General features: G+C 72.2%; 60 protein-coding genes and 1 riboswitch (2 of these 61 only partly in view). Of the genes, 37 read left to right on the plus strand and 23 right to left on the minus strand.

The window, feature by feature from the left end; all coding sequences use genetic code 11:
* Positions 1–220, minus strand: partial view of a type I methionyl aminopeptidase gene (gene map / locus HZF07_RS00660; RefSeq protein WP_434063459.1) — the beginning only. The gene continues 620 nt to the left of window position 1, outside the view; 220 of the gene's 840 nt are visible here — the first part of the coding sequence; it begins with the start codon at positions 218–220; its stop codon lies beyond the left edge, outside the window.
* A 32-nt stretch (positions 221–252) separates the two neighbouring features.
* Between map and HZF07_RS00665 the strand changes: the two genes are divergently transcribed.
* Entirely contained in the window at positions 253–429 is a 177-nt protein-coding gene (locus tag HZF07_RS00665; RefSeq protein WP_181644589.1) for a hypothetical protein, read from the plus strand.
* Positions 419–670, plus strand: a complete 252-nt coding sequence (locus HZF07_RS00670) for a hypothetical protein (RefSeq protein WP_157346224.1) — start codon at positions 419–421, stop codon at positions 668–670. Before HZF07_RS00665 ends, HZF07_RS00670 begins: the two co-directional genes overlap by 11 nt.
* Positions 671–683: 13 nt before the next feature.
* On the opposite strand, the gene HZF07_RS00675 is transcribed toward HZF07_RS00670, so the two are convergent.
* From HZF07_RS00675 to HZF07_RS00705, 7 genes are all read right to left on the minus strand, one after another.
* Complete coding sequence (locus HZF07_RS00675) at positions 684–1847, minus strand: PQQ-dependent sugar dehydrogenase (RefSeq protein ID WP_157346226.1); 1164 nt, start codon at positions 1845–1847, stop codon at positions 684–686.
* A 38-nt stretch (positions 1848–1885) separates the two neighbouring features.
* Positions 1886–2494 carry a response regulator transcription factor gene (locus HZF07_RS00680; protein WP_181644590.1) on the minus strand — a complete coding sequence of 203 codons (609 nt, stop codon included), beginning with the start codon at positions 2492–2494 and terminating at the stop codon, positions 1886–1888.
* A complete protein-coding gene (locus HZF07_RS00685) occupies positions 2491–3600 on the minus strand; it encodes a sensor histidine kinase (RefSeq protein ID WP_157346228.1) in 1110 nt (369 codons plus the stop codon). Before HZF07_RS00685 ends, HZF07_RS00680 begins: the two co-directional genes overlap by 4 nt.
* 14 nt (positions 3601–3614) lie before the next feature.
* Entirely contained in the window at positions 3615–4397 is a 783-nt protein-coding gene (locus HZF07_RS00690) for an ABC transporter permease (protein WP_157346230.1), read from the minus strand.
* Positions 4394–5302 (minus strand): ABC transporter ATP-binding protein, encoded by a 909-nt coding sequence (locus HZF07_RS00695; RefSeq protein WP_157346232.1) that lies wholly within the window; start codon positions 5300–5302, stop codon positions 4394–4396. The genes HZF07_RS00690 and HZF07_RS00695 overlap by 4 nt, the downstream gene beginning before the upstream one ends.
* 74 nt (positions 5303–5376) lie before the next feature.
* Positions 5377–6231: a 3-methyl-2-oxobutanoate hydroxymethyltransferase gene (gene panB / locus HZF07_RS00700; RefSeq protein ID WP_157346233.1), complete on the minus strand. Its 855-nt coding sequence runs from the start codon at positions 6229–6231 to the stop codon at positions 5377–5379.
* 60 nt (positions 6232–6291) lie between these two features.
* A complete protein-coding gene (locus HZF07_RS00705; RefSeq protein ID WP_157346235.1) occupies positions 6292–7518 on the minus strand; it encodes an MFS transporter in 1227 nt (408 codons plus the stop codon).
* A gap of 64 nt (positions 7519–7582) precedes the next feature.
* Between HZF07_RS00705 and HZF07_RS00710 the strand changes: the two genes are divergently transcribed.
* The 8 genes from HZF07_RS00710 (at position 7583) to HZF07_RS00745 (ending at position 17243) form a co-directional block, all read left to right on the plus strand.
* Positions 7583–8293, plus strand: a complete 711-nt coding sequence (locus HZF07_RS00710) for an ArsR/SmtB family transcription factor (protein WP_157346237.1) — start codon at positions 7583–7585, stop codon at positions 8291–8293.
* 36 nt (positions 8294–8329) lie between these two features.
* Entirely contained in the window at positions 8330–10384 is a 2055-nt protein-coding gene (locus tag HZF07_RS00715; protein WP_181644591.1) for an NAD(+) synthase, read from the plus strand.
* A gap of 17 nt (positions 10385–10401) precedes the next feature.
* Positions 10402–11493 (plus strand): PI-PLC domain-containing protein, encoded by a 1092-nt coding sequence (locus HZF07_RS00720; RefSeq protein ID WP_157346239.1) that lies wholly within the window; start codon positions 10402–10404, stop codon positions 11491–11493.
* A gap of 81 nt (positions 11494–11574) precedes the next feature.
* The gene (nhaC, locus tag HZF07_RS00725; protein WP_181644592.1) at positions 11575–13044 is read left to right on the plus strand and encodes a Na+/H+ antiporter NhaC; all 1470 of its coding nucleotides are present in this window, start codon (positions 11575–11577) and stop codon (positions 13042–13044) included.
* Positions 13041–14495 (plus strand): basic amino acid/polyamine antiporter, encoded by a 1455-nt coding sequence (locus tag HZF07_RS00730; protein WP_232523702.1) that lies wholly within the window; start codon positions 13041–13043, stop codon positions 14493–14495. Before nhaC ends, HZF07_RS00730 begins: the two co-directional genes overlap by 4 nt.
* Positions 14496–14514: 19 nt before the next feature.
* A complete protein-coding gene (locus HZF07_RS00735; RefSeq protein WP_157346241.1) occupies positions 14515–15762 on the plus strand; it encodes an arginine deiminase in 1248 nt (415 codons plus the stop codon).
* Positions 15762–16184: an META domain-containing protein gene (locus HZF07_RS00740; RefSeq protein WP_157346243.1), complete on the plus strand. Its 423-nt coding sequence runs from the start codon at positions 15762–15764 to the stop codon at positions 16182–16184. Before HZF07_RS00735 ends, HZF07_RS00740 begins: the two co-directional genes overlap by 1 nt.
* Before the next feature lie 51 nt (positions 16185–16235).
* Positions 16236–17243, plus strand: coding sequence for an aldo/keto reductase family protein (locus HZF07_RS00745; RefSeq protein ID WP_157346245.1), 1008 nt, complete (start codon positions 16236–16238; stop codon positions 17241–17243).
* Between the two features lie 25 nt (positions 17244–17268).
* Here HZF07_RS00745 and HZF07_RS00750 read toward each other — a convergent pair whose 3' ends face one another.
* Positions 17269–17853, minus strand: a complete 585-nt coding sequence (locus HZF07_RS00750; RefSeq protein WP_157346247.1) for a DUF3043 domain-containing protein — start codon at positions 17851–17853, stop codon at positions 17269–17271.
* Positions 17854–17975: 122 nt separating this feature from the next.
* Here HZF07_RS00750 and HZF07_RS00755 point away from each other — a divergent pair, with 122 nt between their 5' ends.
* The 9 genes from HZF07_RS00755 (at position 17976) to HZF07_RS00795 (ending at position 27112) form a co-directional block, all read left to right on the plus strand.
* Positions 17976–18731 (plus strand): PspA/IM30 family protein, encoded by a 756-nt coding sequence (locus tag HZF07_RS00755; protein ID WP_157346249.1) that lies wholly within the window; start codon positions 17976–17978, stop codon positions 18729–18731.
* Positions 18732–18773: 42 nt separating this feature from the next.
* Positions 18774–19679, plus strand: coding sequence for a zinc metalloprotease HtpX (htpX, locus tag HZF07_RS00760; protein ID WP_157346251.1), 906 nt, complete (start codon positions 18774–18776; stop codon positions 19677–19679).
* On the plus strand, positions 19679–20260 hold the full coding sequence (gene pspAB, locus HZF07_RS00765; RefSeq protein WP_157346253.1) for a PspA-associated protein PspAB: 582 nt from the start codon (positions 19679–19681) through the stop codon (positions 20258–20260). The genes htpX and pspAB overlap by 1 nt, the downstream gene beginning before the upstream one ends.
* A gap of 139 nt (positions 20261–20399) precedes the next feature.
* Positions 20400–21557, plus strand: a complete 1158-nt coding sequence (locus tag HZF07_RS00770; RefSeq protein ID WP_157346255.1) for an efflux RND transporter periplasmic adaptor subunit — start codon at positions 20400–20402, stop codon at positions 21555–21557.
* Positions 21554–22261, plus strand: coding sequence for an ABC transporter ATP-binding protein (locus tag HZF07_RS00775; protein ID WP_309504172.1), 708 nt, complete (start codon positions 21554–21556; stop codon positions 22259–22261). Before HZF07_RS00770 ends, HZF07_RS00775 begins: the two co-directional genes overlap by 4 nt.
* Positions 22258–23484: an ABC transporter permease gene (locus HZF07_RS00780; RefSeq protein ID WP_157346257.1), complete on the plus strand. Its 1227-nt coding sequence runs from the start codon at positions 22258–22260 to the stop codon at positions 23482–23484. Before HZF07_RS00775 ends, HZF07_RS00780 begins: the two co-directional genes overlap by 4 nt.
* A gap of 26 nt (positions 23485–23510) precedes the next feature.
* On the plus strand, positions 23511–24314 hold the full coding sequence (locus HZF07_RS00785) for a hypothetical protein (protein WP_157346259.1): 804 nt from the start codon (positions 23511–23513) through the stop codon (positions 24312–24314).
* Complete coding sequence (locus tag HZF07_RS00790) at positions 24311–25876, plus strand: efflux RND transporter periplasmic adaptor subunit (protein WP_157346260.1); 1566 nt, start codon at positions 24311–24313, stop codon at positions 25874–25876. The genes HZF07_RS00785 and HZF07_RS00790 overlap by 4 nt, the downstream gene beginning before the upstream one ends.
* Before the next feature lie 72 nt (positions 25877–25948).
* Positions 25949–27112 (plus strand): sensor histidine kinase, encoded by a 1164-nt coding sequence (locus tag HZF07_RS00795; protein ID WP_157346262.1) that lies wholly within the window; start codon positions 25949–25951, stop codon positions 27110–27112.
* Here the strand turns inward: HZF07_RS00795 and nadA are convergent.
* Positions 27109–28293, minus strand: coding sequence for a quinolinate synthase NadA (nadA, locus tag HZF07_RS00800; protein WP_157346264.1), 1185 nt, complete (start codon positions 28291–28293; stop codon positions 27109–27111). The two genes, HZF07_RS00795 and nadA, sit on opposite strands and share 4 nt — an antisense overlap.
* Before the next feature lie 30 nt (positions 28294–28323).
* Entirely contained in the window at positions 28324–29196 is an 873-nt protein-coding gene (locus HZF07_RS00805) for a GNAT family N-acetyltransferase (RefSeq protein ID WP_309504175.1), read from the minus strand.
* 29 nt (positions 29197–29225) lie between these two features.
* Here HZF07_RS00805 and HZF07_RS00810 point away from each other — a divergent pair, with 29 nt between their 5' ends.
* Both HZF07_RS00810 and erpA read left to right on the plus strand, forming a co-directional pair.
* On the plus strand, positions 29226–30296 hold the full coding sequence (locus HZF07_RS00810) for a glycerate kinase family protein (RefSeq protein WP_157346266.1): 1071 nt from the start codon (positions 29226–29228) through the stop codon (positions 30294–30296).
* A gap of 95 nt (positions 30297–30391) precedes the next feature.
* Positions 30392–30754, plus strand: coding sequence for an iron-sulfur cluster insertion protein ErpA (erpA, locus tag HZF07_RS00815; RefSeq protein ID WP_157346268.1), 363 nt, complete (start codon positions 30392–30394; stop codon positions 30752–30754).
* A 120-nt stretch (positions 30755–30874) separates the two neighbouring features.
* Here erpA and HZF07_RS00820 read toward each other — a convergent pair whose 3' ends face one another.
* Positions 30875–31084, minus strand: a complete 210-nt coding sequence (locus HZF07_RS00820) for a hypothetical protein (protein ID WP_157346270.1) — start codon at positions 31082–31084, stop codon at positions 30875–30877.
* A gap of 64 nt (positions 31085–31148) precedes the next feature.
* On the opposite strand from HZF07_RS00820, the gene HZF07_RS00825 reads away from it, so the two are divergent.
* Positions 31149–32132, plus strand: a complete 984-nt coding sequence (locus tag HZF07_RS00825) for a carbohydrate kinase family protein (protein ID WP_157346272.1) — start codon at positions 31149–31151, stop codon at positions 32130–32132.
* On the opposite strand, the gene HZF07_RS00830 is transcribed toward HZF07_RS00825, so the two are convergent.
* The gene (locus HZF07_RS00830; protein WP_157346274.1) at positions 32116–32790 is read right to left on the minus strand and encodes a helix-turn-helix transcriptional regulator; all 675 of its coding nucleotides are present in this window, start codon (positions 32788–32790) and stop codon (positions 32116–32118) included. The genes HZF07_RS00825 and HZF07_RS00830 overlap by 17 nt on opposite strands.
* Positions 32791–32825: 35 nt before the next feature.
* Here HZF07_RS00830 and folE point away from each other — a divergent pair, with 35 nt between their 5' ends.
* Positions 32826–33407 (plus strand): GTP cyclohydrolase I, encoded by a 582-nt coding sequence (gene folE / locus HZF07_RS00835; RefSeq protein ID WP_309504181.1) that lies wholly within the window; start codon positions 32826–32828, stop codon positions 33405–33407.
* 5 nt (positions 33408–33412) lie between these two features.
* Positions 33413–34567: an NAD(P)/FAD-dependent oxidoreductase gene (locus HZF07_RS00840; RefSeq protein ID WP_157346276.1), complete on the plus strand. Its 1155-nt coding sequence runs from the start codon at positions 33413–33415 to the stop codon at positions 34565–34567.
* Here the strand turns inward: HZF07_RS00840 and HZF07_RS00845 are convergent.
* Both HZF07_RS00845 and HZF07_RS00850 read right to left on the minus strand, forming a co-directional pair.
* On the minus strand, positions 34543–34767 hold the full coding sequence (locus HZF07_RS00845; RefSeq protein WP_309504184.1) for a sulfurtransferase TusA family protein: 225 nt from the start codon (positions 34765–34767) through the stop codon (positions 34543–34545). The genes HZF07_RS00840 and HZF07_RS00845 overlap by 25 nt on opposite strands.
* A complete protein-coding gene (locus HZF07_RS00850; protein WP_309504186.1) occupies positions 34764–35861 on the minus strand; it encodes a cysteine desulfurase family protein in 1098 nt (365 codons plus the stop codon). Before HZF07_RS00850 ends, HZF07_RS00845 begins: the two co-directional genes overlap by 4 nt.
* Positions 35862–35953: 92 nt before the next feature.
* Between HZF07_RS00850 and ctaC the strand changes: the two genes are divergently transcribed.
* The 4 genes from ctaC (at position 35954) to HZF07_RS00870 (ending at position 40359) form a co-directional block, all read left to right on the plus strand.
* The gene (gene ctaC / locus HZF07_RS00855; protein WP_434063457.1) at positions 35954–36883 is read left to right on the plus strand and encodes an aa3-type cytochrome oxidase subunit II; all 930 of its coding nucleotides are present in this window, start codon (positions 35954–35956) and stop codon (positions 36881–36883) included.
* Entirely contained in the window at positions 36880–38670 is a 1791-nt protein-coding gene (gene ctaD, locus HZF07_RS00860; RefSeq protein WP_181644594.1) for an aa3-type cytochrome oxidase subunit I, read from the plus strand. The genes ctaC and ctaD overlap by 4 nt, the downstream gene beginning before the upstream one ends.
* Entirely contained in the window at positions 38670–39068 is a 399-nt protein-coding gene (locus tag HZF07_RS00865; protein ID WP_157346278.1) for a cytochrome c oxidase subunit 4, read from the plus strand. Before ctaD ends, HZF07_RS00865 begins: the two co-directional genes overlap by 1 nt.
* A gap of 85 nt (positions 39069–39153) precedes the next feature.
* Positions 39154–40359 carry a L,D-transpeptidase gene (locus HZF07_RS00870; RefSeq protein WP_157346280.1) on the plus strand — a complete coding sequence of 402 codons (1206 nt, stop codon included), beginning with the start codon at positions 39154–39156 and terminating at the stop codon, positions 40357–40359.
* Positions 40360–40402: 43 nt separating this feature from the next.
* Here the strand turns inward: HZF07_RS00870 and HZF07_RS00875 are convergent, their stop codons facing one another.
* From HZF07_RS00875 to ctaE, 5 genes are all read right to left on the minus strand, one after another.
* Positions 40403–41053 carry a GAP family protein gene (locus tag HZF07_RS00875; RefSeq protein WP_157346282.1) on the minus strand — a complete coding sequence of 217 codons (651 nt, stop codon included), beginning with the start codon at positions 41051–41053 and terminating at the stop codon, positions 40403–40405.
* A 124-nt stretch (positions 41054–41177) separates the two neighbouring features.
* Entirely contained in the window at positions 41178–42923 is a 1746-nt protein-coding gene (qcrB, locus tag HZF07_RS00880; RefSeq protein WP_157346284.1) for a cytochrome bc1 complex cytochrome b subunit, read from the minus strand.
* A 2-nt stretch (positions 42924–42925) separates the two neighbouring features.
* Positions 42926–44014 carry a cytochrome bc1 complex Rieske iron-sulfur subunit gene (gene qcrA, locus HZF07_RS00885; protein ID WP_396954796.1) on the minus strand — a complete coding sequence of 363 codons (1089 nt, stop codon included), beginning with the start codon at positions 44012–44014 and terminating at the stop codon, positions 42926–42928.
* Positions 44011–44880, minus strand: a complete 870-nt coding sequence (gene qcrC / locus HZF07_RS00890; protein WP_181644595.1) for a cytochrome bc1 complex diheme cytochrome c subunit — start codon at positions 44878–44880, stop codon at positions 44011–44013. The genes qcrA and qcrC overlap by 4 nt, the downstream gene beginning before the upstream one ends.
* A 31-nt stretch (positions 44881–44911) precedes the next feature.
* Positions 44912–45490 carry an aa3-type cytochrome oxidase subunit III gene (gene ctaE / locus HZF07_RS00895; RefSeq protein WP_232523735.1) on the minus strand — a complete coding sequence of 193 codons (579 nt, stop codon included), beginning with the start codon at positions 45488–45490 and terminating at the stop codon, positions 44912–44914.
* 134 nt (positions 45491–45624) lie between these two features.
* On the opposite strand from ctaE, the gene HZF07_RS00900 reads away from it, so the two are divergent.
* From HZF07_RS00900 to trpD, 3 genes are read left to right on the plus strand one after another with little or no spacing between them, the layout of a single operon-like run.
* Positions 45625–46578 carry a cytochrome c oxidase assembly protein gene (locus tag HZF07_RS00900; RefSeq protein ID WP_181644596.1) on the plus strand — a complete coding sequence of 318 codons (954 nt, stop codon included), beginning with the start codon at positions 45625–45627 and terminating at the stop codon, positions 46576–46578.
* Between the two features lie 10 nt (positions 46579–46588).
* Positions 46589–47005: an Rv3143 family two-component system response regulator gene (locus HZF07_RS00905; protein ID WP_181644597.1), complete on the plus strand. Its 417-nt coding sequence runs from the start codon at positions 46589–46591 to the stop codon at positions 47003–47005.
* Positions 47002–48027, plus strand: coding sequence for an anthranilate phosphoribosyltransferase (trpD, locus tag HZF07_RS00910; RefSeq protein ID WP_181644598.1), 1026 nt, complete (start codon positions 47002–47004; stop codon positions 48025–48027). Before HZF07_RS00905 ends, trpD begins: the two co-directional genes overlap by 4 nt.
* On the opposite strand, the gene HZF07_RS00915 is transcribed toward trpD, so the two are convergent.
* Genes HZF07_RS00915 through HZF07_RS00925 form a run of 3 tightly spaced genes read right to left on the minus strand, consistent with a single transcriptional unit; the run spans position 48024 to position 50734 of the window.
* Positions 48024–48638 carry a hypothetical protein gene (locus HZF07_RS00915; protein ID WP_157346288.1) on the minus strand — a complete coding sequence of 205 codons (615 nt, stop codon included), beginning with the start codon at positions 48636–48638 and terminating at the stop codon, positions 48024–48026. The genes trpD and HZF07_RS00915 overlap by 4 nt on opposite strands.
* A gap of 11 nt (positions 48639–48649) precedes the next feature.
* A complete protein-coding gene (locus HZF07_RS00920) occupies positions 48650–48928 on the minus strand; it encodes an Lrp/AsnC family transcriptional regulator (RefSeq protein ID WP_181644599.1) in 279 nt (92 codons plus the stop codon).
* A 15-nt stretch (positions 48929–48943) separates the two neighbouring features.
* Positions 48944–50734: a DEDD exonuclease domain-containing protein gene (locus HZF07_RS00925; protein WP_157346290.1), complete on the minus strand. Its 1791-nt coding sequence runs from the start codon at positions 50732–50734 to the stop codon at positions 48944–48946.
* Between the two features lie 93 nt (positions 50735–50827).
* Between HZF07_RS00925 and HZF07_RS00930 the strand changes: the two genes are divergently transcribed.
* The 6 genes from HZF07_RS00930 to HZF07_RS00955 form a co-directional block, all read left to right on the plus strand.
* Positions 50828–51064 carry a hypothetical protein gene (locus HZF07_RS00930; RefSeq protein WP_157346292.1) on the plus strand — a complete coding sequence of 79 codons (237 nt, stop codon included), beginning with the start codon at positions 50828–50830 and terminating at the stop codon, positions 51062–51064.
* Positions 51061–52329, plus strand: a complete 1269-nt coding sequence (locus HZF07_RS24265) for an NYN domain-containing protein (RefSeq protein WP_157346294.1) — start codon at positions 51061–51063, stop codon at positions 52327–52329. Before HZF07_RS00930 ends, HZF07_RS24265 begins: the two co-directional genes overlap by 4 nt.
* A 53-nt stretch (positions 52330–52382) precedes the next feature.
* Positions 52383–52589, plus strand: a complete 207-nt coding sequence (locus tag HZF07_RS00940; RefSeq protein ID WP_157346296.1) for a hypothetical protein — start codon at positions 52383–52385, stop codon at positions 52587–52589.
* Between the two features lie 189 nt (positions 52590–52778).
* Positions 52779–52960: riboswitch (cyclic di-AMP (ydaO/yuaA leader) on the plus strand.
* A 12-nt stretch (positions 52961–52972) separates the two neighbouring features.
* Entirely contained in the window at positions 52973–53968 is a 996-nt protein-coding gene (locus HZF07_RS00945; protein WP_309504194.1) for a C40 family peptidase, read from the plus strand.
* A gap of 23 nt (positions 53969–53991) precedes the next feature.
* On the plus strand, positions 53992–55251 hold the full coding sequence (locus HZF07_RS00950) for a hypothetical protein (protein ID WP_157346298.1): 1260 nt from the start codon (positions 53992–53994) through the stop codon (positions 55249–55251).
* A protein-coding gene (locus HZF07_RS00955) for a M48 family metallopeptidase (protein ID WP_309504196.1) crosses the window boundary here: on the plus strand, positions 55248–55363 show its start. It continues 1111 nt past the right edge of the window; only the first 116 of its 1227 coding nucleotides appear in the window; the start codon lies at positions 55248–55250; the stop codon falls past the right edge of the window. Before HZF07_RS00950 ends, HZF07_RS00955 begins: the two co-directional genes overlap by 4 nt.

Below are 55363 nucleotides of genomic sequence, written 5' to 3' on the forward strand. Positions count from 1 at the left end.
TCCGGTCCAGCTCGTCGGTGGTGACGCCGGGCGCGACGTGGGCGCCGACCAGGTCCCGCGCCTGCGCCGCCAGCCGCCCGGCGGCGCGCATCCGCTCGATGGTCTCGGCGTCCTTGACCTCCGGGCCGTCGTAGCGGGCGGGGGCGGGCCGGTCGACGTACTCCGGCCGGGCGATGCCGACCGGCACCGGACGACGCGGCGAGATGGCTGCGGGCGTGATGGTCACGTGGAGCAAGTGTAGTTTCGGGAGGCATGAGCCAGTTCTGGTACTGCGTGAAGCACGGCCGGGTCGAGGACGAGACCAACATCTGCCCGCCGATCGACCGGCTCGGTCCCTACGACTCGCGTGAGGAGGCACAGCACGCGCTCGAGAAGGCCGAGCAGCGCAACGAGGACTGGGACAACGACCCCCAGTGGAATGACGACTGACCCGCTCCGCACGAAGGCGTCACCCTGGCCCTTCGTCGGCATGGCGGGCATGGCCTGCGTCTTCTTCCTGTACGCCGCGAGCGTGCTCTTCGCGCCCTGGTGGCTCGTCGTGGCCCTGCTCGTCGTCTGGGCGTTCCTGCTGGTCGTGGCGTGCGCGTGGTGGACCCCGCACCCACGATGGGTGCCGTGGGTGCCGGGCGTCGCGCTCGTGCTGTGGGTCGCGGTCGTGCTCAGCGCCTGACCGCGCCCAGCCGTCAGCCTGCGCTCGGCCGCACCTGAAGGATCGCGTCGGCGCCGCCGCCGTTGTCGGTGGTGACGTAGAACGTCGAGCCCGGGCCGTCGACGACGGTGCGGATCCGGCCGAACCCGCGCAGCTCGTCGGGCACGTGCACCCGGCGGAGGTGGCCGTCGGCGGTCAGGGTCAGGAAGAGCACGCGGGAGGCCTTGAGCGCCGCGACGGCGAGCGTCCCGTCGTACGCGCCGAGGCCGGGGCCGGTGACGAAGCCACCTCCCGAGGTCGCGAGGGTCGGGTCACCCGACCGCCACACCGCGGCGCGCTGCCGGCCGGGCAGCCGCTGGTCGGTCATCGGCACCGACTCGTTGTAGCCGGGCACCGGGTTGTAGCCGTAGTCGCCGCCGCGCACCAGCCGGTTGACCTCGTCGTCGCGGTAGGTGCCCTGCTCGACCGACCACAGCGTGCCGTCGGCGCGCTCCGCGAGGCCCTGCACGTTGCGGTGGCCGTAGGTGTAGACGTAGCGCTGGACCCGGTTGGCCGACCGGATGAAGGGGTTCGAGGGCCACGGCCGGCCGCTGAAGCGGTCGAGCCGGAGCGTCTTGCCGCCGAAGGAGTGCAGGTTGCGAGGGTTGGCGCCGGTCGCGGCGTCCCCGGTGCCGACGTTGAGCGCGCCCCGGCGGTCGATCAGCAGCCGGCAGCCTCCGTGCCGGCCGGGCGTCACGGAGCTCGTGGGGAAGCCGCTGACCAGGACCCGGAGCTTGGTGGCCCGCGTGAGCGCGTCGTCGAGGCGCCACGCCACCACCCGCACGTCGGGACGGCCGCCGGCGCGGAACCCGCCGGCGCAGGTGTAGACGCGGTGGTTGGTAGCGAAGTCGGGGTCGACCTCGAGGCCCATCAGGCCCGTCTCGCCCGAGACCCACACCTCGCTGCTCGGGAAGGCCAGCGACCGCGTGCGGCCGTCCTCCCACACGCTCAGCGTCGCGCGGTCGCGCTGGGTGAAGAGCAGCCGCCCGCCGCCGATCGGGCGCACGTCCCACGGGTGGTCGAGGCCGGTGACCAGCCGGCGCACCTGCAGGGCGGGGTACGACGCACGCTCGGCGCGGTCGAGGTCCGGGGCCGCGGCGGGCGCCGCCGCGGGGGTGATCACGAGCGCTGCGACGAGGGTGGCGAGGAGGGAGCGCATCCCCGGAGGGTAACCGGCCAAGATGAGACGCCGGCCGGTCACAGCCAGCCGTTGCCGTCGGCGGTCAGCACCGCCTCCGCCCGGTTGGTGGCGCCGGTCTTGCCGATCGCCGACGACAGGTGGTTGCGCACCGTGCCCTCCGAGAGGAACAGCCGGGCGGCGATCGTGGCGACCGACGAGCCGTCGCGGGCGGCGCGCAGCACGTCGGTCTCCCGGGCGGTGAGCGGGGAGTCGCCGGCGACCAGGCTGTCGGCCGCGAGCGCCGGGTCGACCACCCGCAGCCCCTGGTGCACGCGGCGCACGGCGTCGGCGAGCTGGGCGGCCGGGGTGTCCTTGACGACGAAGCCCGAGGCGCCGGCCTGGAGCGCCCGGCGCAGGTAGCCCGGCCGGCCGAACGTCGTGACGATCAGGACCCGCGTCTCGGGCGCGGCCCGGCGGACCTCCGCCGCGGCGCTGATCCCGTCGAGCCCGGGCATCTCGACGTCGAGCAGCGCCACGTCCGGACGGTGCTCGAGCACGGCCGCGACGACCTCGTCGCCGGCCCCGACCTCGGCGACGATCTCGAGGTCGGGCTCGAGCCCGAGGAGCGCGGAGAGGGCACCGCGGACCAGCGCCTGGTCGTCGGCGAGCAGCAGCCGGATCGTCACGCCCGCACCACCCGCAGGACGAAGCCCGGGTCGAGCTGCTGGGTGACGACGGTGGCACCGGTCGCGGCGGCGCGCTCCCGCAGGCCGGCCAGCCCGGAGCCGGTCCCGGGCACCGTCGGCCCGGCGCCGTCGTCGCGCACCTCGGCGGCCGTCGGGGAGAGCACGACCTGGCAGCGCCGGGCGCCCGAGTGCCGGAGCACGTTGGTCACCCCCTCGCGGACCGTCCAGGCGAACAGCTCGCGCAGCTCGGTCGGCACCTCGTCGGCGGAGTTCGGCAGCTCGGCGTCGATCTCGGCTGCCGCGAGAGCGCTGCGGGCGCGCGCGAGCTCGCCGGGGAGGGTCAGCTCGCGGTAGCCCTCCACCGCCCGCCGGACGTCGGCCAGGGCGTCGCGGCTGAGCCGCTCGAGATCCGCGAGCTCGGTGCGCGCCCGGTCCACGTCCTCGTCGGTGCCGCGGTCCAGCAGCCGCTGGGCGAGCTCGGCCTTGACGGTGATCACGGTGAGGGAGTGGCCGAGGATGTCGTGGAGGTCGCGGGCGAAGCGGGTGCGCTCGTTCTCGACGGCGAGGCTGGCGTTCTCCTGCTCGGCGCGGATGAGCTGGATGTTGCGGCGCATCACGGCGCGCATGCCGAAGATCGCCACGGAGGCCGCGAAGATGCCGAACGCGAGGCCGATCTGGCTGCCCCAGTCCTCCACGGCGCTCAGCGCGAGAGACCCGAGCACCAGGAGCACGACGACGACGGCCGCGACCCGGAACGGGAAGACCATCACCGCCGCGACCGCGATGTAGACGACGCTGGCGAGCCCGGTCTCGCCGAGCGTGGCCACCATGACCCCGGCGAGCAGCACCAGGGCGAGCAGGTAGGGCACCGTGAACCGCATCGGCGGGCACTCGACGAGGCGGTGCCGGTCCTCGCGCAACCGCACCCACAACGCCATGTAGACGGCCGCGAACGCGAGCGTCGCCACGATGCCTACCACGCCCTGCGGCTCGTCGCGGTGCGCCCAGCCCTCCAGCAGGGGGTCGAGCAGGAAGAAGAGCCAGATGCCGGCGAACAGCGGGCCCAGCCGACCGACCTGGTTCGGCGGGGTCCGCTGCTCGCTCATGCCCGGAAGGCTAGTCACACCCGGGCCGTGTCCTGGGCCATCTTCCACGCGGCGCCGCCGACGAACACGGCCAGCCACAGCGCGGCGTTGACGCACGCGATCCAGCCGAGGTCGCCGGTGAGCGGGTAGCGGCTGATCTCGGCGACGCCGTACATCGGGGTCCACTGGGCGATCGTGTAGATCCACGAGCCCTCGTCGATCGGGATGAAGACGTTGCCGAGGAAGGACAGCAGGGCCAGGCCCGGGCCGAGGATCTGCATGGCGTTCTCGCCCGGCACGAGGTAGCCGACGAAGAGGCCCAGCGCGGCGAACACCGACGTGCACGCGAGCGTCAGCAGCGCGCACTCGACCCAGACGTCCGCCGGCATGTCGGGCTTGCCCTGCACGAGGCCGACGAGGTTGACCGCGGTGATAGCGACCGCGCCGAGCACGAGTGCGAGCAGCGCCTTCATCACGATGTACGCCGTGGGGTTGAGCGGGGTCAGCCGGAGCTGGCGCGACCAGCCGAGCGCGCGCTCCAGCGCGACCTGGGTGCCGGACGCGGCGGCGGTGAGCGCTGCGCCGTACAGGGCCATCGAGACCATGACGTAGGCGGCGACGTTGCCGTGGCCGACGTCGTCGTTCCAGTTGGCGGCTGTGCCGAAGCTGAGGAACAGGGCGGCCGGGAAGACCATCGTGAAGAAGAGGGTCCGACGGTTGCGGAGCATCCGCTTCAGCTCGATGCCGAGCACGGTGAGGTTGAAGCCGCCGAGCCGCGGCACGCGGCGGGCGGTGGGGTCGAGGGTGGCGGTGCTCATCGGGCGTCTCCGGTCAGGCTCAGGAACGCGTCCTCGAGTCCCTGCGAGGTGATCTCGAGGTCGCGCGCGTCGGTGTGGGTGAGCAGGTGGCGGGCCACCGCGTCGCTGTCCTTGGTGTGCACCAGCACGGTGTCGCCGCGGGTCTCGACGCCGGTGACGCCGGCCAGGCGGGCCAGGGCGTCGGCGTCCACGCCGGGCAGTGTCGCCCGGACGGTGCGCCCGCTGGCGAGCGCCTTGATCTCGGCGCCGGTGCCGTCGGCGACGATCCGGCCCTGGCTGATCAGCACGATGCGGTCGGCGTACTGGTCGGCCTCCTCGAGGTAGTGGGTCGCGAAGAGCACCGTGCGGCCCTGCGCCGCGTCGCGCCGGATGGCCGACCAGAAGGTACGGCGGCCCTCGACGTCCATGCCGGTCGTCGGCTCGTCGAGCAGCAGCAGCGCGGGGTCGGAGAGCAGCGCCATCGCGAACCGGAGCCGCTGCTGCTCACCGCCGGAGCACTTCGCGACCCTGCGCTCGGCGATCTCGGTGATGCCGGCGTCGGCGAGCACGCTGTCGACCGAGCGGGTGTCGGCGAAGAGGCTGGCGGTGTACTCGACGGTCTCGCGGACCGTGAGGTCCTTGAGCAGGCCGCCGGTCTGCATCACAGCGGACACCAGCCCGCGCGCGATCGCGGCGCGCGGTGGCATCCCGAGCACCTCGGCGGTCCCGGTGGTCGGCCGGGAGAGGCCGAGGACCATGTCGATCGTGGTGGTCTTGCCGGCGCCGTTGGGGCCGAGGAACGCCACGATCTCGCCCTGCTCGAGAGTCAGGTCGATGCCGCGGACCGCCTCGACGGGCCCGAAGGACTTCGTCACCCCGGCGAGCCGCACGGCGGCGGTGCGGGCGAGGGTCTGGGTGGAGGTCATGCCTCCACCCTGGCGCCGCTCGGGCGCCGGACCCTCACACGCCCGTCACGACTGCCCCATGACAGGTGTCATGGTCAGAACGTGTGCTCCTCCGCGGGGAACGTCCCGGCCTTGACGTCGGCGGCGTAGTCCTGCGCCGCCTTGAGGAGTACGCCGTGGAGGTCGGCGTACTGGCGGACGAAGCGGGGCATCCGGCCGGTGCGCAGGCCGAAGGCGTCCTGCCAGACGAGGACCTGGCCGTCGCACTGGCTGCCGGCGCCGATGCCGATGGTGGGGATGCCGACCGTGGCGGTCACGTCGGCGGCGACGTCACCCGGGACCATCTCCATGACGACCGCGAACGCGCCCGCGTCCTCCATCGCCTGCGCCTCCTCGACCACCTTCTTCGCGGCGTCGCCGCGGCCCTGCACGCGGTAGCCGCCCAGGTTGTGCTCGGACTGGGGCGTGAAGCCGATGTGCGCCATCACGGGGATGCCGCCCTCGGTGAGCTTGCGGACCTGCGGGGCCATCTCGACGCCGCCCTCGAGCTTCACGGCGTGCGCGTTGGCCTCCTTCATGAAGCGAACCGCGGTCAGGTAGGCCTGCTCGGGGGAGGCCTGGTAGGAGCCGAACGGCAGGTCGGCGACCACGAGCGCGCGGCGCACCGAGCGGGAGACGGCGCGGGCCAGGGGGATCAGCTCGTCGACGGTCACGGGCAGCGAGGTCTCGTTGCCGAACACGTTGTTGGAGGCGCTGTCGCCGACGAGGAGGACCTCGATGCCGGCCTCGTCGAAGGTCTGCGCCGCGTACTGCTCGTAGGCGGTGAGCATCGCGAACTTCTCGCCGCGCTGCTTCATCTCGCGCAGGTGGTGGGTGCGGATCCGCTTGATCGCGGCCGCTCCGTCCTGCGTGGCCGGACCGGTGCCGTACGGCGCCGTCTCCTCGCTCATGCCAGCTCCTGAGGTGTCATCTCGCGGCTCCCTGATGGAGTCCACGGACCACTCGTCAGGCTAGCCCCGTGGGGCCGCTGGTGGACCTGTGTGCCTCGTCACCCCGGAGGCTGTGACGTCGTGCCGACCCGGTGCCCGTCCGCCGACGGTGACGACGGCGAGGCAGGCGAGCGCCGCACCGACGGCGACGAGCAGTGCGCCCTCGGCACCGACGCCGAGACCCGCCACGATGCCGAGCAGGTACGGCGCGAAGAAGCCCAGGTAGGTGAGGCCGTAGAAGACGGCGACGACCGCACCCCGCTCGTCGGGCGGGGCCAGGCGTTCGACCTCGCGCAGCCCCGAGACCAGGCCGCAGCCGTACGCCGCGCCGAAGAGCGGCGCCGCCGCCAGCACCCACCACCGGCTGTCGGTGGCCAGTGCGGCCAGGCCGACCAGCAGCGCGACCGTCGCGCACGCCAGGCCGACCCGGCCCGCGAGCAGCGGCGCGCGGTCGTCCAGCCGGCGGGCGATCGGCTGCACGAGGACGCCGGTGCCGAGCGTGACGCCGGTCAGCAGCCCCGCAAACGCCACCGCGCCGGCGCTCGGCCCGTCGACCACGCTCGGCAGGTAGGCGAACGAGATCGACGCACAGCCGAACACCCAGGGCGCCGCCGGTGCGACGGCGAGGAGGAAGCGGCGGCCGTAGGTCACCGGAGGCAGGGTCAGCAGCGGCCGGACCGTCGGGCGCTGGGGCCGGGGACCCGGGGCAGGGAGCAGCAGCACGAGGGCCGCGACACCCAGCACGAGGTGGGGCAGGTAGGGGACCACCAGCGGGTGCGCGGAGACCTCCGCCACCACGCCGGCGACGAGTGGCCCCAGCCCGAAGCCCGCCGACAGCGAGAGCGCGGCGCGCCGCGCGCCGGCGCCCGGAGGGTCACCCTCGGAGAGGTCCGCGACCCAGGCGCTCGCCGCGCCGAACACGACGCCGGAGCTGACGCCGGCCAGCAGCCGCGAGATCGCGATCCCCGGCACCCAGTGGCTCGAGACGACCAGGAGCGCGGTCGCGACCGGCGAGAGCGCGACGAACGGGACCACGACCGCACGCCGACCCCAGCGATCGGACGCCGCTCCGCCGACCAGCAGCGCCGGGATCAGGCCGACGGCGTACACCGCGAACAGCAGGGCGCGCGCCTGCGTCGACATCCCGAGCTCGGCGCGGTAGGCGAGCAGCATCGGCGAGAACTGGTTGGCGCCCCACCCGACGGCGAACATGGCCAGGGCGACGCGGTGCCAGGGTCGGAGGGTCACCCGGCCACGGTAGACGCGGGACGCTTCAACGTGCGTTGAAGGGTTCGCGCAGTACGGTCGCCCCATGACCGGCGACACCGACCTCGCCGCCGTCGGCCGCCTCGTCGGCGACCGGGTCCGCGCGGCGATCCTGTTGAGCCTGCTGTCCGGCGGGGCGACCAGCGCGTCCGAGCTCGCCGCTGCCGCCGGCGCATCGGCATCCCTGACCAGCGCCCACCTGAGGAAGCTGCTGGACGGCGGCCTGGTCGAGGTGGCGACGTCGGGACGGCAGCGGCTCTACCGGATCGCGTCGGTCGAGGTCGCCGAGATGCTCGAGGCGATGCAGCTGGTCGCTCCGGCGGCGCCCGTGACGTCGCTGCGGGGCGCGAGCTCCCGGCGCCGGTTGCGGCGTGCCCGGATGTGCTACGACCACCTGGCCGGCGTGCTGGGCATCGCCGTGACCGACGGTCTGGTCGCGCGCGAGGTGCTGGCGGACGGGTCGCTGGCGATCGCGGACGGCGCCGCGCCGGCGCTGGCGGAGATCGGGGTGTCGCTGACCCCGCTGCTGAGCGGCTCGCGGCCGGTCGTCCGCGCGTGCACCGACTGGACCGAGCGCCGCCCCCACGTGTCGGGCGGACTCGGCGCCGCCGTGGCCTCGACGTTCGTCGACCGGGCCTGGGTGGTCCGGCGCCCCGGCTCGCGCGGCCTCGACGTCACGGCCGACGGCGCTGCGGCGCTCGAGGACTGGCTCGGCGTCAGGCTCACCGACGACGCCGCCTGGCGCGACTCGGCGTAGCCCGGCGCGGAGGACCCAGCGTGGAAGACTGGGCGCGTGGACTTCTACTCCGCCTACGCCCACGGGTTCGCGCGGGTCGCCGCGTGCACCCTGCCGGTCGCGATCGCGGACCCGGCGGCCAACGCCCAGCGCATCCTCGAGCAGGCGCGGGCCTGCCACGAAGACGGGGTCGCGGTCGCGGTCTTTCCCGAGCTGACCCTGACCGGCTACTCCATCGACGACCTCTTCCTCCAGGACCGGCTGCTGGAGGCCGTCGAGACAGCCCTCGCCGACCTCGCGGCCGGTACGACGGACCTGCGGCCGCTGCTGCTCGTGGGCGCGCCGCTCGTGCACGGCACCCGGGTGGTCAACTGCGCCGTCGCCGTCCAGGGCGGCCGGATCCTCGGGGTGGCGCCGAAGTCCTACCTGCCGACCTACCGCGAGTTCTACGAGCGGCGCTGGTTCGCGCCGGGTGACGACCGTCGTGGCGGCACGATCCGGCTGCTCGGCTCCGACGTGCCCTTCGGGCCCGACCTGGTCTTCGAGGCCAGCGACGTCCGCGGGCTGCGGGTGCACGCCGAGGTCTGCGAGGACATGTGGGTGCCGGTCCCGCCGAGCGCCGAGGCCGCGCTGGCCGGGGCGACGGTGCTCGCGAACCTGTCGGGCAGCCCGATCACCGTCGCGCGCGCCGAGGACCGGCGGCTGCTGGTGCGCAGCGCGAGCGCGCGCTGCGTCGCGGCGTACGTGTTCGCGGCCGCGGGCCAGGGTGAGTCGACCACCGACCTGTCCTGGGACGGCCAGACGATGGTCTACGAGTGCGGTGAGCTGCTGGGGGAGACCGAGCGGTTCCCCGACGGGCCGCGCCGGGCGGTCGTCGACGTCGACCTCGACCGCATTCGGCAGGACCGGCTGCGGCAGGGCACCTTCGACGACAACCGGCGCACGCTCGACGGCCGGATCGGGGAGTTCCGCACGATCCGCTTCGAGCTGCGCCCGCCGGCTGGCGACATCGGGCTGCGCCGCAAGGTCGACCGCTTCCCGTTCGTGCCCGACGAGGCCGAGCGGCTCGCGCTGGACTGCTACGAGGCCTACAACATCCAGGTCTCCGGGCTCGAGCAGCGGCTGCACGCCATCGGCGGGGAGGACTTCCAGCCGAAGGTCGTGATCGGCGTCAGCGGTGGCCTCGACTCCACGCACGCGCTGCTCGTGGCCGCGAAGGCGATGGACCGCCTCGGCCGGCCGCGCGAGGACATCCACGCGTTCACGCTGCCGGGCTTCGCGACCGGCGAGACCACCAAGGGCTATGCCACGCGGCTGGCCAAGTCGCTCGGGGTGCACTTCGAGGAGATCGACATCACCGCGGCGGCCAACCAGCTGCTGGCGGACCTCGACCACCCGTACGCCGAGGGTCGCGAGGTCTACGACATCACCTTCGAGAACGTCCAGGCCGGGTTGCGCACCGACTACCTCTTCCGGCTCGCCAACCACCGCGGCGGCATCGTGCTGGGCACCGGTGACCTCTCCGAGCTCGCCCTGGGGTGGTGCACCTACGGCGTCGGCGACCAGATGTCGCACTACAACGTCAACGCCGGCGTCCCGAAGACGCTGATCCAGCACCTGATCCGCTGGGTCGCGGCCAGCGGCCAGGTCGACGACGAGTCGGCCGACCTGCTGCTCGAGATCGTGGAGCAGGAGATCACCCCGGAGCTGATCCCGACCCGCGAGGACCAGCTGCCGCAGTCGACGGAGGCGTCCGTCGGTCCCTACTCCCTCCAGGACTTCACGCTCTTCCACGTCCTGCGCCGCGGGTTCCGGCCGAGCCGGATCGCGTTCCTGGCCTGGCACGCCTGGCGCGACGCCGACGCGGGGGAGTGGCCGCCGAACTTCCCCCACGAGCGGCGGGTGTCCTACGACCTGGCCGAGGTCAGGCGCTGGCTGGAGGTGTTCGCCCGACGGTTCTTCGCCAGCCAGTTCAAGCGCTCGGCGCTCCCCAACGGTCCGAAGGTGAGCCACGGGGGCACCATGTCCCCGCGCGGGGACTGGCGGATGCCCTCCGACGCCAGCCCGGCGGCGTGGCTCGCCGAGATCGAGGCGAACGTCCCGCGGGCCTGAGCACGACCGTGGGCGCAGTGGGGCGGGTCCTGGGCGTGGTGCTGGTCGCGGCCGGCACCGTGCTCGCGGTCGGCCTGCTGTTGGTGGGCGCGGTCTGGCTGACGTGGGACGACCAGTCGGGACCAGCCTCCTCGGCACCGCCCGCGTCCCCCTCGCCCACCACGTCCACCGCGCCCACCACGCCGGAGGGGGCCTGCAACGGCCACGTCGAGCTCTGCGACCGCGCGTACGACGCCGTCGCCCAGCTCGCCACGCACAACTCGATGGCGGCCGCTGCGGAGCCCGGCTGGTTCTTCGCCGAGCAGCCGGACGGGATCATCGAGCAGCTCGACCACGGCGTGCGGGTGCTGCTCGTCGACAGCTGGTACGGCCAGAGCACCGACCGCCCCGGCGTCGTCGCGACGGCGGGGCAGTCGCGCGCCGAGGCCGTCCGCGAGGCGCGCGGGCAGTGGGGCGAGGTCGCGGTCCGCGCCGCGCTGCGGGCGCAAGGCGCCACCGGCCTCGCGCCGCGCGGCCCGGTGCGGCCCTACCTCTGCCACGCGATGTGCGAGCTCGGCTCGACCGTGTGGGAGCGCAGCCTGCGCGACCTGAAGGCGTGGCTGGACGCCCACCCCCGCGAGGTCGTGACGATGTTCGTGCAGGACGAGGTCACCCCCGAGGACACCGCCGCCGTCGTCGAGGACGCCGGGCTGCTGCCCTACGTCACGGATCCTCCCGAGGACGGCTGGCCGACGCTCGGCGAGATGGTCGACTCCGGACAGCGGCTGGTGGTGCTGATGGAGAACCACGGCGGGGGTGCGGCGTACCCGTGGCTGCTCCAGGGCTTCGACTGGGTCCAGGACACGCCGTACCTCTTCACCGACCCGGCCGAGTTCTCCTGCGAGCCGAACCGCGGAGAGCCGGATGCGTCGATCTTCCTGGTCAACCACTGGATCAAGAGCAAGACCCGGATCGCGGAGTACGCCGCGGCGGTCAACGCGCGCGACGTGCTCGGGCCGCGGCTCGCCGAGTGCGCCGCCGAGCGCCGGATGCTGCCGAACTACGTCGCGGTGGACTACTACGACCTCGGGGACGCGCTCGCGCTCGTCGACGAGCTGAACGGCCTCTGAAACGCGCCTCGCCCGTAGCGGGTGAGGCGGTCCAGCCGGGTCTCGCGGCAGCATCGGGAGGGCTCGGGACGGGAGGCACACGTGTCTGAGACGGAGCGGCAGGTCCGGCAGCCGTCGCTCGCGGACGCCCTGATCCCGCTGGTCGCGCTCGCCACCCTCATCGCCGGCGCGCTCGCGCTCTTCGGCCTCGACGCGCTCGACGGCCCGATCCAGGTCGCGCTCCTCGTGTGCTGCGGCGTCGCGGCGCTGGTCGCGATGAAGAACGGCCACCCGTTCTCGGCTGTCCAGGAGGCGAGCCGGGGTGCCGTGGCGTCGGTGACCAGCGCGATCTTCATCCTCTTCGCCGTCGGCGCCCTGATCGGCGTGTGGAACCTCAGCGGCACGATCCCGACGCTCGTCTACTACGGCATCCAGGTGCTCTCACCCGGCTGGTACTACGCGGCCGCGGCGATCATCTGCGGCATCGTGGCTCTGAGCATCGGCAGCTCGTGGACGACGGCGGCGACCATCGGCGTCGGGCTGGTCGGCATCGCCGGGCTGATCGGGGTCTCGCCCGAGATCACCGCGGGTGCCGTGATCTCGGGGGCCTACCTGGGCGACAAGACCTCGCCGCTGTCGGAGACGACCGTGCTCACCGCGCAGCTCGTGGGTGTCGACACCTACGAGCACATCAAGCGCCAGGTCTGGACGTCGGTGCCGGCCTTCGCGATCGCGGTCGTCGTCTTCTTCGTGCTCGGCCTGACCGGGCCGGACACGGTGTCCGCCGCCGAGACCACCTCGGACCTGGACGAGCTGAACGAGATCTTCTGGATCACCCCCCTCGCCCTGCTGCCGTTGGTGCTCCTGGGCTACCTCTCGATCCGCAAGGTGCCCGCGTCGCTGGCGCTGCTGGCCGCCACGCTCTTCGCGGGCGTCCTGGGTGCGTTCCTGCAGCCCGACGTCTACGCCGACTTCGTGCCGGGCGCCGGCAACGTCGTCATCGAGTCGATCAAGGCGATCTGGTCGGCGATGGCGAACGGGTTCACCATCGACTCCGGCATCCCGGACGTCGACCGGCTGCTGTCGCGCGGTGGCATGGACAGCATGCTGCTGACGATCTGGCTGATCCTCGGGGCGGTGACCTTCGGGGCGATGCTCGAGGAGTTCGGCCTGATCGGCCGCCTCGTCGACCCGATGATCGCCGCGGCGACCTCGACCGGCCGGCTCTTCCTGACCGTCTTCGCCTGCGCCTTCGGCCTCAACGTCGTCGCCGGCGACCAGTACATCGCGCTCGTGCTGCCGACGAAGATCTTCCGGGCCGAGTTCGCGAGGCGCGGCCTGGCGCCGACCAACCTCTCCCGACTGGCCGCCGACAGCGGCACCGTGACCTCGCCCCTGGTGCCGTGGAACTCGTGCGGCGCGTTCATGGGCGCGACGCTCGGCGTCGCGACCTTGCTCTACCTGCCGTACGCCATCTTCTGCTACGCAAGTCCTGCGCTGAGCGTGCTGTACGGCTTCACCGGCTTCAAGATCGAGAAGGCCGAGCCGACCCCCTTGGAGGAGCCCGCATGAGCACCGACGTCGAGACGGCCGCCGGAGGCACCGTCGCGAAGATGAGCGTCCCGACGCTGACCGCGATGGTGGTCGGCGGCATGGTCGGTGCGGGGGTCTTCTCGCTGCCGGCCCGCTTCGGCGTCGCGACCGGCATCCTCGGCTCGCTGATCGCCTGGGCGATCGCCGGCGCCGGCATGCTGATGCTGGCGTTCGTCTTCCAGAACCTCGCGATCCGCAAGCCCGAGCTCGACTCCGGAGTCTTCATCTACGCCAAGGCGGGCTTCGGCGACTACGCGGGCTTCAACTCCGCGATCGGCTTCTGGGCGAGCTCGATCGCCGGCAACACCTTCTACTGGGTGTTCATCGGGGCGACGCTCGGGGCCTTCTTCGACAGCTTCGGCGACGGCGACACCGTGCTCGCGGTCGCGCTGGCCACGGTCGGCGTCTGGACCTTCCACTACCTGATCGCGCGTGGGGTCCGGGACGCCGCGATCATCAACCGCATCGTCACGATCTTCAAGATCATCCCGATCCTGGTCTTCATCGTCGTGATGTTCTTCTACTTCGACGCCGGCGTCTTCGCCGACAACTGGACGGCGTACGGGTACGGCGACCTCGGGTCGCTCAACGAGCAGATCCGCAACACGATGCTGATCACCACGTTCGTCTTCATCGGGATCGAGGGCGCCAGCGTCTACTCGCGCTACGCCAAGAGGCGCGAGGACGTCGGCAGGGCCACGGTGATGGGCTTCTTGTCGGTGCTGTCGATCTTCTCGCTCGTCACCCTGTCCAGCTATGCGGCCGTGCCGCAGCCGGAGCTGGCGGCGACCCGGCAGCCGTCGATGGTCGGCGTCTTCGAGTCCCAGGTGGGCGACTGGGGCGAGGTCTTCATGAGCGTGGCCGTGGTCGTGTCCGTGCTCGGCGCCTACCTGGCGTGGACGCTGATGGCCGCCGAGGTCATGTTCATCCCCGCCCGCCAGGACGACTTCCCGGAGTTCCTCGGCCGGGAGAACGAGGCCGGCACCCCCATCACCGCCCTGGTCGTCACGTCACTGGCGGTGCAGGGCCTGCTCGCGCTCACGCTGTTCGTCACCGACGCGCTCAACTTCATGCTCGACCTCTCGACCAGCCTGGCGCTGCTGCCCTACCTCCTTGCCGCGGCGTACGCGCTGAAGCTCGGGCTGACGGGGGAGTCCTACGAGGGCGTCTCAGCGGGGGTGCGCCGCAAGGAGACCATCGTGGCCGGTGTCGCCACGGCGTACACGATCTTCCTCTTCGACGCGGCCGGCATGAAGTTCGTGCTGCTCATGACCGTGCTGCTGGCGCCCGCGTCGCTGCTCTACGTGAAGGCGCGCAGCGAGCACGCACGACGGATCTTCACCCCGGCCGAGATCGGCCTCTTCGCCCTCATCGTGGCCGGCGGCGTGATCGGCGCCGTCGGACTCTGGACCGGAAGGATCAGCCTGTGAGATTGGAAGGAACCAACAGATGAGCGTCTCCTCGACGTACGGCGTGCACTCCGAGGTCGGCCGTCTCCGCAAGGTGCTGGTGTGCGCCCCGGGTCTCGCCCACCGCCGACTCACGCCGAGCAACAACGACGAGCTGCTGTTCGACGACGTGATGTGGGTCGAGAACGCCCAGCGCGACCACGCGGACTTCGTCAACAAGCTGACCACCCGTGGGGTCGAGGTCGTCGAGCTGCACGACCTGCTCGCGCAGACGCTCGCCGTGCCGGGGGCGAAGGACTGGATCCTGGACCGCAAGATCGTGCCCAACCAGGTGGGCCTCGGGCTCGTCGACGACACCCGCAGCTATCTCGAGGGGTTGCCGGACCGGCAGCTCTCGGAGTTCCTGATCGGCGGCCTCGCGACCAACGACCTGCCCGACGACTTCCGGTCCGACTACGTCAACCTGGCGCGTGAGTCGACCGGCGCGCGGGAGTACCTCATGCCGCCGCTCCCCAACACCCTCTACACGCGCGACACCACGTGCTGGCTCTACGGCGGCCTCACGATGAACCCGCTCTACTGGGCGGCTCGCAAGGAGGAGACGCTCCTCTACAAGGCGATCTACCAGCACCACCCCGACTTCGTCGGCTCCACGGTGTGGTGGGGCGACCCCGAGCAGGACTGGGGCCAGGCGTCGTTCGAGGGCGGCGACGTGATGCCGGTCGGCAACGGCGTCGTGCTGGTCGGGATGAGCGAGCGCACCTCGCGCCAGGCGATCACCCAGGTGGCGAAGGCGCTCTTCGACCAGGGTGCGGCGACGCGGGTGGTCGTCGCGGGCATGCCGAAGCTGCGCGCGGCGATGCACCTCGACACGGTGTTCACGTTCGTCGACCGTGACATCGTCACGCTCTACCCGACGATCATGGACGCGGTGCACACCTTCACGCTGATGCCCTCCGATCGGGCGCCGGGCGTCGAGGTCCGCGACGAGGGCACCACCCCGTTCGTCGAGGTGGTGGCCCGAGAGCTCGGCCTCCCGTCCATCCAGGTCATCGACACCGGCGGCGACGTCTACCAGTCCGAGCGGCAGCAGTGGGACAGCGGCAACAACGCCGTCGCGCTGGAGCCTGGCGTCGTGTTCACCTACGACCGCAACACCCTCACCAACACCCTTCTCCGCAAGGCCGGCGTCGAGGTGATCACGATCGTGGGCGCCGAGCTCGGCCGCGGTCGGGGTGGCGGGCACTGCATGACCTGCCCGATAATCCGGGAGGAGGTCGACTTCTGATGATCACCAGAATCCATTGCTTCGCCGTCGCCGTTGGCCTGGCCGGCGTCCTGTTGACCGGCTGCGGCGGTGACAGCGACAACGAGACCACGGCCGCCGACCTCAACGGGTCGACGTTCACCTCCACCGAGGTCGATGGGCACGACCTGGTCGAGGGCAGCAAGATCACGCTCACCTTCGACGACGACAAGCTCAGCGCTGAGGCGGGCTGCAACACGATGAGCGCGCCCTACGTCATCGAGGACGACCTGATGAGCTGGGACGGCGAGGTGGCCGCAACGATGATGGCCTGCTCGGACGAGCTGACCGCCCAGGACGCATGGCTCACCGACCTGCTCAAGACCGGCGTCGACGTCGAGCTGGACGGCGACACCCTGACCCTCACCCACGAGGACGAGACCATCGAGCTCGCCAAGTCCTAGTCGGCGGACGCGCGTCGACACCGGCTCCCACGCCCGCACTAGGGTCGAAGCATGAAGACTCGCAACCTCGGCGGCAGTGGTCTGAAGATCTCGGAGATCGCCTACGGCAACTGGCTCACCCACGGATCGCAGGTGGAGGCGGACGCGGCGAACGCGTGCGTCCGGCAGGCGCTGGAGGTCGGGATCACGACCTTCGACACCGCCGACGTCTACGCGAACACCAAGGCCGAGACCGTGCTGGGCGAGGCGCTGAAGGGGGAGCGGCGTGAGGGACTGGAGATCTTCACGAAGGTCTACTGGCCGACCGGCCCTGGCGGGCACAACGACCACGGCCTGTCGCGCAAGCACATCATGGAGTCGATCAACGGCAGCCTGAAGCGCCTGCAGACCGACTACGTCGACCTCTACCAGGCGCACCGCTACGACTTCGACACCCCGCTCGAGGAGACGATGGAGGCGTTCGCGGACGTCGTGCGTCAGGGCAAGGCGCTCTACATCGGCGTCAGCGAGTGGCGCGCCGAGCAGATCCGCGAGGCGCACGCGCTGGCCCGCGAGCTCCACATCCCGCTGGTGTCCAACCAGCCGCAGTACTCCATGCTCTGGCGGGTCATCGAGGAGGAGATCGTGCCGACCAGCGAGGAGCTGGGGATCGGTCAGGTCGTGTTCTCGCCGATCGCGCAGGGCGTGCTCACCGGCAAGTACGTCCCGGGTCAGGCGGCGCCCGAGGGCAGCCGCGCGACCGACGACAAGGGCGGCGCCGACATGATCAGCCGCTGGATGCGCGACGACGTGCTGGAGCGGGTCCAGCAGCTCAAGCCCATCGCCGACGAGGTGGGACTGACCATGGCCCAGCTCGCCGTCGCCTGGGTGCTGCAGAACCCCAACGTCTCCGCCGCGATCGTCGGTGCCAGCCGTCCCGAGCAGGTCACCGACAACGCGAAGGCGTCCGGGGTGACTCTCGACGCGGCGACCCTCAAGGCGATCGACGAGATCGTGGAGCCGGTCGTCGAGCGCGACCCCGGCAAGACCCAGCAGCCCCGCCGGAGCGACTTCTCCTGACCCCGCGGGCGGGTCCGCGGGTGGGTCAGCGGTCGTAGTCCTCGGGGAGCGTCTGCCCGATCTTCACCCGCGGCTTCGGGAGCCGCATGAACTTCATCTGCAGCGCCCGGGTGACCGCGTAGTAGGTCAGACCCTTGTGGGGCTGGTCCGGGAAGCGCCGGGTGAGCTCGCGGCGCAGCCGGAAGCGGAGCACGACCATGTCGATGAGGACGAAGACGATGATGCAGAGGAGCAGCGTGTTGCCCCACTGAGCGAGCTGCCGGTTGCCGGAGTAGCCCAGGATCATCGTGACCAGCAGCAGCGGGATCACGAGCTCGATGAGGGAGAACCGGGCGTCGACGAAGTCCCGCACGAATCGTCGGACCGGGCCCTTGTCGCGGGCGGGGAAGTAGCGCTCGTCGCCGTCCCGCATCGCCTGCCGGACCGACTTGCTCGACTCCGAGCGCGACGCGCGCTGCGCGGCGGCCATCTCCTTGCGGGTCCGCGGCGTCTTGGCCCGGGCCCTGGCGGCCGCCTCGGCCTCCTTGCGGGTCGGCGTGGGACGCCCCTTGCCGCCCTCCTTCACGGTGGTGGGCTCGGGGGCGGACTCGGACTTGCTGCGACGGAACAACGCGGAGACCTTCACTGACGGGACGAAACGTTGCCGTCAGGGTACCGGCGTCGTACCCGTGACTTGATTTTGCGCCTAGGGTTGAGGCCTCAGCAGTCAGTTCTGGAGAGGGACAACCCCTGATGGGCATGTGGCAGCGCTTCACCCTGATCTTCAAGACGAAGGCCAACAAGGTCCTCGACCGCGCCGAGGACCCGCGCGAGACGCTGGACTACAGCTACCAGCGCCAGGTCGAGCTCCTCGGCAAGGTGCGCCGCGGCGTCGTCGACGTCGCGACCAGCCGCAAGCGGGTCGAGCTCCAGATCGGCCAGCTCGAGCAGCAGTCGACCAAGCTGCAGGGCCAGGCGGAGAAGGCGATCGCGGCCGACCGGGAGGACCTCGCCCGCGAGGCGCTCACCCGCAAGTCCGGGCTGACGACCCAGATCAACGACCTCAAGGTGCAGCTCGCGCAGCTCCAGGGCGAGGAGGAGAAGCTCACGCTCGCCCAGCAGCGCCTGCAGGCGAAGGTCGAGGAGTTCCGCACCCGCAAGGAGACCATCAAGGCCACCTACACGGCCGCCGAGGCGCAGACCAAGATCAACGAGGCGATGACCGGCCTCGGCGGCGAGCTCGGCGACGTCGGTGCCGCGATCCAGCGGGCCGAGGACAAGACCGCGCAGATGCAGGCCCGCGCCGGTGCCATCGACGAGCTGATCGCCTCCGGCGCGCTCGACGACGTCAGCACCGTCGGCCGCGGTGACGACATCGCTCGGGAGCTCGACGCACTCAGCTCGAAGGCCGACGTCGAGGCCGAGCTCGCCGCGCTCAAGGCCGGCAGCACCCCCCAGGCGATCGAGACCGGCGAGCCCGAGCGGAGCGCCGAGGGCGACACCGCCTGATCCCCCTTCCGGGGCCCTTGCCCGACCCCGGACAATGAAGACATGGCACGCACGCGATTCGTCGGCGACGCCGGGCTGACGGCCCGGATGACCACCGTGATCTTCCTGCTCGGTGCGATCTTCGTCGGCGTCATCGCGGTGCTGATCGCGATCCTGCCGCAGTACGCCTTCTTCATCGCGCTGATCGGCCTCGGCGTCGTGTGGTTCCAGTGGTACAACTCCGACTCGGTCGCGATGAAGGCGATGCGGGCCCGCGAGGTCAGCCCGGAGCAGGCACCGGAGCTGCACGCGATGATCGACCGGCTCTGCGTTCTGGCCGACATGCCGAAGCCCCGCGTGGGAATCGCGGACACCGAGCTGCCCAACGCGTTCGCGACCGGTCGCTCGCCGAGCCACTCGGCGGTCGTGGTCACCACCGGCATCCTCAAGCGCCTGACCGCCGAGGAGCTCGAGGGCGTGCTCGCCCACGAGCTGTCCCACGTCGCGCACCGCGACGTGCTGGTGATGACGGTCGCCTCCTCCGCCGGCATCGTCGCCAGCATGCTGACCCGCGGTGCGCAGTACGGCGCGATCTTCGGGGGCGGCCGCCGCGACAACAACGGAGTGCCCGTGTGGCTGGTGGTGCTGCTGGTCAGCCTGATCACGTACGCCGTGAGCTTCTTCCTCCTCAAGCTGCTCTCGCGCTACCGCGAGCTGTCCGCGGACCGCGCGGGCGCCTACCTCACGATGAAGCCCGAGGCGCTCGCCTCGGCGCTGCAGAAGATCACCGGCGAGATCAACACGATCCCCGACAAGGATCTGCGCGCGTCGCAGGCGATGAACGCCTTCTTCATCGCCCCGGCCGTCAAGGGCGTCTCGCTGCGCACCTTGACCTCGACCCACCCGACCCTCGAGCAGCGGCTGGAGCAGCTCGCGAAGATCCGCGCCGAGCTCGACCGAGCCTCCTGATGGGCGGCCTCTGGACGGCGCTCACCGGTCGGTCCCGGCCCAAGCGGCCGCAGCTGGACAACCTGTTCCTGGTGCCGTCCGCGGCGATCACGTTCGAGACCACCGTCGGCCTGCGCCCGACCGGCACTGGCTCGGTCTGCTACCGCGCGGCGAGCGGCCACGCGTTCGCGGAGGTGCAGCGCGAGGTCGTCGAGCTGCTCAACGCGGACCCGGACGCCCCCGACGTCGAGACCACGCAGGACGAGTTCGGCTTCACCTGGCTGGTCGTCCACCGCGACCCCGGTGACCCCGCCGGGCCGGTGGCCGACCTGCACGCGGTCAACACCTCGCTCGAGGAGCACGGCTTCAGCGAGGGTCTGCTCTGCTCCCTGATCCCCTTCGCGGACGCACAGGGGCGCCGGGTCGGGCTGGTCTACCTCTACAAGCAGGGCACGTTCTACCCCTTCGCCCCGGTGGCCGGCGGCGAGCGGAAGCGCGACAACCTGCTCGAGATCCAGCTCCGCGACGTCCTGAAGGGCGAGCTCCCGATGGAGGGCGACCTCGGTCGCTGGATGGCGCTCTGGGGCGCACCCGGGCTCTGAGGCCACCCTCGCGCCCCCCCGTCGGGGGAGGTCACAGGTCGTGCACAGGTGGGCCCGAGCAGGCCCACAGACCGGCCCGCCAGGGTCCCTCTCGCGGGTCCGACCGGTCCCGCACCGACAACCGTCGAGAGGGACCACCGTGCGACTCCCTGCCCGTCGCCGATCGCGGGTCCTGCTGGCCGGCGCGCTGGTGGTGCTGGTCGCGGTCGCGAGCACCGGTACCTGGCTGCTCGTCCGCGACAGCTCCGAGGCCGCCGACAGGAGCACCGCGACCGTGACCACCCAGACCGTCCGCGAGACCGTGACCGCGGACGGCGCCCTCGCTGCGCGCACCACCAGCGACGAGGCGTTCGCCGTCTCCGGCACCGTCACCCGGGTGGCCGTCGTCGAGGGCGACAAGGTGGCCAAGGGCGACGTGCTCGCGGCCGTCGACGACGAGGGCCTGGTCGCCCAGCGCACCGCCGCGAAGTCGTCGCTCGACGCCGCCGAGAGCCAGCTCGACGAGGACCAGGACAACGGCGCCAGCGACGTGCAGGTCGCCGCCGACAAGACAGCGGTCGTCTCCGCCCAGGCGACCTACGACGACGCCCGGCAGGCGGTCGAGGACGCCACGCTGCGCGCCTCCATCGCAGGCACCGTCACGTCCGTCGGCATCGAGAGGGGCGACACCGTCGGCTCCACGGCCTCGCCCGACGCGACCGGCGACGACGCCGCCACCACCGCGACGATCTCGATCCTCGCGACCGGCCGGTACGACGTCGTCGCGACCGTCGCCGCCGACGACGTCGACCGGCTGAAGAAGGGCCTCCAGGTCGAGATCGCCGTCACCGGCGTCACCGAGACCGTCTACGGGACCGTCTCCGAGGTCGGCCTGGTCGCCCAGGCCAACGACAGCGGTGCGGCGGTCTTCCCGGTCACCATCGAGGTCACCGGCAGGCGCAAGGACCTGTTCGCCGGCGTCTCGGCCACCGCCACCATCGTGGTGAAGCAGCGCGACGGCGTGCTGACCGTGCCCAGCGGCGCGCTGACGACGGAGGACGGCACGACGTACGCCACCGTCGTCGACGGTGACGAGGAGACGAAGGTCGAGGTCGAGATCGGCGAGGCCTACGGCATGGACACCGAGGTGCTCGCCGGCCTCGAGGAGGGCGACACCGTGCTGCTGCCGACGCTGCGGCTGACCGACGGCGGCGATGGACCGCAGGACGGCGAGCTCACCTTCCCGGGCGGCGACATGCCGCAGTTCGGCACCAACGGCGGCGGCCCCGGCGGCCCGACGGTCGTGGAGAAGCCGTGAGCACGCCGATCATCACCCTCGACGGGATCCGCAAGACCTACCGGACCGGGAGCCTCGAGTTCGAGGCTCTGTGCGGGATCGACGCGTCGATCGACGAGCACGAGTACGTCGCGGTCGTCGGGCCGTCCGGCTCCGGCAAGTCCACGCTGATGAACATCGTCGGCTGCCTCGACAACCCCACCGAGGGCACCTACGAGCTCGCCGGCGAGGACGTGTCGACGATGTCGGAGGCGCAGCTCGCCGAGGTCCGCAACCGCCGCATCGGCTTCGTCTTCCAGCAGTTCAACCTGCTGCCCAGCCTCTGCGCCTGGCGCAACGTCGAGCTGCCGCTCGTGTACGCCGGCCTGCCGCGCCACGAGCGCCGCGAGCGGGCCATCGGGGCCCTCGAGCGGGTCGGCCTCGGCGACCGCACCGAGCACCGTCCCGGTGAGCTCTCCGGCGGCCAGCAGCAGCGGGTCGCGGTCGCGCGGGCGCTGGTCACCGAGCCGGCGCTGATCCTCGCCGACGAGCCGACCGGCAACCTGGACTCGCGCTCCACGGCCGACGTCCTCGACCTCCTCGACGAGCTGCACGGCACCGGCCGCACGATCGTCGTGATCACCCACGAGCCCGACGTCGCCGCGCGCGCCGGCCGCAACCTGGTCTTCAGGGACGGCCAGATCGTGTCCGACACGAGCAGCGCGCGGGCGGTGGCCGCCCGATGAACTGGATGGAGACCTTCCGCTCCGGCACCGAGGCGATCCGCGCGCACCGGATGCGCTCCCTGCTCACGATGCTGGGCATCGTCATCGGCATCGCCTCGGTCATCCTCACTGTCGGCTTCGGCCAGGGCGCGCAGAACAAGGTGAAGGACGAGATCGACGCCCTCGGCAGCAACCTGCTGATCGTCTCGCCGGGCAGCAGCACCGACGACGGCGGCTTCCGCGGCGGCTTCGGCTCGGCGACCACCCTCACGCTCGAGGACGCCGCCGCGATCGCGGACGACGCCGCCGTGCCCGACGTACGCCGGGTTGCGCCGACCAGCAGCTCCTCGGCGTCGCTGACGGTAGGGGAGACGAACTGGACGACGCAGGTCGTCGGCACCACGCCGGCGTGGCTCGACGTGCGGGCGCGGGAGCTGGCCGCCGGCCGGTTCTTCACCGCGGACGAGGTCGCGTCCGGCGCGGACGTCGTCGTGCTCGGCCCGGACACGGCGGGCGAGCTCTTCTCCTTCGGCAGCCCCGTGGGCCAGACCGTCACGGTCTCGGGCCAGCAGCTGACCGTGATCGGGGTCCTCGGCTCCAGCGGCGCCTCCGACGACGGCGGCTCCGAGGACGACCAGGCGCTGGTGCCGATCAGCACCGGCAAGTCGCTCAGCGGCGGGACCACCGGCTCGGTGTCGACGATCTACGTCGAGGCGGCGTCGACGGAGGTGCTCAGCGCGGCGTACCAGGAGATCGAGGGGCTGCTGGCGACTCGCCACGGTGTCACCACGGACGACGCGGACTTCAGCATCGCCTCGCAGGAGTCGCTGGTCGAGACCGCGAACTCCACCAACAAGACGCTCACGGTGCTGCTCACCGGCATCGCCGCGATCTCGCTGCTCGTCGGCGGCGTCGGGGTCATGAACATCATGCTGGTCTCCGTCACCGAGCGGATCCGCGAGATCGGGCTGCGCAAGGCGCTCGGCGCGACACCGACGGTCATCGGACGGCAGTTCCTGGTCGAGGCGGCGCTCCTCGGGCTGGCCGGCGGCGTCATCGGGATCCTGCTCGGCGTGGTCGGGGCGCTGGTGCTGCCGACGCTCATCGACCAGCCCGTGACGATCTCGCTGCTCGCGACCGCCGCGGCGCTGCTCACCTCGCTGGCGCTCGGCATCGGCTTCGGGGTCTACCCCGCCGGCCGGGCGGCCCGCCTCACGCCCATCGACGCCCTGCGCAGCGAGTGATGCTGCGCCTCGACGAAAGGTCCACCATGTCCGTCACCCGCCACACCCTCGCCACCGCCAGTGCGGTGCTGCTGATCGCGACGCTCGCCGCCTGCGGGGGTGGCGGCGACCCGGAGGCCACCGACGCCGGCCCGCAGGGCTCGGCCCCGGACATCCGGGGCGGCGGCCCGGGCGGCACCCCGCCCGGTGCGTCCGGTGAGGTCGCCGACGTCACCGGCAGGACCGCGCAGGTGCAGGGCCCGAACGGCCAGGTCGCCGTCACCTGGACCGGCGGGACCACGTTCACCGAGGAGGTCGAGGCCACGCTCGCGGACGTCACCGTGGGCTCGTGCGTGATGGTCACCGGCGCCGACGAGGACACCGACCCCGAGGCCACCGAGGTCACGGCTGCGAGCGTGCGGGTCGAGGAGCCGGCCGACGACGGTGGCTGCGGGTTCGCGGCCGGCGGGCCGGACGGCGCCCCGTCCTTCCAGCCCGAGGGGACGCCCAGCGACCTGCCGAGCGGCGCGCCCGACGGCGTACGGCGCGGTTTCGGCACCGCCGGCACGGTGAGCGCCGTCGCCGCCGACGGCTTCAGCGTCACCTCGCAGCGCCCCGACGAGGAGGACCCGGTCGAGGTGACCGTCACCGCCGACGACGACACCACCGTCACCACGACGGCGGCCGCGAAGGCCTCCGCCGTCGAGGTCGGCCGGTGCGTCGTGGCCCAGGGCGGCACCGACGACACGGGAGCGGTCACCGCCACGTCGATCAGCGTCTCGGACCCGGTCGACGGCGAGTGCCTGGGCGGCCTCCTGACCGTGACGCGTCCGGACGGCGGTGCGGCGTGAGGATCCCGCGCCGGGCCACGGCCGCGGTGGTCACGCTCGCCGTCGCCGGCGCCTGCTGGGCGGGGTACGCCGCGGCCGCGGACGACCCGTCCTACCGCACCGCCGTGGCGAGCATCGGCGACGTCGAGGAGACGGTCGCGCTCGCCGGGACGGTCGAGCCCGCGGGCCGGGCCGACCTGGCCTTCGCGACGTCCGGGACGGTCGCGCGGCTCGCCGTGCGGGCGGGCCAGAAGGTCAGGGCCGGGGCGGTCCTCGGCACGCTCGGGTCGGACACCCTGCGCAAGGAGGTCCAGCACGCGCGCGCCGCGGTGGCGGCCGCCCGGGCCCAGCTCGAGGCCGACATCGACGCCCAGACCAGCGCGGTCACGGACCCGACGGACGGCGGCTCGTCCCCCCAGGCGCCGACGGCCCCGCAAGCGCCAGCGGGGCCGTCGGACCAGCCGTCCCAGCCGCCGTCCCAGCAGCCGACGCAGCCGCCCTCGGAGCAGCCGTCCCAGCAGCCGTCGGAGCAGCCGTCCGAGGACCCGGTCGACCCCGAGCAGCTCGCCGAGCTGGCCGCGCAGCAGCAGGCCGTGCTCACGGCGCAGTCGGCGGTGTCCGCGTCGCTCGCCGTGGCCGCCACCGCGCTCGCGGCCCAGCAGGCCGCGTGCGTCGACGTCAGCAGCCAGGCGTGCGCGGACGCCCTGGTCGCGGTGCAGGCCGCGCAGCAGCAGGTCTCGACCGATCAGCAGGCCCTGCAGACGGCGCTCGAGGCGCTCGGCGCCACCCTGGCGGCCGCGCTGGGCGACGCCTCGGCCGACCCGGCGTCCGCCAGCACACCGGCGTCGGGGTCCGCGATCGTCCTGGTCGCGGAGGTGGGCCCGACGGTCACGGCGGCGACCCTGGCCCGGGACCAGGCATCGATCGACCAGGCCGAGGCCGACCTCGTCGCCGCCGAGCAGGAGCTCGCGATGGCGACGGTGACGGCGCCGTTCGCCGGCCGGGTGGTCGCGGTCGACGCCGAGGTGGGCGACTCGGTGGCCGCCGGCACCGACGTCTTCGTGCTGGTCTCGCAGGGCACGACGACCGTCCAGGTCGCGGCGAGCAGCACCGAGGTCGGGGAGCTCGAGCCCGGCCAGGGCGCGACCGCCACGCCGGCGGGCGCCGACGAGCCGCTCACGGGAGAGGTGACGCAGGTCAGCTCGATCCCGGACGACGAGGGGAGCTACCCGGTGACGATCACGCTCGACCGCAAGCACCTCGACCTCCCGACCGGGCTCACCGCCACGGTCGCCGTGGTGACCGGCACGGCCACCGACGTCGTCACCGTGCCGGTCTCGGCAGTCTCCGACGGCACCGTCACGCTGCTGGACGACGGCGCCGCCACCCGGACGCCGGTCACGACGGGCATCGTGGGGCGCACCGAGGTGGAGATCACCGACGGAGTGGCGGCGGGGGACGAGGTCGCGCTCGCAGATCTCACCCGCCCGCTGCCCACCGGCGACGGGCCGCAGGGCGACTTCCCGGGCGGCCCGGGCGGGCCGCCGGTGGTGATCCAGCGCGACGTGCCCAAGCCCCAGTGAGTCGCCCTCGCGGCCCTCGACGCGCCGTACTAGCCTGCGACGCAGTAGACCGAGCCGATGGGGGGCCATGGCGTGGAGAACGCTGTCCAGGATGCGCGGCGGGTCGCGGAGATCGGGAAGTACCGAGTCCTCGTCGACCCACCGCGCAAGGACCTGATCGCGCTCACCGAGATCGCGGCGCAGATCGCCCGGGTGCCGATGGCGACGATCAACCTGATCACCGACGACGCCCAGCACCAGGTCGCGACGCACGGGTTCGACGGCGCGATCTGCCGCCGCGAGGACTCGATGTGCAACGTCGTCCTCGACGCCGGAGCACCGGTCGTCGTGCCGGACGCGAGCCAGGACCCGAGGTGGCGCGACAACCCGTTCGTGACCGGCGAGATCGGGAGCGTCCGGTTCTACGCGACCCACCAGCTCACCACGCCCGAGGGCGTCGTGATCGGCACCCTGTGCGTCTTCGACGAGCAGCCGCGCTCGCTCTCCGACGAGCAGGAGCACGCACTCGTGGGGCTGGCCGACCGCGTCGTCGACCTGCTCGAGCTCGAGCTGCGCACGCGGGAGCTGGAGCGCTCCAACGAGCAGCTCGCCGCGTTCGCGGGCCAGGTGAGCCACGACCTGCGCAACCCGCTGACCGCGGTCACGCTGTCGCTGACGATGCTCGGCGACGACATCGACCCCGACGACCCCGAGGACGCGGACAAGAGCTTCCTCGTGCACCGCGCGATCGGCGGCGCCCGTCGGATGCAGACGCTGATCGACGACCTGCTCAAGTTCGCGCGGGTCGGCGGTGAGCTCCAGCGCGGCGCGGTCGACCTGGGCGGGGTCCTCGACGACGTGGTCGAGGACCTGGCCGTGCCGCTGGCGAAGGCGACGGTCATCACCGGGGACCTGCCGACCGTGACCGGGGACGCCGTGCAGCTGCGGGCCGTCCTGCAGAACCTCGTCGCCAACGCCGCCAAGTTCGTGCGCCCCGGGGAGCCGCCGCACATCGAGGTGGACGCCGTCCGGCTCGATGGCCGCTGGCGCGTCGAGGTCGCCGACCGCGGCCCGGGGATCCCCGAGGAGGAGCGCGAGCGGGTCTTCCAGCCGCTCGCGCGCATCGACGAGGAGGTCGACGGCTCCGGCATCGGCCTGTCCACCTGCCGGCGGATCATCGACGCCCACGGCGGCCGCATCGGGCTCGTGGACGCGGCGTACGGCGGCACCTGCGCCTGGTTCGAGCTGCCGGACTAGTCCTTCTCGGTCTTGCCCGGCAGGGCGAGCATCCGCTCCAGGGCCACCAGCGCCCACCGCTCGGTGTCGGGGTCGACCTCGATGCGGTTGACGACCGTGCCCGCGGCGAGCGACTCCATCGCCCACACGAAGTGGGGCAGGTCGATGCGGTTCATCGTCGAGCAGTAGCAGACGGTCTTGTCGAGGAAGACGATCCGCTTGTCGGGGTGGGCGTTGGCGAGCCGCTGCACGAGGTTGAGCTCGGTGCCGATCGCCCAGGCCGAGCCGGCCGGCGCCGCCTCGATGGTCTTGATGATGAACTCGGTCGAGCCGACCAGGTCGGCCTTGAGCACGACCTCGTGACGGCACTCGGGGTGCACCAGGATGTTGATGCCCGGGATCTCCGCGCGCAGCGAGTCGACGACCTCGGGGGCGAAGCGGCCGTGCACGGAGCAGTGGCCCTTCCAGAGGATCATCTTCGCGTCGCGCAGCTGCTCGGCGGTGAGGCCACCGTGGGGGCGGTGCGGGTCCCAGACCACGCAGTCGTCGAGCGTCAGGCCCATCTTGAGCACGGCGGTGTTGCGGCCGAGGTGCTGGTCGGGCAGGAAGAGCACCTTCGCGCCGCCCTCGACGTCAGCCTTCTGCTCGAAGGCCCACTCCAGCGCGACCTCGGCGTTGCTCGAGGTGCAGACGACGCCGCCGTTGCGCCCGCAGAACGCCTTGATGTCGGCGGAGGAGTTCATGTAGGTGACGGGAACGACGGAGTCGGCGATGCCGGCGGCCGTCATCGCCTCCCACGCCATCTCGACCTGGGTGAGCCGGGCCATGTCGGCCATCGAGCAGCCGGCGGCCAGGTCGGGCAGGATCACCTGCTGGTCGGGGCCGGTGAGGATGTCGGCGGACTCGGCCATGAAGTGCACGCCGCAGAAGACGATGAACTCCGCCTCCGGCCGGGCGGCCGCGTCGCGGGCCAGCTTGAAGGAGTCGCCGGTGACGTCGGCGAACTGGATGACCTCGTCGCGCTGGTAGTGGTGCCCGAGCACGAAGACCTTGTCGCCGAGCGCCTCCTTGGCCGCCAGGGCGCGCGCCACCAGGTCGGGGTCGGACGCCGCGGGCAGGTCGCCCGGGCACTCCACGCCCCGCTCGCTGTTGAGGTCGGCGCCGCGGCCGAGCGGCAGCAGCGGGAGGTCCACGGTCGTCATGGTGCCCATCCTATTTGTCCGGTGCTGCGTCTAGAGCAGCGCACCATGGTGAACGTACGGCACGGGCGGCTTCATCCCGCGCAGCCCGAGATAACCCTCCTGGGTGAGGTGGAGCCGGGCGGCGAAGCCGACGTCGAGCGCCCACTGGTTCGCGCCGGTCACGTGCGTGATCGCGGCGTGCTCGCCGCCCTCGGCCAGCGCGGCCCACAGCAAGCGGGTGGCGGTGCGCCGGTTGCTGGCGCCCAGCAGCGCGAGGCGGCCGCGCTCGTCGACGTAGGCGTAGCCGGACCCGGTGGTGGTGTCCGACACCAGGAGCCGCCAGACGCCGAGCATCCACTCGTGGTCGGGGCCGTGCCCGGCGCCGCGGGCGGCGCGGTCGACGGAGTCCATCAGGTCGATGTCGGAGGCGCTGCCCTCGCGGACCTTCGTCACCACGGGCAGCAGCGACCGGTCGAGCGGACCGGTCAGGTGCATCTGGGGGTGGAGCGCGAACCCGGCCCGGTGGTAGACCCGGACCGCCTTCGGGTCCGCGGACGAGGCGAGCGCCGCCCGGGTGCAGCCGCGCGCGTGGTCCATCGCCGCGGCCAGCAGCGGCCGGCCGATGCCCGCGCCCTGCAGGCCGGGACGCACGGCGTACGTCGCGAGGCACCAGAGCGTCTCGCGCCGGAAGGACGTCACCATGCCGACCATGCCGGTGTCGTCCTCGGCCACCCAGCAGCCGGCGGGGTCGGTGCGCACGAAGTGCGCCGTCCGGGACTCCCACGTCGCCTGGTGCGCCGGCGAGCGGGGCTGCGGGTCGGGTTCGGTGACCCGCCGCTGCCGCGAGTCGAGCTCGAAGAAGGCCGCGTCGCTGAGCCTCTCGGCGGCCGGCACGTCGTCCAGGGTCATCGGCCGGATCAGCACGCCGCAACCCTAGGGGGAAGACTGGGGCCATGCGCATCCTGGTCGCCCCCGACAAGTTCGCCGGCACGCTGACGGCGGTCGAGGCGGCCGACGCGATCGCGGCCGGCTGGCGCCGCCGCGCGCCCGAGGACGAGATCGACCTCGCTCCGATGGCCGACGGCGGTCCCGGGTTCGTCGACGTGCTGCACGCCTCGCTCGGCGGCGACCTGCTCGCGGTCACGGTCCGCGGCCCGCTCGGCGAGCCCACGCCGGCGACGCTGCTGGTCCGGGACGGGACGGCGTACGTCGAGAGCGCGCAGGCGTGCGGTCTGCACCTCACGGACAAGGAGCGGCCCGAGGACGCCTCGACGTACGGCGTGGGCGAGCTCGTGCGCGCCGCGATCGACGCCGGCGCCCGCCGGGTGGTGGTCGGCCTCGGCGGCAGCGGGACCAGCGACGGGGGAGCCGGCCTGCTGGCCGCCCTCGGCGCCACCGCCGACGTCCCGCTCGACGCCGGGGTCGCCGGCCTGGCGGGCGTCACCCGTGTCGACGTGCCCGCCATCGACGTGGAGCTGGTCGCGGCCAGCGACGTGGACAACCCGCTGACCGGGCTCTTCGGCGCCGCCAAGGTCTTCGGGCCGCAGAAGGGCATCGCCGAGGACCGGCTGCCGGCCGTCGACGGGTGGCTCCAGGACCTGGCCGCCGCGACGGACCGCAAGGTGGCGCTCGCGGACGGAGCCGGTGCCGCGGGTGGCCTCGGCTTCGCGCTCCTGCTGCTCGGCGCGACCCGCGAGCCCGGCATCGGCCTGGTCGCGGCCGCCCACCGGCTGGCCGAGCGCGCCCGGGTCGCGGACCTCGTGCTCACCGGCGAGGGCGCCTTCGACTACTCCAGCCGCGCCGGCAAGGTGCCCTACGGCGTCGCCGAGGTCGCCGCCGAGGCGCTGCGGCCGTGCGTGGTGCTCGCCGGCCAGGTGCACGTCGGCTCCCGGGAGATGCGGGCGCTGGGCATCGAGTCGGCGTACTCGCTCGTCGACGCCGTGGGGGAGGACCGCGCCTTCGCCGACCCCGCCGGCGCGCTCGCCGACCTCGCCGAGCGCGTCGCCCGCACCTGGTCGCGCTGAGCGACCGGGCGCGGCGCAGAGTCCCAGGAATAACCGCGCGTGTGCGACCATTGAGGCGAGCAAGACCCCTTCCACCGACTTCGGGAGTACCACCCATGACCGAGCAGGCCGAGACCGCCACCGAGCACCGCACCGACTCCATCAACGTGAGCCCGGTCGCCGCTGCGAAGGTGAAGAGCCTCCTCGAGCAGGAGGGCCGCGACGACCTGGCGCTGCGCATCTCCGTGCAGCCCGGTGGCTGCTCGGGCCTGCGCTACCAGCTCTTCTTCGACGAGCGCAGCCTCGACGGTGACGTCGTCACCGACTTCGACGGCGTGTCCGTCGTCGTCGACCGGATGAGCGTCCCCTACCTCAACGGCGCGACGATCGACTTCGTCGACAGCATCGAGAAGCAGGGCTTCACGATCGACAACCCCAACGCGACCGGGTCCTGCGCCTGCGGCGACTCGTTCCACTGATCCACACCGACAGCAGCCCCGGACCGACTGGTCCGGGGCTGCTGTCATGTGCGTCGCACCTGACCTGAGCGTCGTCCTCGGGCCCGGATCGCGACGCTCAGGTCAGGTACGACGGTCGGATCACTCGCCGTCGAGCTGGAGGTGGAGGGCGCGGGCGAGCCGGGCGGCGGCCTCGGGCACCTCGACCTCGCCGGACTTCGGCTGCTCGCGGGCCAGGTCGCGGGCGGCGGCGGTCAGCGGCCCGGTCAGCGCCGCCTGGACGGCGAGGCAGTCGGCGCCCATCTCGGCGGGGGTCGAGGGGTCGTCGTAGGCGAGTCGCTGAGCGTTCATGCCACCGACGCTACGGGCTACCGATTGGTACTCCGAGCGGTACCGATGGGTAGTCTCCCGTGTCATGTCGCTGCTGATCGCGGGCTCCATCGCCACTGACCACCTGATGAGCTTCCAGGGGAAGTTCCGGGACTCTCTGGTGGTGGAGCAGCTGGACAAGATCTCGCTCTCCTTCCTCGTGGAGGACCTGGAGATCCGGCGCGGCGGCGTGGCCGCCAACATGTGCTTCGGGCTCGGCCAGCTCGGCCTCCGACCGGTGCTGGTCGGCGCGGCCGGCGAGGACTTCGCCGACTACCGCTCCTGGCTGGAGCGCCACGGCGTCAACTGCTCCCACGTGCGCATCTCCGACACCCGGCACACGGCCCGCTTCGTGTGCACCACCGACCCGACCGGCGCGCAGATCGCGTCGTTCTACCCCGGCGCGATGAGCGAGGCCCGCCTCATCGAGCTCGCCCCGGTGGTCGACCGGGTCGGCGAGCCCGAGTACGTCCTCATCGGCGCCGACGACCCCGACGGCATGCTCCGGCACACCGAGGAGTGCCGCCAGCGCGGCTACCAGTTCATCGCGGATCCCAGCCAGCAGCTCGCGTTCAGCGACGGCGACCTGATCCGCAACCTCGTCGACGGTGCCGCGTTCCTGTTCTCCAACGAGTACGAGTCGCACATGATCGAGCAGAAGACCGGCTGGTCCGCCGCGGAGGTGCTCGACCGGGTCGGTGTGCAGGTGACGACGCTCGGCAAGGACGGCGTGCGGGTGCAGCGCAAGGGCGAGGAGCCGATCGTGCTCCCCGCCGCCAAGGACGTGACCGCGGTCGAGCCCACCGGGGTCGGCGACGCGTTCCGCTCCGGCTTCCTCGCCGCCCTGGCGTGGGGCCTGGGCCACGAGCGCGCCGCACAGGTCGGCTGCGTGCTCGCGGCGTACGTCGTGGAGACGGTCGGCACCCAGGAGTACTCCTTCACCCCGGCGCAGTTCCTGGCCCGGATCGAGCACTCTTACGGCGCGGACGCGGCGTCCGACGTCGAGCCGCACCTCAAGGCGCTGGCCTGACCTTCACGCAGCACCAGCCGGGCTCGGGCTCCAGGCACGCCGTCGCGTCGCAGCCGAGCCCGTCCGCGACGCCCTGCACGAACGCCTGGTTGAGGCCGCACACGAGCGCGGTGTGGGCCCGGGCCAGCGCGTCGAAGGGACAGTTCGACAGCAGCACCACGTCGTCCTCGACCCGGGGCTCGAAGCCCTGGTGGGTGAGCACGCGGGTCAACGCAGTGACGTCGCCGGGCGCGTCGGCCGCGCCGACCGCGCGACCGGTCTCGGCGGCGATGCCGGCGATCGCCTCCTCGAGGGGCGTGCCAGCGCTCGCCCGCTCGACTCCGCCGGCCAGGATGTGGCCGACCAGGTCGTACTTCCGGTCGGGCAGCGAGATCGCCACCTGCTCGTCGGCCCGGCGGTAGAGCTTGCTGGGCCGGCCCGCACCCGGACCGCTGCGCTCGCCCAAGCGCCGGAACTCGGTCGCCAGCAGCCCGGCCTCGACCAGCCGGTCGAGGTGGAACTTCGTGCTGTGCAGGGGCAGGTCCAGGGCCGTCGCGGCCGCCTCCCGGCCGACGGCCTCCCGCTGCGCTGCGACGTACTCGTAGAGCGCGCGGCGCGTGGGGTCGGCGAGTGCGCCCACCCGTGCCGCCTGGGCGGCGAGATCGGTCCCGGTGTCCATTGACGGAAGGCTCCCATCGTTTCTAAAGTGCAATTGTGACTACTTTAGAGTTTCGCCGCCCGGGTGTCGACCTGCGCGCAGCGGAGGACGCCGCCGCCGACCTCCTCGAGGCGCTCGGCCTCGACCTCGCACACGAGTCCGTGGCGGCGACGCCCGGCCGGATGGTGCGGGCGCTGGCCGAGATGCTCAGCCCGACCGACTTCGAGATGACGACGTTCCCCAACGACGAGGGGTACGACGAGCTGGTGCTGGTCCAGGACATCCCGGTGCGGTCGCTGTGCCAGCACCACGTGCTGCCGTTCGTCGGGGTCGCGCACGTGGGCTACCTGCCCGGCGCGCGGATCCTCGGGCTGTCCAAGCTGGCCCGCACGGTCGAGTACCACTCCCGCGGCGCCCAGACGCAGGAGCGGCTCACCCAGCGGGTCGCCGAGCACCTGCGCACGGCGCTGGGGGCGAAGGGCGTCGGCGTCGTGATCGAGGCCGAGCACACCTGCATGTCGCTGCGCGGCGCTCGGGTGCCGGGCTCGCGCACGGTGACCTCCGCGCTGTTCGGTCGGCTGCGCGACGACGCGGCCTCCCGTGCCGAGTTCCTCGCACTGACGCGGTCGGGGAGGTGACCCCGATGACGCACGTGATCGTCGGCGGTGGACTCGCAGGCGCGTCCGCGGTCGAGGAGCTGCGCGGGCAGGGGTACGACGGCGACGTCGTGCTGGTCGGCGCCGAGCCGCACCTGCCCTACCACCGGCCGCCGCTGTCGAAGGAGGTGCTGCTCGGCAAGGACGAGCCCGACAGCACCGGCGTCCACGACGCCGGGTGGTACGCCGAGCGCGGCGTCGACGTCCGCACCGGCACCACCGCCCGGCGGATCGACCGGGTGCGGCAGGTCGTCGAGACCGACGCCGGGGAGGTGGCCTACGAGCGGCTGCTGCTCGCCACCGGGTCGGAGCCGCGCCGGCTCCCCGTCGAGGACGCGGTCTACCTGCGCACCCGCGACGACTCCCGCGCGCTGCGCGCAGCGCTGCTGCAGCAGCCGCGGCTGCTGATCGTCGGAGCCGGGTGGATCGGACTCGAGGTCGCCGCCGCCGCCCGGCTCGCCGGCTGTGAGGTGACCGTGGTCGAGCCGCAGGCCCAGCCGCTGCTCGGCGTCGTGGGGGCGCGGGTCGGTGCGATGTTCGCCGACCTCCATCGCCAGCACGGCGTCGACCTGCGGCTCGGCACGTCGTACGACGAGCAGGAGGCGGACCTGGTGCTCGTCGCCGTGGGCGCCGAGCCGCGTGTCGACCTCGCGCGCGATGCGGGCCTCGACGTCGACAACGGGGTGCTGGTCGACGCCGCGCTGCGCACGTCCGACCCCGCGATCCTCGCCGCCGGCGACATCGCCACCCACGACCACCCCCGACTCGGGCGGCTGCGCGTCGAGCACTGGGACAACGCGATCGAGCAGGGCAAGGCGGCGGCCCGCGCGATGCTCGGCGACGAGACGCCCTACGAGCGGACGCCGTACTTCTTCACCGACCAGTACGACCTCGGGACCGAGTACGTCGGGCACGTCCCGCGCGAGCACCGCGACGACGTCGTCGTGCTGGGGGACCTGGCCGCGCGGCGGGCCGTGCTGCTCTGGCACGACGGCGCCGGGCGGGTGCTCGGCGGCATGCACCTCAACGAGTGGGACGCGACCGACGACCTGCGCGCGCTGGTCGGGCAGACCGTCGACCCGGCGCTGCTGGTCGACGGTCCGGAGGCCGACCTCGCTCAGCTGGTGCGGCGGACGAGGTAGCGGCCGGGCGGCTGCTCCCCGACGTACTCCTGGCCGCGCAGGCGGCACCACGCCGGGATGTCGGTGCGGGCGGCGACGTCGTCGGCGAGCACCGCGACGACCGCGCCCACCGGGACCTCGGCGTAGCGCTTGCCGAGCTCGATCACCGGCAGCGGGCAGAGCATCCCGCGGCAGTCGAGCTCAAGGTCGGCGCCGGTCACAGCCCCACCCTGGCGCGGAGCTCGCGGACCACGTCGGGCAGCACGGCGAGGAAGCCGGCCACGTCCTCCGGGGTGGTGTCGCGGGTCAGCGAGACGCGTACGTTGCCGTGGGTGAGGACGCCCATGGCCTCGAGCACCCGGCTCGGCGTGAGCGTGGACGCGGTGCAGGCGGAGCCGCTCGCCACGCCGTACCCGAGCCGGTCCAGCTCGGTCACCAACGACTCGCCGTCGACGTACAGGCAGGAGAACGTCACGAGGTGGGGCAGCCGGTCCACGGGGTCGCCGACCACCTCGACGTCGGGGATCGCTGCGGCCGCGGCCCGGATCTCCTCGACGAGCGCGTGCTGGCGGGCGTTGACCTCGTCGCGCTCGGCGACCACGGCCCGGAGCGCGGCCGCGGCCCCCAGCGCGGCCGGCACGTTCTCGAAGCCGCTGGCGCGCTCGTCGACCCGGTCGTCGCCGGGGAACGGGCTCACCCAGCGCGTGCCCTTGCGGACCACCAGCACGCCGACGCCCGGCGGACCACCCCACTTGTGGGCGGACCCGGCCAGGGCGTCCCACCGGTCGGGGAGCGGCAGCCGGCCCATCGACGCACAGGCGTCGACGAACAGCGGTACGCCGTCGGGCAGCGCGGCCAGCGGCTGGAGGGTGCCGACCTCGTGGTTGGCGCTCTGCACGGCGAGCACCGAGGCGTCCTCGGGGACCGCCGACGCGTCGACCCGGCCGCTCCGGTCGACGGGTAGCTCGGTGGCGGCGCCCGCCCAGGTCGCGGCGTGCACGACCGCGGAGTGCTCGACCGCCGAGTGCGCCACCGGGCCGCTGCCGCGCCGGATGCCCAGCACGCCGCGGTGCACCGCGTCCGTCCCCGAGGCCGTGAAGGTGACCTCGTCGGCGCGCACGTCGAGGCACTCGGCCACGACCGCGCGCGCGTTGTCGAGCAGCAGCCGGGCGTCGCGGCCGGGGCCGTGGAGACGGCGCGGATCGGCGTATCCCCGGTCGTACGCGGCCATCAGAGTCTCCCGCGCGGCCGGGTGCAGCGGCTCCGCCGATGCCGAGTCCAAGTACCCCGAGGGGTACGCCGCGGCTTTTCTCACACCCGCAACCTACCGGCCCCCCAGCGGCTCATCCGATGCCCGGTTCCGATAGTGTTCGACCTATCCGTGATCGTTGAGAGAGAGGCTCGTTCGTGGGTCTGCAACTCCCCAGGCGGGCGGCCGGGAAGACGGACGCGCTCCGTCGGTTCGCCGCCCTGGCTGCCGTGGGTGCCGGTGTCCTTGTGGTGTCCGGATGCTCGGACCGGACGCAGGGTCAGTGGAAGCGCTTCGCCATGCCCGACCCCGCCTCGGAGCAGGGCGAGCGCATCCTCAGCCTGTGGCAGGGCGCGTGGATCGCGGCGCTCATCACCGGCCTCATCGTGTGGGGCCTGATCTTCTACGCGATCATCCGCTTCCGGCGCCGCAACGCCGACGAGATCCCCGTGCAGACGCGCTACAACCTGCCGCTCGAGATCTTCTACACGATCGCCCCGGTCATCATGGTCATCGTGTTCTTCGCGAAGACGGTGGACACCCAGAACTACGTCCTCGACGAGGACCGGCCGGTCGACAACTGCATGGAGATCACCGGGCAGCAGTGGTCGTGGACGTTCAACTACGGCGTGGGGGAGAAGGGTGACTGCGACGTCACCCCCGACACGACCGAGTTCCCGTACGAGTCCTACGTCTACACCGCCGGCACCGGCTCCGACATCCCGGACCTCTACCTGCCGGTCGGCGAGACCACCCGGTTCAACCTGCACTCGCCCGACGTGATCCACGACTTCGGCGTCCCCGGCTTCCTGATGAAGATGGACGTCATCCCCGGCCGCGTGAACCACTACGCGATCACCCCGACCACCATCGGCGACTTCAAGGGCAAGTGCTACGAGCTCTGCGGCACCTACCACTCGCGGATGCTCTTCAACGTCCACGTCGTCAGCCGCGAGGACTACGACGCGCACCTGCGGGAGCTCGAGGCGGCCGGCAACACCTCGGACCTGCCGCTCATCGGTGGCGAGTACGCCAGCACGCAGGCCGGTCTCGAGGCCGGTCAACAAGACGAGGAGGAGGCGGAGTGACCGCCACGTCCGCACAGACCGTCGGCGCCGTGCCGGCCCCGCGACGCCCGCTGGGCGAGCAGCTCGCGCGGATCATGACGACGACGGACCACAAGCTGATCGGCAAGCTCTACCTGGGCACGTCGTTCGTGTGGTTCATGGTCGGTGGCCTGATGGCCATGCTGATCCGCTCGGAGCTGGCCTACCCGGGCATGCAGATCGTCAACGACGAGGTCTACAACCAGCTCTTCACGATGCACGGCACGATCATGCTGCTGCTCTTCGCGACGCCGCTGTTCTTCGGCTTCGCCAACGTGATCATGCCGCTGCAGATCGGTTCGCCCGACGTCGCGTTCCCGCGCCTCAACATGTTCAGCTACTGGCTGTTCCTGTTCGGCGGCATCATCGCCGCCTCCGGCTTCCTCACCCCGCAGGGTGCGGCCGACTTCGGCTGGTTCGCCTACACGCCGCTCTCCGACGCGGTGCGCTCGCCGGGCGTCGGCGGTGACCTGTGGATCATGGGTCTCTGGATGGCCGGTCTCGGCACGATCCTCGGCGCGGTCAACTTCATCACCACCATCATCTGCATGCGCGCGCCCGGCATGACGATGTTCCGGATGCCGATCTTCGTCTGGAACACGCTCGTCACCAGCCTGCTCGTGCTCATCGCGTTCCCGGTGCTCGCCGGTGCGCTGCTCTCGCTCGAGGCGGACCGCCAGCTCGGCGCGCACGTCTTCGACACCGCCCACGGCGGCGCGATCCTGTGGCAGCACCTCTTCTGGTTCTTCGGGCACCCCGAGGTCTACATCATCGCGCTGCCGTTCTTCGGCATCGTCACCGAGATCCTGCCGGTCTTCAGCCGCAAGCCGATCTTCGGCTACATCGGCCTGGTCGGCGCGACCCTCGGCATCGCGATCCTCTCGGTCGCGGTGTGGGCGCACCACATGTTCGTCACCGGCGCCGTCGACCTGCCGTTCTTCTCCGGCATGACGTTCCTGATCGCCGTCCCGACAGGCGTGAAGTTCTTCAACTGGATCGGCACGATGTGGGGCGGGTCCCTCTCGTTCGACACCCCGATGCTGTGGTCGATCGGCTTCCTCACGACCTTCCTCTTCGGTGGTCTGACGGGCGTCATCCTGGCCAGCCCGCCGCTCGACTTCCACGTGTCCGACTCCTACTTCGTGGTCGCGCACTTCCACTACGTCGTCTTCGGCACTGTCGTGTTCGCGATGTTCGCCGGCTTCTACTTCTGGTGGCCGAAGATGACCGGCCGGATGCTCGACGAGCGTCTCGGCAAGCTGCACTTCTGGCTGCTGTTCGTCGGCTTCCACACGACGTTCCTGATCCAGCACTGGATCGGCGTCGAGGGCATGCCGCGCCGCTACGCGGACTACCTGCCCGAGGACGGCTGGACCGCCATGAACCAGGTCTCGACGATCGGCGCGTTCCTGCTCGGCGCCTCGACGCTGCCGTTCCTCTACAACGTCTACGTCTCCCGCCGGGCGCCGCTCGTGCTGGTCGACGACCCGTGGGGCTGGGGCCGCTCGCTCGAGTGGGCGACCTCCTGCCCGCCGCCGCGGCACAACTTCGTCACCATCCCGCGGATCCGCTCGGAGTCCCCGGCGTTCGACCTGCACCACCCGGAGGTGGCCGCGATCGAGCTCGAGGAGAACGAGGCCGCCCGCGACGGCAAGGCGGCGGACGCTCCTGACATGGAGGGCCGCGAGGAGACCGTGCGCGGTCGCATGAGCGGCGACGAGGACGTCACCCGGACGACCGACACCGACCACCCGGAGGGCAACGCCTGATGAAGTCCGAGGCCTGGATCTTCGCTGTCTGCACGATCTTCTTCGTGCTGGTCAGCCCGGCGTACTGGTTCATCTCCGGTGACTGGACGGGCACGTCCGCGCTGGTGATGACCACGCTGCTCGCCGGCATGGTCACGCTCTACCTGGGCTTCCACGCCAGCCGGATGGACCCCCGCCCCGAGGACCGCAAGGACGGCGACATCGCCGACGGCGCCGGCGAGCTCGGGTTCTTCCCGCCGTACTCGTGGTGGCCGCTGTGGTGCGCCCTCACCCTGGGTGTCTGCGTCTACGGCGTGGCTGTCGGCGCCTGGTGGCTGTTCATCATCGGCGTCGCGCTCGGTGCGGTGGCGCTCGTCGGGTGGATCTTCGAGTACTACCGGGGCGTCCACGCGCACTGAGGCTCGCGCCGCGCCGAATCGGTTCGTCGTCGCTCGGCCGCTACTCTGGAACGAGTCATCGATCGTTCGTCACGGGGGAGTGTGCATGTCTCGGAGTCGCGCGCGCCTGGCGGGTGCCCTGGCGCTGATGGCAGTCGTGTCCGGCGGACTCGCCGGCTGCGACGCCGGCAGCGCCGTACCCGGCGCGTCGCCGTCCGAGGACGCCTCCTCGGCGAGCGCCTCGCCGACCCCCCAGGTCTCCGTCGCCGCCAACGTCAAGCGCGGCGAGCAGGACGTCCCGGTCGACCGGGCGATCAGCGTGTCCGCCCAGGACGGGACGATCGCCTCGGTCGAGGTGTCCTCGCCGGCAGGCCCCGTGGCCGGCGAGCTCGCGCCCGACCAGACGTCGTGGACCGCGACCGGCCGGCTGGAGCCGGGCACCCGTTACGTCGTCAAGACCGTCGCGACGGACGCGGCCGGCGCCGAGGTGCGGCGTACGGTGCGGTTCCGCACCCAGGACCTGACCCTGGACCAGCAGACCTTCGCCTCCGTGGCGCCGCTGCAGGGTGAGACCGTGGGCGTCGGCATGCCGGTCATCGTGACCTTCGACCTCCCGGTCACCGACAAGGCCGCGTTCGAGCAGCACATGACCGTCACCTCGACCCCTGCCCAGCCGGGCACCTGGCACTGGCTCAGCGACACCGAGGCACACTGGCGTCCGAAGTCCTACTGGCAGGCCGGCACCAAGGTCGACGTCGACGTCGACGTCAACAGCGTCGCCGCCGGGGGTGGCATCTACGGCCAGGAGAGCCGCCAGGTCGCCTTCGAGATCGGTGACGCGCACGTCTACCGCGTCAACGCCCAGACCCACCAGATGAAGGTCTTCCGCAACGGCAAGCTGCTCCGCACCCTGCCGATCACCACCGGCAAGCCCGGCTTCACGACCCGCTCGGGCGTGAAGGTGATCATGGAGAAGTTCGAGAGCCGCCGGATGAACTCCGAGACCGTGGGCATCTCCCGCGACAACCCCGAGGCCTACGACATCGACGACGTCCGGTGGGCGATGCGCCTGACCAACTCGGGGGAGTTCATCCACGCCGCCCCGTGGTCGGTCGGCTCCCAGGGCTACGCCAACGTCTCCCACGGCTGCACCGGCATGAGCACCGACAACGCCGCCTGGCTCTACGCCATGACCCTGCGGGGTGACGTGGTCGAGTACACCGGCACCGACCGGCCGATGACGCTGGACAACGGCTACGGCGACTGGAACGAGTCGTTCAAGCAGTACCGTCAGGGCTCGGCGCTGGCCTGATCGGCCCCCGCGCCAGCGAGAGTCTGGCTGCGGTGGAGCATCCTCAGAGCAGGTGCACGGCGCCGCGAGCGACGAGGAAGAGCCCCAGCGCCGTCAGCAGCAGCACCGCCAGCAACGCGCCACGCTTGGCGATGAGGTCCGCCAGCACCGTCAGCCCGCGACTGGCGGGTCCCGGCGCGATCACGGTGAGGGCGAGCGGAAGCCAGGCCGGCAGGGCTGCCACGACGACCACGACCAGGATCAGCACGGCTCGGGCGGCCGCATCGAGGCCGCTCGCGGAGATCTCCTTGGCCGCGGGGACGAGAATCGCCAGGGTCGTGAAGTTCGTCGCCATCGAGAACACGCCGAAGCCGAGGGCGGCGGGCGGGCTCAAGTCCCGCTGGTGAGGCCTCTTCTCGCGACGAGGGCGATGTTGGCGCGCGAGCAGCACGACCGCGAGCGCGAGGAGCAGGCAGCCGAGGACGACGTCCAGGGTGGCGCTCAGACTCGGCTCATGCGGCAGCGAGACGGAGCGGCCGAAGAGCACCAGGGCCGACACGAAGACCAGCAGGACTCCCGCGACACCGCCGGCATAGCTGGCCGCCACCCGGCGGCCGTTGCGTCGGGAGAGCAGTAAGGTCTGCTCACTGAGCATCACCGGGCTCACCGCCCCGACCAGGGCCAACGGGAGCACCACCGCCAGCACCCTCAGCATCGACGGGATCCTCGTTGCTCACCGGGTGGCGAGGCGTCGCAGCGATGGCGGCGAGGGAGCAGGAACACCGAGGCCGCCCGACTCCCGCAGAGGAGAAGGGCGGCCACGGTGCTGTCGTTGGGGGTCAGTGACCGCGCAGGGTCTCGTCCTCGACCAGGTGGTGGCCGTCGAACTGGTGTCCGTCGGCGGAGTGGTCGAGTCCCGCCTGCAGCTCGTGCTCGTGCTCGGCGTGGTGGTGGCCCTCGTCGAGCTCTTCACGCGTGGGCTTCTGCACGTTGTCGGACCACATCAGCGTGCGGAGCCGGGTGCGCAGGCCCTCGAGGCGGCCGGTGCCGGGCGCGGCCACGCCGTTGGCGTCGACGGCCTCGTGGTGGCCGTTGACCTCCGGGTCGCGGTGGCGAGCGGTGAGCGTGTACGCCGTCGAGGCCGGCAGCGGCAGGTGGCGCTCGGTGTAGCCGCCCTCGGGCGACCGCATGATGATGCCGGTCTCGTACCCGTGCAGCAGCGTCTCGTTGTCCTTGCGCTGCAGCGAGATGCACCACCGTCGCGTGATGATGAACGCGAGGACCGGTCCGATGACCACCGCGGCACGCATGAAGTACGTGATCTGGTTGATCGAGAGGTGCAGCCTGATCGCGATGATGTCGTTGCCGCCGGCCGCCCAGAAGAGGCCGTACATCGTCATCAGCGCGACCATCGTCGCGGTCCGGGTCGGCGCGTTGCGCGGGCGCTGGAGCAGGTGGTGCTCGCGCTTGTCGCCGGTGACCCAGGCCTCGATGAACGGCAGCAGCAGCAGGATGATGAACATGACGACCGGCAGGATCAGGATCGGCAGCATCACGTTCCACGAGATGGTGTGACCCCAGATCTCCGACTCGATGCCCGGCATGATGCGCAGTGCGCCGTCGGGCCAGCCCATGTACCAGTCGGGCTGCGAGCCCGCGGTCACCTTGGACGGGTCGTAGGGGCCGTACTTCCACACCGGGTTGATCGACAGCAGCCCGCCGAGGAGGGCGGTCACGCCGAAGACGATGAAGAAGAAGCCACCGGCCTTGGCGGCGTACACCGGGAGCATCGGGTAGCCGACGACGTTCTTCTCGGTGCGACCGGGGCCAGGCCACTGGGTGTGCTTGTGGTACACGAGCAGCAGCATGTGCGCCGCGACCAGGGCCAGCAGCAGGCCGGGGATCAGCAGGATGTGCACGACGTAGAGGCGCGGGATGATCGACTCACCGGGGAACTCGCCGCCGAACAGCAGGAACGACATGTAGGTGCCGACGACGGGGGAGGCCTTGATGAAGCCGTCCGCCGCGCGGATGCCGGTGCCCGACAGCAGGTCGTCCGGGAGCGAGTAGCCCGTGAAGCCCTCGAGCGTGCCGAGGATGAGCAGCAGGCAGCCGATCACCCAGTTGAGCTCGCGCGGCTTGCGGTGCGCGCCGGTGAAGAACACGCGGAGCAGGTGGATCATCATCGACGCCACGAAGAGCATCGCGGCCCAGTGGTGCATCTGCCGCATGAGCAGGCCGCCACGGACGTCGAACGAGATGTTCAGGCTCGAGGCGAAGGCCTCGGACATGTGCACGCCGCGGAGCTGCTCGTAGGTGCCGTTGTACTGCACCTCGCCCATGCTCGGGACGAACCACAGCGTCAGGAACACGCCCGTGAGGAGCAGCACGACGAAGCTCCACAGAGCGATCTCGCCGAGCATGAAGGACCAGTGGTCCGGGAAGACCTTGCGCAGGTTCTTCTTGCCCATCGCGGCCAGGCCCAGGCGCTCGTCGGCCCAGTTGCCCAGTGCGCCGATCTTGCTCGGCTTGGATGCCGTCGCCGCGGTCGTCGCGTTGCTGGTGGCGACCTTGCTGGTGTCCATGATCAGCCACGCTCCCAGAAGCTCGGTCCAACCGGTTCGTCGAAGTCACTCTGCGCCACGAGGTAGCCGTCCGCGTCGACGGCCAGGGCCAGCTGCGGCAGCGGCCGCGCGGCCGGACCGAACACGACCCTGGCCGAGTCGGCGAGGTCGAAGGTCGACTGGTGGCACGGGCACAGCAGGTGGTGGGTGGTGCGCTCGTAGAGCGAGATCGGGCAGCCCACGTGGGTGCAGATCTTGGAGTAGCAGAGGATGCCGTCGACCGACCAGTTCTCGCGGCCCGTGCCCGGGATGATCTCCTCGGGCTCCATCTTGACCAGGACGACGGCGCCCTTGGACTTGTTGACCTGGAGCGCGACGCCCTCGAGCGGCTCGCCGTCCCAGGGGCTCACGTAGATGCCCTCGGGCTCACCGTTGATCAGGTCGCCGATCTGCATGTCCTCGGGGCGGATCGGGGTGCCGACGACGTCGCGGACGACGCGCATGCCCTTGTCCCAGATCGTGTTGGTGATGCCGGAGCCGGGGAACGGCGGGTTCTCGGTCACCTGCGCGTTGGTCGGTCCGAGGTCGCGCAGCATCACCACGGCCGGAACGCCGAGCAGGCCGGCGGCCCCGAGCAGCGAGTTGCGGACCAGCGGACGACGGCCGATGCCGGACTCCCCGATGCCCGTGTTGAGCGCCTCGATCGTGGTCGCCCGGTCCTCGTCCGACGAGCGCGCCGGGTGGCGGTACTCGACGATCTCCTGGTCGGCCATCAGCTTGCGTGCCCACTGGATGATGCCGATGCCCAGGAAGAGCAGCGCGCCGGCGAGGGTCAGGCCGAAGAGGAGGTTCTGGGCGCCGAAGCCGGCGAGGGTCTCGTCGGGGCCGACCACCACGTAGCAGACCACGAAGAGGACCGTGCAGAGCGCGGAGAGCGTGAACAACGTCGCGACCTGGCGCTCGGCGCGCTTCTCGGCCTTGGGGTCGACGTCCGTCGGTCGCCACAGGTGCTCGTGCACCCCGGGGTTCGCGTACAGGTCGTCGCGCTCGGGGAGGTTCTCGTCCACGGGCTCGTCGTGCCCGTGGCCGTCGATGACGGGCGGGGTGCTCACGCGTCCACCTTCTTCTTGTTCGTACGGGTCGTGTGGGCCGCGATCCAGACCGCGGCGCCCACGCACAGGCCGATGCCCAGGATCCACGCGGCCAGGCCCTCGGTGACGGGGCCGAGGCCGCCGAGACCGAAGCCGCCGTAGTTGGGCATCTCCTCGAGCGAGCCGAGGTAGGCGATCACGTCGCGCTTCTCATCGGGGGAGAGGTTGCCGTTGCTGAAGTTCGGCATGTTCTGGGGGCCGGTCAGCAGCGCCTCGTAGATGTAGCGGGGCTCGACGCCACGGATCTTCGGGGCGTAGCCACCGCGCGGCATCGCGCCGCCGGAGCCCTCGAAGTTGTGGCACGCCGTGCAGTTGGTGAGGAAGATCTGGCCACCGCGGACGATGGCTGCCTCGCGCTCCTCGTCGGAGAGGCCCTCCAGGCTGTAGTCGCCCTCGTCGGGGACGGCAGGCCCGGGGCCGAGCGAGGCGACGTAGGCGCCCAGCGCGGCGATCTCCTCGTCGCTGAAGGTCTCGGGCTTGCGGGGCACCTGGGCGCCCGGCTGCACCATCGGCATCCGGCCGGTGCCGACCTGGAAGTCGACCGCGGCGGAGCCGACGCCCACCAGGGACGGGCCGAGCTGGTCGCCGCTGGTCGTGCGCACGCCCTCGCCGTTCTGGCCGTGGCAGAAGGCGCAGCTCACCAGGAACAGCTCGCGGCCCTGCGCGACCTGGTCGGCGCTGGCGGCGGTCTCGTCGGCCGAGGCCGGCGAGAAGAGGGTGTAGAGGCCACCGACGCTCAGCAGGGCGAGCAGCAGCACGGCCACGCCGGCGAGCGGTCCGCGGCGGTGCCGGGAGAGTCGGCCGGCGGAGCGGTTCAGGAGACGCACATCTGGTCCTAGCGTTGTCGGTCGGCTCGGGTCACTGGACGAGGTAGATCGTGGCGAACAGCCCGATCCACACGACGTCGACGAAGTGCCAGTAGTAGGACACCACGATCGCGCTGACGGCCTGCTCGTGGGTGAACTTGCGGGCGGCGAACGTGCGTCCGAGGACGAAGAGGAAGGCGATCAGGCCGCCGGTCACGTGGAGACCGTGGAAGCCGGTGGTGAGGTAGAACATGGTGCCGTAGGCGGAGTCCTGGAGCGTGATGCCCTCGTGCACGAGCTCGACGTACTCGATCGACTGCCCGGCGATGAAGGTCGCGCCCATGATGTACGTCAGGACGAACCACTCGCGCAGGCCCCAGCCCTTGACCTTGAGGAGCGAGCCGGTGCGGCCGACCTGGCCACGCTCGGCGGCGAACACGCCCAGCTGGCAGGTGAACGAGGACAGCACCAGGATCGTGGTGTTCACCGTCGCGAACGGGACGTTGAGCTTCTCGGTGTTCACGGCCCACAGGTCCGGGCTCACCGCGCGGATCGTGAAGTACGACGCGAACAGGGCCGCGAAGAACATCAGCTCGCTGGAGAGCCAGATGATCGTGCCCACCGAGACCATGCTCGGCCGGTCGTGGTGCCCGTGAAGACGGGAGGCCGGGATCGCTGTTGCTGTCGCCACGATCGCCATTATGTCGTGACGCCGGACGGAGGGCACCCCGACCCCCTGGGTTTCCTCGTCATAAAGTTCACAGCGTGCTCATCCCCACCGTCGGGACCGCGCTCGCGGCCGGTTCCGACCTTCCTCGCTTCACTTTCGGCACCGTCGTGACCGGGTGGTCGCTGCAGCCGGTGGCCTTCGTGCTGACCGTCTGGGTGGCCGGCCTCTACCTGTTCGGCGTGGCCGTCCTGCGCCGCCGCGGGGACCGGTGGCCGATCGGCCGCACGATCGCGTTCGTGCCGGTCGGGATGGGGCTGTTCTACTTCGCGACCGCCTCGGGCCTGGGCACCTACGACACGACGCTGATCAGCGTGCACATGGTGCAGCACATGATCCTGTCGATGCTGGTGCCGATGGCGCTGGCGCTCGGCGCACCGGTCACGCTCGCCCTGCGCACCCTCCCCGCGCGCCCGCGGCGCTGGCTGCTCGTGGTGCTGCACTCGCGGGTGGCCAAGGTGCTGTCGTTCCCGCCGCTGACGTTCCTGCTGTACGTCGTCTCCCCGTGGGCGCTCTACTTCACCGGCTGGTACCCGGCCACCCTCGACTCGACGTACCTCCACGAGGTCATGCACATCCACCTGGTGCTGGTCGGCTGCCTCTTCTTCTGGCCGATCGTCGGCGTGGACCCGGTGCCCGGGAAGGTCGCCTACCCGTTCCGGATGCTGCTCGTGGTGCTCACGCTGCCCTTCCACGCCTTCCTGGGCGTCACGATCATGCAGCAGGAGACCGTCATCGCGGCCGACCACTACGAGCGGCTCCGCGAGGGCCCGATGGGCTCCTGGCTGCCGTCGGCGCTCGACGAGCAGCACCTGGCCGGCGGGATCCTGTGGGGATCGGGCGACCTGGTCGCGCTGGTGCTGTTCGGGGTGCTCTTCGTGCAGTGGGTGCGGGAGTCGATGAAGGAGGCCAAGCGCGAGGACCGGCGGCTCGACCTGCTCGAGGCGCGAGAACGGGCGGCGTCCGCGCCCGCGCCCGACCGGGACCGGTAGCATCGCGGCCGTGAGCGACTCGACCTCCCGGACCGCCCTGCGGGTGCTGGTCTACAGCGACGACGTCAACACCCGGCAGCAGGTCATCCTGGCCCTCGGCCGCCGACCGCACCCCGACCTGCCCGAGGTCGAGTACGTCGAGGTGGCGACCGAGCCGGTCGTGATCCAGAACATGGACGCGGGCGGGATCGACCTCGCGATCCTCGACGGCGAGGCCGTGCCGGCCGGTGGCCTGGGCATCGCCAAGCAGCTCAAGGACGAGATCTACGAGTGCCCGCCCGTGCTGGTGCTGACCGGGCGCCCGCAGGACGCGTGGCTGGCGACCTGGTCGCGGGCGGAGGCCGCCGTGCCGCACCCGCTGGACCCGGTCCAGCTCGCGGACACGGTCGTGTCGCTGCTGCGCTCGCGCGTGCCCGCGACGACGTGACCACCTGGCCCGAGGTCCTGACCGCGCTGGTCGGCGGCTCGGACCTGAGCGCGGAGCAGACCGCGTGGGCGATGGGCGAGATGCTCTCCGGCGAGGCCACGCCGGTGCAGGTCGCCGGATTCGCCGTCGCGCTGCGCGCGAAGGGCGAGACCAGCGCCGAGGTGCTCGGGCTGGTCGAGGCGATGTACGCCGTCGCGACCCCGCTCTCGGTGCCGGGCCGCCTGCTCGACGTCGTCGGCACCGGGGGCGACCGCTCGATGTCGGTCAACATCTCCACGATGGCCGCGATCGTGGCGGCGGGCGCCGGAGCCCGGGTCGTCAAGCACGGCAACCGGTCCGCGTCGTCGCAGTCCGGCTCCGCCGACGTGCTGGAGCAGCTCGGCATCCGGCTGGACCTGTCGCCGGCGCGGGTGGCCGAGGTCGCCGAGCAGGCCGGCATCACGTTCTGCTTCGCGGCGACCTTCCACCCCGCGATGCGGCACGCGGCCGTCGCCCGCCGCGAGCTCGGCATCGCGACCACGTTCAACCTGCTCGGCCCGCTCACGAACCCCGCCCGGGCCGGTGCCCAGGCGATCGGCTGCGCCGACCCGCGACTCGCCCCGGTGATGGCGGGGGTGTTCCAGGCGCGCGGTGTCGACGCCTGGGTCTTCCGCGGCGACGACGGCCTCGACGAGCTCACCACCACCACGACCTCCCGGGCCTGGCAGGTCCACGACGGCACCGTGCACGAGTGGACGCTCGACCCGACCGACCTCGGCATCCCGCGCGGGACCACCGAGGCGCTGCGCGGGGGCGACGCGGCCCACAACGCGGACGTCGTACGCCGCCTGCTCGACGGCGAGACCGGGCCCGTCCGCGACGCCGTGCTGCTCAACGCCGGAGCCGCGCTCGCGGTGCATGACGACCCGGCCGGCGACCCGCGGTCCGCGCTCGAGGCGGGCATCGCCAAGGCGCAGGACGCCGTCGACTCCGGGGCCGCCCGGGCCACGCTCGACCGCTGGGTGGCCGCGACCGCAGGCTAGGCCGCCGGCAGGTCGAGGACGAACGTCGACCCGTCGCGGCGGAAGCCGACCCGGTCGTAGTAGGCCCCGACCATGTTGGGCGGGGTGACGACGGTGCGGTAGCCGAAGCCGTTGAGCAGGCCGCTGCGCCGCCACACGAACTCGCCCGGGGTGAAGTCGCGGTACTTCGGCGTGACGTAGTCGAGCCGGACCTGCGCCACGTCGTCGTGGCCGGCGATGACGACGACGCCGACGGTCTCGTCGCCCTTGATGACGATGAAGGCGCGATCGCCCGGCTGCGGCTCGGTGAAGTCGGGCTGGTGCCGCACGATGTCGTCGCGATGCACGTCGAGGACGTGGTGGAGGTAGTCGTCGCCGGTGCCGACCTGGAGCACCTCGAACGCGGCCTCGTCGTGCCGCTGGCGCAGCAGGCCGACGAGGAAGTAGACGTTGATCGCGGCGAGCACGACGTTCTGCGCCGCCATCGGCCAGACGCCGATCATCGCGTTGAAGAACGCCAGCACGACACAGGCGACCAGGTTGAGCACCCGGAAGCGGAGCACCCGCGTCTGGAGGAGCGAGAAGACGAGCAGCGCGCTGCCGGCCCAGCCGATCGCGTCAAGCCAGGACATCGGAGGTGCCCTCAGTCGAGGCCGAGCGAGAACGCCGACTCGAGGTCGTGGCGCGAGTAGGTGCGGAACGCGATGTGGGTCTCGGTGCCCGTGACGCCGGGGACCTTGTTGAGCCGGTCCGCGACGACCGCGGCGACGTCCTCGTGGTTGCGGACCCGGACCATCGCGATCAGGTCGATCTGCCCGGTCACGGAGTAGACCTCGCTGATCCCGTCGAGCGCGGCGATCGCCTGCGCCACCTCGGGGATCCGGGCGACGTCGGCCTTGACGAAGACGATGGCGGTGATCACGCGCCGACCCTAGCCCTACCGCGCAGGCTGGTGCACGGTGCCGAGCTCGCGGCGCTCGCCGAAGGGCACGAGGGAGAGCCGGGACTGGTTGACCGCGTCGTGGATCGCGAGATGCCGGGTGGCGCCGGCGACCGGGCAGGTCCACTCGCCGTCGACGTCGACCAGCCGGATGCCGGGGGACTCCAGCCAGCGCAGCACCTTCTCGGTCTCCTCCGCGGTCGCCGCCGGCACCGGGCCCGGGCCGGGTCGCACCGTCTCCGCCGACTCGCGGAGTCCGGCGACGTAGGCCTGCGCGTCGGCGCCGGAGGGGATCACGCCGGCCGCGGCCAGCCGGCCGTGGCGCACCACGTGCACCGCCCACCGGCCGTCGTCCTCGCGCCGCGCCGCGACGACCTCGGGGCAGCGGGTCAGCGCGGCGAGCCGCTGGGTGCGCGCGGCGGCCCGCACGAACGCGGCGAGCCGGTCGCGGTGGACGCCCGCCTCCTCGAACCGCTCGTCGCCGGCCAGGACGCTCATCCGGGCGTTGATCGCGTCGACCACGTCGTCGGGGCGGCGCAGCAGCGAGTCGCGCAGCTGCCGCACGACCGCGGCGTACGCCGTGGCGTCGACGCTGCCGTCGCAGGGGGAGAGGCACCGCTGCATCTCGGCGAGCACGCACGGGCTGCGGCCGCCGACGCTCGGGTCGCGGGCGATCCGGTCGGAGCACTGGCGGATCGGGAACGTGTCGTGGAGTGCCGCCAGGCACTTCTCGGCAGCCTTCTTCGACGAGAACGGGCCGAGGTAGTCGGCGTCGTCGTCGAGCACGCGGCGCACCAGCGACAGCCGGGGCCAGGGCTCGCGGGTGAGCTTGACGAAGTGCACCTTCTCCGGGAACCGGGAGCGCCGGTTGTAGCGCGGCTTGTGCTCGGCGATCAGCCGCAGCTCGCGGACCTCGGCCTCGAGGGCGGTCGCGCACTCGATGCCGTCGACGCGACTCGCGATGCCGACCATCTCGCCCATCCGGGAGCGCGTCTCCGAGGCGGTGAAGTAGGACCGCACGCGGGTGCGCAGGTCGCGCGAGGTGCCGACGTAGAGGACCCGGGCGCGCTCGTCGCGGAAGAGGTAGACGCCGGGTGCGTGGGGGAGTCCCTCGGCGAGGTGCCGCTTCTTGCGCTGGGCGGTCGTCACCCGCGCCGAGAACGTCTGCAGCTCCTCGAGCGTCTGGACGCCGACGCCGCCGAGCCGCTCCATGAGCCCGTGGAGCACGTCGACGGTGGCCCGGGCGTCCTGGAGCGCGCGGTGGTTGGGGGTGGTCGGCGACCCGAACGCCTTTGCGAGCGACGACAGCTTGCAGTTGGGCGCGTCGTCGCGGGTCACCACGCGGCGGGCGAGCCGGGCGGTGTCGAGCACCTCGAACGACGGCCAGGCGCGGCCCTGCTGCTCGGCGAAGTAGCGCAGGAAGCCGACGTCGAAGGGGGCGTTGTGGGCCACCAGCACGGAGCCGGTGGCGAACTCGAGGAACGCCGGCAGCGCCGACTCGATCGGTGGCGCGTCGGCGACCATGCCGTTGGTGATGCCGGTCAGCACCGCGATGAACGCCGGGATCTCGGTGCGCGGGTTGACCAGCGTCTGGAACTCGCCGAGCACCTCGCCGCCGCGGACCTTGACCGCGCCGATCTCGGTGATCATCGAGCCGCCCTCGGCCGACCCACCGGTGGTCTCGAGGTCGACGACGCAGAACGTGATGTCGCGCAACGGGCGGCCCAGCTCGTCGAAAGTGCGTTGCGACTCCCACCGGGAGGTCGCACGCTGGACGCCGCTGCTCATGCCGACGACGCTAGATCCGGCCACCGACATCGCTGGGGAGGACGCGCGGACTACGCTCGGCCCACCATGCAGCGGGACCAGAGAGGAGCCGCGATGCCTGCCATCCCCGACGACCTGCGCTGGCGCTGCTCGGGCTGCGGCAACCTCACGCGCTTCGACGTCACCCGGACCCGTCGGACGACCGAGTTCTGGCACTTCGACCTGGCCGGCTCGCACCAGGTGGAGTCGACCGAGGTGCACGACGAGTCCGTCGAGACGGTCACCTGCCGCTGGTGCGGCCGCTCCGACGCGATCGAGCTGGTGCCGCGCCACCAGCCGGTGGAGCCGTGACCGGCGCGGCCGGGCCCGCGCTGACGGATCTGCCGGAGCCGGTCCGGCTGCGCGTGGTCGCCCAGGTCGCCGAGGTGCTGCCCGACGTGCCGCAGCTGCCGCCCGGCGTACGACGGGTCGCGACGTTCGCGCCGGCGCGCCGGGCCCGGCTCGGGGCGACCGCGATCGGCGAGGCGCTCGGCGACGAGGAGTTCCGCGAGCGCGCCGGGGTGCAGGTCGCCGCGCGCCCGGAGCCGGCGGCCGAGGACGACGTCGCGGTGGCCGCGCGGGCCTGGATGACGCGACCGGAGGGCTGGGCCGAGCTCGTCGCGGAGCGCGCCGCCCGGGTCGCCGCCGTCGCGCCGCCCGACCAGCGGGACCGGGAGCTCGAGCGGCTGCGCGCCCGGCTCGCCGAGACCGAGGAGACCGTGCGGGAGCTGAGGGCCGGCCAGCGCGAGCTCGAGGACCGGCACAAGGCCGAGCACACCGGCCTGCGCCGCAAGGTCGGCGAGGCGCGCGCGGCCGAGCGGGACGCGCGGGAGGTGGCCGAGCGGGCCACCGCTGAGCTCGCCGCGCTGCGCGCGGAGGTCGAGGGCCGGGTCGGCGCGCTGGAGAAGGAGAACCGGCGGCTGCGCACCGAGGTGGAGCGCCGGGACGCCGAGGGTGCCCAGGCGAAGCGGGTCGCGCGCTCGGAGCGCGACGAGGTCACGATGCGCGCCCGGCTGCTGCTGGAGACCGTGATCGACGCCGCGACCGGGCTGCGGCGCGAGCTCGCGCTCCCGCCGGTCGAGGGCGTGCCCGCCGACCGCGTCGTCGCCGACGTGGCCGAGGCCGGCGTGCGTACGCCGAGCTCGGCCGGCGCGATGGGAGCGGCGCACCCGGGCCTGCTCGACCAGCTGCTGGCGATGCCGCGCGCGCGGCTGATCGTCGACGGCTACAACGTCAGCAAGCGGGCCTGGCCGAGCTCGTCGCTGGAGGCGCAGCGCAACCGGCTCGCCGGGTCGCTGGCCGCCCTCGTCGCCCGCACGGGGGCAGAGACGACGCTGGTCTTCGACGCGGCGGAGACCGACCACCGGCCACCGGTCGTCGCGCCGCGCGGCGTCCGCGTGCTCTACAGCCCGCGCGGCGTGCTCGCCGACGACGTGGTGCGCGACCTGGTCTCGGTCGAGCCGCAGGGTCGGGTGGTCGTGGTCGTGACCGCCGACCGCGCGGTGGCCACCGACGTCGCGGCCGCCGGCGCCCGGGTGGTCGACCCCGACGCGCTGCTCGGGCTGATCGCGCGCTGAGGGCGCGACACGCCGGCCGGGCCGTTGTCGGTGGGCCCTGTCACGGTGTCCCCATGAGCACGAGAATCGACTGCGACACCTGCGAGGTCCGCGGGTTGCACTGCCACGACTGCGTGGTCACCGTCCTGCTCGGCCCGCCCCCCGAGCTCACCTTCGGCGACGACGAGCAGCGGGCCCTCGTCGTCCTCGCGGCCGGGGGCCTGGTGCCGCCGTTGCGGCTGGTCCAGTCCGTCGACCCACCGCACATGGAGTCCGCCTGACCACGGGACTCCTGGGGCAGGTGTGATGTGTGTGACAGGTGAGCCGCGAACGCAGGCTTTCGGCACGGAGCACGCACAAACTCTCTATAAAAAACCGGCGTGTTGCCGATGGAAGGTTTGGCGACCGGGCCACCTCTTGCGTAGCCTCGGTCGCTCAGGTGGCCGGGGACGTGGATCACTCGGATCTGCGCGGCCACCGCGCTGAGTCCGGACCAACCGACCCGTCGGGCGGCCCGGAGCCGGGGAACCATCGGTGCCAGCCTGTCTGGCGCCAGGGGTGAATCACCGGGGAGGCCACGGCCGAACCGGGGTAGGGCAAATGTCGTGCCCGAATCCGTCAGCTCACCCGGTAGGCGTACGACGTACAAGGAGAACCCCTGCTCGTGCCGAGCCGGAACAAGCAGAACCGGAAGCGACTGGTCACCATCGTCTCCGGCTGCGCCATGATCGCTGTCGTCGGGCTCATGCCCTCGACCCCCGCTCAGGCCGAGCCGGACATCGGCGACGTCCAGGCCCGGGTGGACCGCCTCTACCACGAGGCGGAGCAGGCGTCGGAGCGCTACAACGACGCCAAGCTGGAGCTCAAGGAGCTCGAGCGCGACCTCACGCTGCTGCGCGCCGACGAGAAGCGTCAGGACCAGGACTTCCAGGAGGTCCGCACGCAGGTCAGCGACTCCGTCGTGCGCCAGTACCAGGGCGAGAGCCTCTCGAACGTCGGCCAGGTCGTCGTCTCCGACGACCCGAAGTCGTTCCTCGCGGAGCTCTCGACCATGTCGGCGTTCAACGACCTGCAGTCCGACCTCTTCGACCGCTACGCCACCGAGGCCCAGGCGCTCGGCCTGCGCCAGGCCGCCACGGAGCGGCGCGCCGACCAGGTCGCCGACCTGCAGAAGAAGCTGGCCGCGGAGAAGGCGACCGCCGACAAGAAGCTCGCCCAGGCCAAGGGCCTGCTCGACGACCTCAAGGCGAAGGAGCGCGAGGAGATCCTCTCCCGCGGCGTCGTCCGGGCGCCCGCCGACGTGCCGGCCTCCGGCCGGGCCGCCGCCGCGATCGCCTACGCGCTCGCCCAGGTCGGTGACTCCTACGTCTACGGCGCCGCCGGCCCGAGCGCCTTCGACTGCTCCGGTCTCACGATGATGGCCTGGGCGCAGGCGGGCGTCGCGCTGCCGCACTCGTCGAGCGCCCAGACCGGCTCCGGCCCGCACATCGCGATGAGCGACCTGCAGCCGGGAGACCTCGTCTTCTACTACAGCCCGGTCAGCCACGTCGCCCTCTACATCGGCAACGGCATGATCGTGCACGCCGCCAACCCGGGCACCGGTGTCGTCGTCTCCGCCGTGGGCTCGATGCCGTACTCCGGCGCAGTTCGGCCCGGCTAGGCCCGCACCGGCACAATTCCGGGGTGAGCACCTCGGACCAGCCTCGACAGGCCGGTCGCCCACGCTGGTGGGTGGCCGGCCTGTCGCTCTGTGTCCTGGTCGCCGCCGGGCTGCTGGTGCGGGCGGTCGTCGACGACGACACCTACGTCGCCCCGACCCCGACCGCCGCCGCGCGCCCCGAGGTCGACCCGGCCGGGGCCACCGCGACGCTGGCGGCCTTCGAGGACGCCGTGCGCGCCGGCGACGCCGAGGCGGCCCGCGCGCTGGCGCCGACCGGCGACAACGCCGCCGGCGACCTGCTCGCCGCGCTCGTCGACAACGCCGACCGGCTGCGCGTCGATGACTTCACGCTGCGCTACGTCGATGACCAGGGTGCGCCCGCGGCCGACGGGGCGTGGACGGCCGCGGTGGACGCGACCTGGCGATTCCGCGGCTTCGACCCGACCGCCTCGTCCGCCGAGGTCCGCGCCCGGCTCGTCGAGGAGGACGACCGGGTGGCGCTGGCCGGGTTCGGCGGCAGCGGCGGGATCGAGCCGGTCTGGCTCTCCGGGCCGGTCGAGGTCCGGCGTACGCCGCGGACCCTCGTGCTGGTCGACGGTGCGGCGGCCGAGGCGGACCGCTACGCCGCCCGGGCGGAGGCTGCGGTGCCCGTGGTCCGCCGGGTGCTGCCGGACTGGCGACGCGGCCTCGTCGTCGAGGTGCCGGGGTCGTCGGCGGACCTGGAGCGGGCGCTCGGCGCCGAGCCCGGCAGCTACGACCAGATCGCCGCCGTCACCACCTCCGCCGACGGCTCGCAGGTGCCAGACGCGTCGGTGCACGTCTTCGCCAACCCCGACGTCTACGACGGACTGCGGCGCACGGGCGCCCAGGTGGTGATGAGCCACGAGGCCACCCACGTCGCCACCGGCGCGTGGGACAGCGGCACCCCGCTGTGGCTGCTGGAGGGCTTCGCCGACTACGTCGCGCTGCGCGACACCGGCCTGCCGGACGAGCGGGCCGCGGCGCAGATCATCAAGCAGGTGCGCCGGGACGGCGCACCGAGCGGGCTGCCGGACGGCGCCGCATTCGGCGACCGCACTCCTCGCCTGGGCGCGACCTACGAGAGCGCCTGGCTCGCGGCCCGGCTGGTCGCCCAGGAGGCGGGGGAGGATGCGCTGGTGCGCTTCTACCGCGCCGTCGACCGGGGCCAGCCGATCGAGGAGGCGCTGCCCGCGACGACGGGCATGACGCTGGACCGGCTCACCGACGACTGGCGCGCGGAGCTGACGGAGCTCGCGCGGTGAGCGAGCGCCGGGTGGCGCTGGTCGTCGCCGCGGTCGGCGGCATGGCGTTCGTCGTGCTCGCCGCGCTGCTGGTGCCGTGGAGCCCGGTGCCGGGCGGCACGCCCGACCCGGT

The sequence above is a fragment of the Nocardioides agri genome (genome assembly GCF_013778305.1).
Taxonomy (GTDB): domain Bacteria; phylum Actinomycetota; class Actinomycetes; order Propionibacteriales; family Nocardioidaceae; genus Nocardioides; species Nocardioides agri.

What these genes read in the sequence shown, in the direction of transcription:
- HZF07_RS00780 (WP_157346257.1), top strand. Translation starts at nt 22,258, where the DNA reads ATGAACTGGATGGAGACCTTCCGCTCCGGCACCGAGGCGATCCGCGCG.
- ctaE (WP_232523735.1), bottom strand. Translation starts at nt 45,490, where the DNA reads ATGGTCTCGGTGGGCACGATCATCTGGCTCTCCAGCGAGCTGATGTTC.
- HZF07_RS00740 (WP_157346243.1), top strand. Translation starts at nt 15,762, where the DNA reads ATGATCACCAGAATCCATTGCTTCGCCGTCGCCGTTGGCCTGGCCGGC.
- HZF07_RS00690 (WP_157346230.1), bottom strand. Translation starts at nt 4,397, where the DNA reads ATGAGCACCGCCACCCTCGACCCCACCGCCCGCCGCGTGCCGCGGCTC.
- HZF07_RS00930 (WP_157346292.1), top strand. Translation starts at nt 50,828, where the DNA reads ATGCCTGCCATCCCCGACGACCTGCGCTGGCGCTGCTCGGGCTGCGGC.
- HZF07_RS00830 (WP_157346274.1), bottom strand. Translation starts at nt 32,790, where the DNA reads ATGGACACCGGGACCGATCTCGCCGCCCAGGCGGCACGGGTGGGCGCA.
- HZF07_RS00865 (WP_157346278.1), top strand. Translation starts at nt 38,670, where the DNA reads ATGAAGTCCGAGGCCTGGATCTTCGCTGTCTGCACGATCTTCTTCGTG.
- HZF07_RS00755 (WP_157346249.1), top strand. Translation starts at nt 17,976, where the DNA reads ATGGGCATGTGGCAGCGCTTCACCCTGATCTTCAAGACGAAGGCCAAC.
- HZF07_RS00665 (WP_181644589.1), top strand. Translation starts at nt 253, where the DNA reads ATGAGCCAGTTCTGGTACTGCGTGAAGCACGGCCGGGTCGAGGACGAG.
- HZF07_RS00875 (WP_157346282.1), bottom strand. Translation starts at nt 41,053, where the DNA reads ATGCTGAGGGTGCTGGCGGTGGTGCTCCCGTTGGCCCTGGTCGGGGCG.
- HZF07_RS00785 (WP_157346259.1), top strand. Translation starts at nt 23,511, where the DNA reads ATGTCCGTCACCCGCCACACCCTCGCCACCGCCAGTGCGGTGCTGCTG.
- qcrB (WP_157346284.1), bottom strand. Translation starts at nt 42,923, where the DNA reads ATGGACACCAGCAAGGTCGCCACCAGCAACGCGACGACCGCGGCGACG.
- HZF07_RS00730 (WP_232523702.1), top strand. Translation starts at nt 13,041, where the DNA reads ATGAGCACCGACGTCGAGACGGCCGCCGGAGGCACCGTCGCGAAGATG.
- HZF07_RS00685 (WP_157346228.1), bottom strand. Translation starts at nt 3,600, where the DNA reads ATGAGCGAGCAGCGGACCCCGCCGAACCAGGTCGGTCGGCTGGGCCCG.
- HZF07_RS00670 (WP_157346224.1), top strand. Translation starts at nt 419, where the DNA reads ATGACGACTGACCCGCTCCGCACGAAGGCGTCACCCTGGCCCTTCGTC.
- HZF07_RS00745 (WP_157346245.1), top strand. Translation starts at nt 16,236, where the DNA reads ATGAAGACTCGCAACCTCGGCGGCAGTGGTCTGAAGATCTCGGAGATC.
- HZF07_RS00710 (WP_157346237.1), top strand. Translation starts at nt 7,583, where the DNA reads ATGACCGGCGACACCGACCTCGCCGCCGTCGGCCGCCTCGTCGGCGAC.
- HZF07_RS00825 (WP_157346272.1), top strand. Translation starts at nt 31,149, where the DNA reads ATGTCGCTGCTGATCGCGGGCTCCATCGCCACTGACCACCTGATGAGC.
- HZF07_RS00915 (WP_157346288.1), bottom strand. Translation starts at nt 48,638, where the DNA reads ATGTCCTGGCTTGACGCGATCGGCTGGGCCGGCAGCGCGCTGCTCGTC.
- htpX (WP_157346251.1), top strand. Translation starts at nt 18,774, where the DNA reads ATGGCACGCACGCGATTCGTCGGCGACGCCGGGCTGACGGCCCGGATG.
- panB (WP_157346233.1), bottom strand. Translation starts at nt 6,231, where the DNA reads ATGAGCGAGGAGACGGCGCCGTACGGCACCGGTCCGGCCACGCAGGAC.
- HZF07_RS00870 (WP_157346280.1), top strand. Translation starts at nt 39,154, where the DNA reads ATGTCTCGGAGTCGCGCGCGCCTGGCGGGTGCCCTGGCGCTGATGGCA.
- HZF07_RS00675 (WP_157346226.1), bottom strand. Translation starts at nt 1,847, where the DNA reads ATGCGCTCCCTCCTCGCCACCCTCGTCGCAGCGCTCGTGATCACCCCC.
- nadA (WP_157346264.1), bottom strand. Translation starts at nt 28,293, where the DNA reads ATGACGACCGTGGACCTCCCGCTGCTGCCGCTCGGCCGCGGCGCCGAC.
- erpA (WP_157346268.1), top strand. Translation starts at nt 30,392, where the DNA reads ATGACCGAGCAGGCCGAGACCGCCACCGAGCACCGCACCGACTCCATC.
- HZF07_RS00925 (WP_157346290.1), bottom strand. Translation starts at nt 50,734, where the DNA reads ATGAGCAGCGGCGTCCAGCGTGCGACCTCCCGGTGGGAGTCGCAACGC.
- HZF07_RS00735 (WP_157346241.1), top strand. Translation starts at nt 14,515, where the DNA reads ATGAGCGTCTCCTCGACGTACGGCGTGCACTCCGAGGTCGGCCGTCTC.
- HZF07_RS00820 (WP_157346270.1), bottom strand. Translation starts at nt 31,084, where the DNA reads ATGAACGCTCAGCGACTCGCCTACGACGACCCCTCGACCCCCGCCGAG.
- HZF07_RS00695 (WP_157346232.1), bottom strand. Translation starts at nt 5,302, where the DNA reads ATGACCTCCACCCAGACCCTCGCCCGCACCGCCGCCGTGCGGCTCGCC.
- pspAB (WP_157346253.1), top strand. Translation starts at nt 19,679, where the DNA reads ATGGGCGGCCTCTGGACGGCGCTCACCGGTCGGTCCCGGCCCAAGCGG.
- HZF07_RS00940 (WP_157346296.1), top strand. Translation starts at nt 52,383, where the DNA reads ATGAGCACGAGAATCGACTGCGACACCTGCGAGGTCCGCGGGTTGCAC.
- HZF07_RS00810 (WP_157346266.1), top strand. Translation starts at nt 29,226, where the DNA reads ATGCGCATCCTGGTCGCCCCCGACAAGTTCGCCGGCACGCTGACGGCG.
- HZF07_RS00840 (WP_157346276.1), top strand. Translation starts at nt 33,413, where the DNA reads ATGACGCACGTGATCGTCGGCGGTGGACTCGCAGGCGCGTCCGCGGTC.